The 54,251-nt window shown below is 62.3% G+C and carries 61 protein-coding genes and 1 pseudogene (1 of these 62 running past the window's edge); 12 read left to right on the top strand and 50 right to left on the bottom strand.

Annotated elements, in window-relative coordinates; all coding sequences use genetic code 11:
- Both MUM_RS0101480 and MUM_RS0101475 read left to right on the top strand, forming a co-directional pair.
- Positions 1-91, top strand: partial view of an ion transporter gene (locus MUM_RS0101480; RefSeq protein WP_010166204.1) — the final stretch only. The gene continues 734 nt to the left of window position 1, outside the view; the window shows 91 of its 825 coding nt (coding positions 735-825); its start codon lies off the left edge, out of view; its stop codon occupies positions 89-91.
- Between the two features lie 105 nt (positions 92-196).
- Positions 197-1,201: a sulfate ABC transporter substrate-binding protein gene (locus MUM_RS0101475; RefSeq protein WP_010166202.1), complete on the top strand. Its 1,005-nt coding sequence runs from the start codon at positions 197-199 to the stop codon at positions 1,199-1,201.
- A gap of 169 nt (positions 1,202-1,370) precedes the next feature.
- Here MUM_RS0101475 and MUM_RS0101470 read toward each other — a convergent pair whose 3' ends face one another.
- Positions 1,371-1,985: a DUF5666 domain-containing protein gene (locus MUM_RS0101470; RefSeq protein ID WP_010166199.1), complete on the bottom strand. Its 615-nt coding sequence runs from the start codon at positions 1,983-1,985 to the stop codon at positions 1,371-1,373.
- Positions 1,986-2,163: 178 nt separating this feature from the next.
- Between MUM_RS0101470 and MUM_RS0101465 the strand changes: the two genes are divergently transcribed.
- The gene (locus MUM_RS0101465) at positions 2,164-3,360 is read left to right on the top strand and encodes an MFS transporter (RefSeq protein ID WP_029615730.1); all 1,197 of its coding nucleotides are present in this window, start codon (positions 2,164-2,166) and stop codon (positions 3,358-3,360) included.
- 6 nt (positions 3,361-3,366) lie between these two features.
- Here the strand turns inward: MUM_RS0101465 and MUM_RS0101460 are convergent, their stop codons facing one another.
- Positions 3,367-3,771, bottom strand: coding sequence for a type II toxin-antitoxin system HicB family antitoxin (locus MUM_RS0101460; RefSeq protein ID WP_010166194.1), 405 nt, complete (start codon positions 3,769-3,771; stop codon positions 3,367-3,369).
- Positions 3,772-3,981: 210 nt separating this feature from the next.
- On the opposite strand from MUM_RS0101460, the gene MUM_RS0101455 reads away from it, so the two are divergent.
- Positions 3,982-4,860 carry a LysR family transcriptional regulator gene (locus MUM_RS0101455; protein WP_010166192.1) on the top strand — a complete coding sequence of 293 codons (879 nt, stop codon included), beginning with the start codon at positions 3,982-3,984 and terminating at the stop codon, positions 4,858-4,860.
- A gap of 3 nt (positions 4,861-4,863) precedes the next feature.
- Here the strand turns inward: MUM_RS0101455 and MUM_RS0101450 are convergent, their stop codons facing one another.
- Entirely contained in the window at positions 4,864-5,973 is a 1,110-nt protein-coding gene (locus MUM_RS0101450) for a cytochrome P450 (protein ID WP_010166191.1), read from the bottom strand.
- Between the two features lie 74 nt (positions 5,974-6,047).
- On the opposite strand from MUM_RS0101450, the gene MUM_RS01000000132370 reads away from it, so the two are divergent.
- Positions 6,048-6,734, top strand: a complete 687-nt coding sequence (locus MUM_RS01000000132370; RefSeq protein WP_010166189.1) for an ArsR/SmtB family transcription factor — start codon at positions 6,048-6,050, stop codon at positions 6,732-6,734.
- 39 nt (positions 6,735-6,773) lie between these two features.
- On the opposite strand, the gene phnP is transcribed toward MUM_RS01000000132370, so the two are convergent.
- From phnP to phnC, 13 genes are all read right to left on the bottom strand, one after another.
- A complete protein-coding gene (phnP, locus tag MUM_RS0101440) occupies positions 6,774-7,523 on the bottom strand; it encodes a phosphonate metabolism protein PhnP (protein ID WP_010166187.1) in 750 nt (249 codons plus the stop codon).
- On the bottom strand, positions 7,514-8,077 hold the full coding sequence (gene phnN / locus MUM_RS0101435) for a phosphonate metabolism protein/1,5-bisphosphokinase (PRPP-forming) PhnN (RefSeq protein ID WP_010166185.1): 564 nt from the start codon (positions 8,075-8,077) through the stop codon (positions 7,514-7,516). The genes phnP and phnN overlap by 10 nt, the downstream gene beginning before the upstream one ends.
- A complete protein-coding gene (locus MUM_RS0101430; RefSeq protein WP_010166183.1) occupies positions 8,077-9,225 on the bottom strand; it encodes an alpha-D-ribose 1-methylphosphonate 5-triphosphate diphosphatase in 1,149 nt (382 codons plus the stop codon). The genes phnN and MUM_RS0101430 overlap by 1 nt, the downstream gene beginning before the upstream one ends.
- A complete protein-coding gene (gene phnL / locus MUM_RS0101425; RefSeq protein ID WP_010166181.1) occupies positions 9,215-9,937 on the bottom strand; it encodes a phosphonate C-P lyase system protein PhnL in 723 nt (240 codons plus the stop codon). The genes MUM_RS0101430 and phnL overlap by 11 nt, the downstream gene beginning before the upstream one ends.
- Positions 9,934-10,743, bottom strand: a complete 810-nt coding sequence (phnK, locus tag MUM_RS0101420) for a phosphonate C-P lyase system protein PhnK (RefSeq protein WP_085989900.1) — start codon at positions 10,741-10,743, stop codon at positions 9,934-9,936. Before phnK ends, phnL begins: the two co-directional genes overlap by 4 nt.
- The gene (locus MUM_RS0101415; protein ID WP_010166177.1) at positions 10,704-11,570 is read right to left on the bottom strand and encodes an alpha-D-ribose 1-methylphosphonate 5-phosphate C-P-lyase PhnJ; all 867 of its coding nucleotides are present in this window, start codon (positions 11,568-11,570) and stop codon (positions 10,704-10,706) included. The genes phnK and MUM_RS0101415 overlap by 40 nt, the downstream gene beginning before the upstream one ends.
- Positions 11,563-12,639 (bottom strand): carbon-phosphorus lyase complex subunit PhnI, encoded by a 1,077-nt coding sequence (locus MUM_RS0101410; RefSeq protein WP_010166175.1) that lies wholly within the window; start codon positions 12,637-12,639, stop codon positions 11,563-11,565. Before MUM_RS0101410 ends, MUM_RS0101415 begins: the two co-directional genes overlap by 8 nt.
- A complete protein-coding gene (gene phnH / locus MUM_RS0101405; protein WP_010166173.1) occupies positions 12,639-13,229 on the bottom strand; it encodes a phosphonate C-P lyase system protein PhnH in 591 nt (196 codons plus the stop codon). The genes MUM_RS0101410 and phnH overlap by 1 nt, the downstream gene beginning before the upstream one ends.
- Positions 13,229-13,666, bottom strand: a complete 438-nt coding sequence (gene phnG / locus MUM_RS0101400; RefSeq protein ID WP_032881727.1) for a phosphonate C-P lyase system protein PhnG — start codon at positions 13,664-13,666, stop codon at positions 13,229-13,231. The genes phnH and phnG overlap by 1 nt, the downstream gene beginning before the upstream one ends.
- A gap of 11 nt (positions 13,667-13,677) precedes the next feature.
- Positions 13,678-14,382, bottom strand: a complete 705-nt coding sequence (gene phnF / locus MUM_RS0101395) for a phosphonate metabolism transcriptional regulator PhnF (protein ID WP_169385942.1) — start codon at positions 14,380-14,382, stop codon at positions 13,678-13,680.
- A gap of 36 nt (positions 14,383-14,418) precedes the next feature.
- Entirely contained in the window at positions 14,419-15,201 is a 783-nt protein-coding gene (phnE, locus tag MUM_RS0101390) for a phosphonate ABC transporter, permease protein PhnE (RefSeq protein WP_010166166.1), read from the bottom strand.
- A 144-nt stretch (positions 15,202-15,345) separates the two neighbouring features.
- Positions 15,346-16,347 carry a phosphonate ABC transporter substrate-binding protein gene (gene phnD, locus MUM_RS0101385; protein ID WP_010166165.1) on the bottom strand — a complete coding sequence of 334 codons (1,002 nt, stop codon included), beginning with the start codon at positions 16,345-16,347 and terminating at the stop codon, positions 15,346-15,348.
- Positions 16,348-16,379: 32 nt separating this feature from the next.
- On the bottom strand, positions 16,380-17,213 hold the full coding sequence (gene phnC / locus MUM_RS0101380; RefSeq protein WP_010166163.1) for a phosphonate ABC transporter ATP-binding protein: 834 nt from the start codon (positions 17,211-17,213) through the stop codon (positions 16,380-16,382).
- Positions 17,214-17,589: 376 nt separating this feature from the next.
- On the opposite strand from phnC, the pseudogene MUM_RS1000000134675 reads away from it, so the two are divergent.
- Positions 17,590-17,817, top strand: a pseudogene (locus MUM_RS1000000134675) (DNA mismatch repair protein MutT); the annotation flags it as partial.
- Between the two features lie 192 nt (positions 17,818-18,009).
- Here the strand turns inward: MUM_RS1000000134675 and MUM_RS0101365 are convergent.
- Positions 18,010-18,906 carry a LysR family transcriptional regulator gene (locus tag MUM_RS0101365; RefSeq protein WP_010166157.1) on the bottom strand — a complete coding sequence of 299 codons (897 nt, stop codon included), beginning with the start codon at positions 18,904-18,906 and terminating at the stop codon, positions 18,010-18,012.
- 137 nt (positions 18,907-19,043) lie between these two features.
- Here MUM_RS0101365 and MUM_RS0101360 point away from each other — a divergent pair, with 137 nt between their 5' ends.
- Positions 19,044-20,246: an MFS transporter gene (locus MUM_RS0101360; RefSeq protein WP_010166155.1), complete on the top strand. Its 1,203-nt coding sequence runs from the start codon at positions 19,044-19,046 to the stop codon at positions 20,244-20,246.
- A gap of 147 nt (positions 20,247-20,393) precedes the next feature.
- On the opposite strand, the gene MUM_RS0101355 is transcribed toward MUM_RS0101360, so the two are convergent.
- The 10 genes from MUM_RS0101355 to ccmA all read right to left on the bottom strand — a co-directional run bounded on the left by MUM_RS0101355 (position 20,394) and on the right by ccmA (position 27,758).
- Positions 20,394-20,798 (bottom strand): hypothetical protein, encoded by a 405-nt coding sequence (locus MUM_RS0101355; protein WP_003210627.1) that lies wholly within the window; start codon positions 20,796-20,798, stop codon positions 20,394-20,396.
- A gap of 15 nt (positions 20,799-20,813) precedes the next feature.
- On the bottom strand, positions 20,814-22,007 hold the full coding sequence (gene ccmI / locus MUM_RS0101350) for a c-type cytochrome biogenesis protein CcmI (RefSeq protein ID WP_010166152.1): 1,194 nt from the start codon (positions 22,005-22,007) through the stop codon (positions 20,814-20,816).
- Positions 22,000-22,473, bottom strand: a complete 474-nt coding sequence (locus MUM_RS0101345) for a cytochrome c-type biogenesis protein (RefSeq protein ID WP_010166149.1) — start codon at positions 22,471-22,473, stop codon at positions 22,000-22,002. Before MUM_RS0101345 ends, ccmI begins: the two co-directional genes overlap by 8 nt.
- Positions 22,470-23,006 carry a DsbE family thiol:disulfide interchange protein gene (locus MUM_RS0101340; protein ID WP_010166147.1) on the bottom strand — a complete coding sequence of 179 codons (537 nt, stop codon included), beginning with the start codon at positions 23,004-23,006 and terminating at the stop codon, positions 22,470-22,472. The genes MUM_RS0101345 and MUM_RS0101340 overlap by 4 nt, the downstream gene beginning before the upstream one ends.
- Positions 23,003-24,991 (bottom strand): heme lyase CcmF/NrfE family subunit, encoded by a 1,989-nt coding sequence (locus MUM_RS0101335; RefSeq protein ID WP_010166145.1) that lies wholly within the window; start codon positions 24,989-24,991, stop codon positions 23,003-23,005. Before MUM_RS0101335 ends, MUM_RS0101340 begins: the two co-directional genes overlap by 4 nt.
- Positions 24,992-24,994: 3 nt before the next feature.
- Positions 24,995-25,450, bottom strand: coding sequence for a cytochrome c maturation protein CcmE (gene ccmE / locus MUM_RS0101330; RefSeq protein WP_008434786.1), 456 nt, complete (start codon positions 25,448-25,450; stop codon positions 24,995-24,997).
- A complete protein-coding gene (ccmD, locus tag MUM_RS0101325; protein ID WP_008434788.1) occupies positions 25,447-25,623 on the bottom strand; it encodes a heme exporter protein CcmD in 177 nt (58 codons plus the stop codon). Before ccmD ends, ccmE begins: the two co-directional genes overlap by 4 nt.
- Positions 25,620-26,375, bottom strand: a complete 756-nt coding sequence (locus tag MUM_RS0101320) for a heme ABC transporter permease (RefSeq protein ID WP_003210634.1) — start codon at positions 26,373-26,375, stop codon at positions 25,620-25,622. Before MUM_RS0101320 ends, ccmD begins: the two co-directional genes overlap by 4 nt.
- An 82-nt stretch (positions 26,376-26,457) precedes the next feature.
- Complete coding sequence (gene ccmB / locus MUM_RS0101315; RefSeq protein ID WP_003210635.1) at positions 26,458-27,126, bottom strand: heme exporter protein CcmB; 669 nt, start codon at positions 27,124-27,126, stop codon at positions 26,458-26,460.
- On the bottom strand, positions 27,123-27,758 hold the full coding sequence (ccmA, locus tag MUM_RS0101310; RefSeq protein ID WP_010166140.1) for a cytochrome c biogenesis heme-transporting ATPase CcmA: 636 nt from the start codon (positions 27,756-27,758) through the stop codon (positions 27,123-27,125). Before ccmA ends, ccmB begins: the two co-directional genes overlap by 4 nt.
- A gap of 198 nt (positions 27,759-27,956) precedes the next feature.
- Here ccmA and fliK point away from each other — a divergent pair, with 198 nt between their 5' ends.
- From fliK to MUM_RS0101295, 4 genes are all read left to right on the top strand, one after another.
- Positions 27,957-29,540, top strand: coding sequence for a flagellar hook-length control protein FliK (gene fliK, locus MUM_RS0101305; RefSeq protein ID WP_010166138.1), 1,584 nt, complete (start codon positions 27,957-27,959; stop codon positions 29,538-29,540).
- Positions 29,537-29,866 carry an EscU/YscU/HrcU family type III secretion system export apparatus switch protein gene (locus MUM_RS0101300; protein WP_010166136.1) on the top strand — a complete coding sequence of 110 codons (330 nt, stop codon included), beginning with the start codon at positions 29,537-29,539 and terminating at the stop codon, positions 29,864-29,866. The genes fliK and MUM_RS0101300 overlap by 4 nt, the downstream gene beginning before the upstream one ends.
- A gap of 125 nt (positions 29,867-29,991) precedes the next feature.
- A complete protein-coding gene (locus MUM_RS1000000134920; RefSeq protein WP_169385951.1) occupies positions 29,992-30,336 on the top strand; it encodes a Rap1a/Tai family immunity protein in 345 nt (114 codons plus the stop codon).
- Positions 30,337-30,419: 83 nt separating this feature from the next.
- Positions 30,420-31,583: a hypothetical protein gene (locus MUM_RS0101295; protein ID WP_010166135.1), complete on the top strand. Its 1,164-nt coding sequence runs from the start codon at positions 30,420-30,422 to the stop codon at positions 31,581-31,583.
- A gap of 33 nt (positions 31,584-31,616) precedes the next feature.
- Here MUM_RS0101295 and MUM_RS0101290 read toward each other — a convergent pair whose 3' ends face one another.
- The 14 genes from MUM_RS0101290 to flhA form a co-directional block, all read right to left on the bottom strand.
- Positions 31,617-32,012, bottom strand: a complete 396-nt coding sequence (locus MUM_RS0101290; RefSeq protein WP_010166133.1) for a DUF2802 domain-containing protein — start codon at positions 32,010-32,012, stop codon at positions 31,617-31,619.
- Complete coding sequence (locus tag MUM_RS0101285; protein WP_003210641.1) at positions 32,013-32,498, bottom strand: chemotaxis protein CheW; 486 nt, start codon at positions 32,496-32,498, stop codon at positions 32,013-32,015.
- Positions 32,499-32,570: 72 nt separating this feature from the next.
- Positions 32,571-33,380: a CheW domain-containing protein gene (locus MUM_RS0101280; protein ID WP_010166130.1), complete on the bottom strand. Its 810-nt coding sequence runs from the start codon at positions 33,378-33,380 to the stop codon at positions 32,571-32,573.
- A 151-nt stretch (positions 33,381-33,531) separates the two neighbouring features.
- Positions 33,532-34,320: a ParA family protein gene (locus MUM_RS0101275; protein ID WP_003210643.1), complete on the bottom strand. Its 789-nt coding sequence runs from the start codon at positions 34,318-34,320 to the stop codon at positions 33,532-33,534.
- A gap of 51 nt (positions 34,321-34,371) precedes the next feature.
- Positions 34,372-35,259: a flagellar motor protein MotD gene (gene motD, locus MUM_RS0101270; RefSeq protein WP_010166126.1), complete on the bottom strand. Its 888-nt coding sequence runs from the start codon at positions 35,257-35,259 to the stop codon at positions 34,372-34,374.
- Between the two features lie 15 nt (positions 35,260-35,274).
- On the bottom strand, positions 35,275-36,015 hold the full coding sequence (locus tag MUM_RS0101265) for a flagellar motor protein (RefSeq protein WP_010166125.1): 741 nt from the start codon (positions 36,013-36,015) through the stop codon (positions 35,275-35,277).
- Complete coding sequence (locus tag MUM_RS0101260; protein ID WP_010166124.1) at positions 36,015-37,136, bottom strand: protein-glutamate methylesterase/protein-glutamine glutaminase; 1,122 nt, start codon at positions 37,134-37,136, stop codon at positions 36,015-36,017. The genes MUM_RS0101265 and MUM_RS0101260 overlap by 1 nt, the downstream gene beginning before the upstream one ends.
- Before the next feature lie 49 nt (positions 37,137-37,185).
- The gene (locus tag MUM_RS0101255; protein ID WP_010166123.1) at positions 37,186-39,408 is read right to left on the bottom strand and encodes a chemotaxis protein CheA; all 2,223 of its coding nucleotides are present in this window, start codon (positions 39,406-39,408) and stop codon (positions 37,186-37,188) included.
- 11 nt (positions 39,409-39,419) lie between these two features.
- A complete protein-coding gene (locus MUM_RS0101250) occupies positions 39,420-40,208 on the bottom strand; it encodes a protein phosphatase CheZ (protein WP_010166122.1) in 789 nt (262 codons plus the stop codon).
- Positions 40,209-40,226: 18 nt separating this feature from the next.
- A complete protein-coding gene (locus tag MUM_RS0101245; protein ID WP_005790040.1) occupies positions 40,227-40,601 on the bottom strand; it encodes a chemotaxis response regulator CheY in 375 nt (124 codons plus the stop codon).
- A gap of 170 nt (positions 40,602-40,771) precedes the next feature.
- Positions 40,772-41,512, bottom strand: a complete 741-nt coding sequence (fliA, locus tag MUM_RS0101240) for an RNA polymerase sigma factor FliA (protein WP_010166121.1) — start codon at positions 41,510-41,512, stop codon at positions 40,772-40,774.
- Complete coding sequence (gene fleN, locus MUM_RS0101235; RefSeq protein ID WP_003192912.1) at positions 41,509-42,342, bottom strand: flagellar synthesis regulator FleN; 834 nt, start codon at positions 42,340-42,342, stop codon at positions 41,509-41,511. Before fleN ends, fliA begins: the two co-directional genes overlap by 4 nt.
- Positions 42,343-42,463: 121 nt before the next feature.
- Entirely contained in the window at positions 42,464-43,780 is a 1,317-nt protein-coding gene (gene flhF, locus MUM_RS0101230; RefSeq protein WP_010166111.1) for a flagellar biosynthesis protein FlhF, read from the bottom strand.
- A gap of 11 nt (positions 43,781-43,791) precedes the next feature.
- A complete protein-coding gene (gene flhA / locus MUM_RS0101225; protein WP_442962327.1) occupies positions 43,792-45,906 on the bottom strand; it encodes a flagellar biosynthesis protein FlhA in 2,115 nt (704 codons plus the stop codon).
- 541 nt (positions 45,907-46,447) lie between these two features.
- On the opposite strand from flhA, the gene MUM_RS0101220 reads away from it, so the two are divergent.
- Entirely contained in the window at positions 46,448-46,663 is a 216-nt protein-coding gene (locus MUM_RS0101220; protein ID WP_010166107.1) for a DUF6124 family protein, read from the top strand.
- A gap of 168 nt (positions 46,664-46,831) precedes the next feature.
- On the opposite strand, the gene flhB is transcribed toward MUM_RS0101220, so the two are convergent.
- The 9 genes from flhB to MUM_RS0101175 all read right to left on the bottom strand — a co-directional run bounded on the left by flhB (position 46,832) and on the right by MUM_RS0101175 (position 53,820).
- Positions 46,832-47,968, bottom strand: a complete 1,137-nt coding sequence (gene flhB, locus MUM_RS0101215) for a flagellar biosynthesis protein FlhB (RefSeq protein ID WP_010166105.1) — start codon at positions 47,966-47,968, stop codon at positions 46,832-46,834.
- Between the two features lie 3 nt (positions 47,969-47,971).
- The gene (fliR, locus tag MUM_RS0101210; protein ID WP_010166103.1) at positions 47,972-48,748 is read right to left on the bottom strand and encodes a flagellar biosynthetic protein FliR; all 777 of its coding nucleotides are present in this window, start codon (positions 48,746-48,748) and stop codon (positions 47,972-47,974) included.
- 13 nt (positions 48,749-48,761) lie between these two features.
- Positions 48,762-49,031, bottom strand: coding sequence for a flagellar biosynthesis protein FliQ (gene fliQ / locus MUM_RS0101205; protein WP_003214552.1), 270 nt, complete (start codon positions 49,029-49,031; stop codon positions 48,762-48,764).
- A gap of 3 nt (positions 49,032-49,034) precedes the next feature.
- Complete coding sequence (gene fliP / locus MUM_RS0101200; RefSeq protein ID WP_003214554.1) at positions 49,035-49,778, bottom strand: flagellar type III secretion system pore protein FliP; 744 nt, start codon at positions 49,776-49,778, stop codon at positions 49,035-49,037.
- Entirely contained in the window at positions 49,778-50,212 is a 435-nt protein-coding gene (gene fliO / locus MUM_RS0101195; protein ID WP_029615726.1) for a flagellar biosynthetic protein FliO, read from the bottom strand. Before fliO ends, fliP begins: the two co-directional genes overlap by 1 nt.
- Position 50,213: 1 nt before the next feature.
- Positions 50,214-50,681: a flagellar motor switch protein FliN gene (gene fliN, locus MUM_RS0101190; RefSeq protein WP_010166093.1), complete on the bottom strand. Its 468-nt coding sequence runs from the start codon at positions 50,679-50,681 to the stop codon at positions 50,214-50,216.
- 34 nt (positions 50,682-50,715) lie between these two features.
- Positions 50,716-51,684, bottom strand: a complete 969-nt coding sequence (fliM, locus tag MUM_RS0101185; protein WP_010166091.1) for a flagellar motor switch protein FliM — start codon at positions 51,682-51,684, stop codon at positions 50,716-50,718.
- 9 nt (positions 51,685-51,693) lie between these two features.
- Positions 51,694-52,200 (bottom strand): flagellar basal body-associated protein FliL, encoded by a 507-nt coding sequence (fliL, locus tag MUM_RS0101180; protein ID WP_010166089.1) that lies wholly within the window; start codon positions 52,198-52,200, stop codon positions 51,694-51,696.
- A gap of 249 nt (positions 52,201-52,449) precedes the next feature.
- Positions 52,450-53,820, bottom strand: coding sequence for a flagellar hook-length control protein FliK (locus tag MUM_RS0101175; protein WP_010166087.1), 1,371 nt, complete (start codon positions 53,818-53,820; stop codon positions 52,450-52,452).
- Positions 53,821-54,251 lie beyond the last annotated feature (431 nt).

Raw genomic sequence — 54,251 nt, 5'->3', positions numbered from 1 at the left:
GGATTGCCCGGTGTGCAAGAAAAACAGCCATGAGCCCAATGCGGCGTTTTGCTCACGGTGTGGCAGCGCGCTTTTCAAGAAACTGGAATAAGCAAAGTTCTTTTTAATCTTTAAGCGACTATGCGCCCCCCGTTATAGTCGCTGGCATATTGCCCCCATGCGTTTCAAAACCTTCTCGAACAACAAGGAATGAGCAGTGAAAAAACTCGTTAGTGCCTCTCTCCTGGCCGCCGGCCTCGCACTGGCTGGCGTCGTCCAGGCCGCCCCGGTCACCCTGCTCAACGTCTCCTATGACGTGATGCGCGACTTCTACAAGGACTACAACGCCGCCTTCCAGAAACACTGGGCGGCCGAGCATCCAGACGACAAGCTGACCCTGCAGATGTCCTTCGGTGGTTCGAGCAAACAAGCGCGCTCGGTGATCGACGGCCTGCCGGCTGACGTGATCACCATGAACATGGCCACCGACATCAATGCCCTGGCAGACAACGGCAAACTGGTGCCGGACAACTGGGTCACCCGCCTGCCGAACAACAGCGCGCCGTTCACCTCGGCCACGGTGTTCATCGTGCGCAAAGGCAACCCGAAAGCCCTGAAAGACTGGCCTGATTTGCTCAAGGATGGCGTGCAAGTCATCGTGCCGAACCCGAAAACCTCCGGTAATGGCCGCTACACCTACCTGTCGGCCTGGGGTTATGTACTGAAGAACGGCGGTGACGAGAACAAGGCCAAGAAGTTTGTCGGCGACCTGTTCAAACACGCGCCTGTGCTGGACACCGGTGGCCGTGCCGCTACCACCACGTTCATGACCAACCAGATCGGCGACGTGCTGGTGACGTTTGAGAACGAAGCCGAAATGATCGCCCGTGAATTCGGCCGTGATCAGTTCGAAGTGATCTACCCGAGCGTTTCCGCTGAAGCTGAGCCGCCGGTGTCGATCGTCGACAAAGTGGTCGAGAAAAAAGGCACCAAAGTGGCTGCCGAGGAATACCTGAAGTACCTGTGGTCGCCGGAAGGCCAGGAAATCGCTGCCAACAACTACCTGCGTCCACGTGACCCGAAAGTGCTGGCCAAGTACACCGACCGCTTCCCGAAAGTCGACTTCCTGTCGGTCGAGAAGACCTTTGGTGACTGGCGTACGGTGCAAAAGACCCACTTCAATGATGGCGGGATTTTTGACCAGATCTACAGCGGGCAGTAATCCGCGCTAACTGAAGAAATGCAGTCCGTGTGGGAGCTGGCTTTTGTGGGAGCTGGGCTTGCCCGCGATAGCCTCACCTCGGTTTGTCTGATAGACCGAGGTGCCTGCATCGCGGGCAAGCCCGGCTCCCACACAAGCCGGCTCCCACATTTGTTTCCGTGTTCAGCCGTTACATCGGCGGCGTCACACCATCTTTACCCGCAGAAATCGCCTGGGCCGTCACGCCCCCATCCGCGCCCTTCGCCGCAAACATCACCACCTTCACCCCAGGCTTCAGCAAGCTGCGATCACCCGGCTCAAGGTTGACGATCGGCACGTCATCCGGCACCACGATCTTCTGCTCGCCGCCCTTGTACTTCACGGTCAATGTCCGGCCCTTGCTCACCACCAGGTCACCCACGGTGCCGTTGGTCATGCTGCTGCCTTCCTTCAGGTCGAACGCACGGTGCCCGTCACCTGTGCCTGCCATGGCCGGCGGGAATACGTGGACTTCCAGCGCCGTCAGGGTGCCATCCGCGTTGGGCATGGCCGCCGACCCGATGTAACTGCCAGGCTTGATGTCTTCGATTTTGGCCAGGGTGACGGCGCGTACCAGGGTGTCCTTGGTCAGGTTCACGGTGACGTCCTCGCCGCTGTTGACCTTGACGTGCATCGCATCGCCGTCGATGGCGGTAATCGCACCCCGCACGCCCACACGCGGGGCATCCTGGGCCTGGGCGACGCCCACGGTCATCAGCGCGGCCAGGCTTGAGGCCAAGAGCATCTTGTTGAAAGTCATCTTCATGGCAGTCGATTTCCTGTTTATGCAGTTGTGACTGAATGTATCATCGACCTTCAGCCCGAAAGTTAACGTTTCAGTCATTAATGCCCGGCATGAGTGTTATCACCACAAACGGGCTACTCCCGCCCGGGGCCAGTCTTTATGCTCGCTCGCCTCTTTCCTTCGCTTTTATGAGAACACCATGAACGCTACGCCCCACGCTACAAGCACCATGACCCGAGGCATGGTGATGCTGTTTGCGTTCTGTTGCGGCGCCATCGTCGCCAACATCTACTACGCCCAACCGATCATCGAGCTGATTGCCCCGGACATCGGCCTCACGCCGGCCATGGCCAGCCTGATCGTGTCCCTGACCCAGATCGGCTATGCCTTGGGCCTGTTCTTCCTGGTGCCGCTGGGCGACCTGGTGGAAAATCGCCGGCTGATGATCATCACCACCGTGGTGGCCATCGCCAGCTTGCTGGGCGCAGCCTTCACCGAACAGCCGAACCTGTTCCTGCTGGTGTCGCTGCTGATCGGCTTCAGTTCGGTCTCGGTACAAATCCTGATTCCCCTGGCGGCGCACCTGGCACCGGCGGAATCCCGTGGCCGGGTGGTCGGCAGCATCATGGGCGGTTTGCTGCTGGGTATCCTGCTGGCCCGGCCTGTGTCCAGCGTGGTGGCTGACCACTTCGGCTGGCGCGCCATGTTCATGGCTGCCGCAGCCCTGATGGCGTTTATCAGCGTGGTGCTGATGCTGACCATCCCCAAGCGCCAACCCGATCACGCCGCCAGCTACGGCCAATTGCTGGGTTCCCTGGGCACCTTGCTGCGCCGCCAGCCGGTGCTGCGCCAGCGGGCGTTTTACCAGGGCTGCATGTTCGCTACTTTCAGCCTGTTCTGGACCGCTGCCCCACTGGAACTGTCCCGCAACCATGGCCTGAGCCAAAGCCAGATCGCCCTGTTTGCCCTAGTGGGTGCCCTCGGCGCCATCGCCGCCCCCATTGCCGGGCGCCTGGCGGATGCCGGCCACACCCACCGCGCCTCACTGCTGGCGATGCTGTTTGCGGCACTGAGCTTCCTGCCCGCCTTCGTGCACCCGCTGTACAGCGTGATTGGCCTGGCGGTCACCGGCGTGGTCCTGGACTTCTGCGTGCAAATGAACATGGTCCTCGGCCAACGCGCCATCTACGCCCTCGACGCCAACAGCCGCAGCCGGCTGAACGCGCTGTACATGACCAGCATCTTCATCGGCGGCGCCTTCGGCTCGGCGATTGCCAGCAGCGTGTACGAACACGGCGGCTGGCTGGGGGTGATGCTGGTGGGCAGCGCGTTCCCGCTGGTGGCATTGTTGCGGTTCCTGAGTGCATCGCGGCAAGGGGCGGTGGCCACCGCCTAGTCAACCTTACAACCGCACCAACTTCTCCAAAGCCGCATCCGCCAGAAATGACGAGCGGCTTTTTACTTTGTGCTCGCGCACATAGCGGTCGATACGCTGGATCACATAGCCGGGCAAGGTCACGTTGACCTTCTCGGTCTTGCCCAGATAGGGCGAAATGTCGAGTTCCAACATCCCCCAGCCCATCCCCGCGTATTCCTCATTGTCATGGTGGGCGGCCACCGACGTTGGCATCGGAATCACCCGACCTTCTGCCGCGATCTCCTGCAGCATGATGTGCGCCACCTCGACGGCGGCGTTGTACGCCTCTTCAAAGCTGTCCCCGGCGGTCACAGCGCCCGGAATATCGGGGATCTGAATACCGGTGGCGACAAAGTCATCGCCCCATTCGATACAGATTGGGTATTGCATGGCATCGCTCCCGCAGAATAAATAAATAACCCTAGAGTTATTTACTTCAGCACAGTGGCGTTCATTTCGGATTTTGAGTGTTTTACCAAATATTAGTAGAGCAGAGTCACTATTCCCGCAGGGCATAAATTCTATGTCAACCGACTGTCTTCTACTCTTATCCCAAAGACCCCATGATTCCCGAAACGCCACCGCCAAAAGGACATCCCGATGGACCGCCTCACCGCCATGGAAACCTTCGTCCACGTCGTCGAGACCGGCTCGTTTTCCTCTGCTGCCAAACGCATGGGCATTGGCCAGCCCGCCGTGTCCAAAGGCATTGCCCAACTGGAGGCCCGGCTGGCGGTCAGGCTGCTGATGCGTTCCACCCGGGGACTGACGCCCACCGAGGCGGGCCTGGCGTTTTTTGAGAAGGCCAAGCGCGCGGTCGACGAGGCCAACGATGCCGACGACGCCGCCCGGGGCGCCAGCAATGGGCTGTCGGGCACCCTGCGCATCAGCGCGGGCGTGACTTTTTGCCGTTTACAGATCATTCCCAACCTGGGGCCGTTCCTTGAGCAACACCCCGGCCTGAACGTCGACGTCGTACTCGACGACCGCCTGCTCAATCTGGTGGAAGAAGGTATCGACGTCGCACTGCGCATCGGCAACCTGAGTGACTCCGGCCTGACGGCCCGCAAGATTGGCCAAAGCCCCTGCCGGATTTTCGGCACGCCCGCCTACTTTGAACGCCATGGCGAACCCCGCTCCCCGGCAGACCTCCTGCACCACCAGGCGGTGATCTATAGCTTGAGCGAAAGCACCTGCTGGACCTTCACTCAAGGGGCCCATCAATACCCGGTGGTCGCTCACGGGCGCCTGCGCGTCACGTCCTCCGAAGGTATTCGCGCTGGTGTGCTGTCCCACCATGGCGTGGCGATGACCGCCGAATGGATGTTCATGCCGGAGATCGCCAGTGGCGAGGTCAAGGCAGTCCTCACCGACTGGGAACTGCCGCCACGGGACTTGTGGGCCGTGTTGCCCACAGGCCGGATGGTCAGTGCCAAGGCCCGGGCGTTTATCGAGTTTGTGGAGGGTGTGTTGCGCTGATCCTTACCCGTGAAAGCGCGGAATGCGCCCATTCAGAGACGGCCAGTAACTGAACGCACACGGGTTGCTCAGCAGACCTTGCTGACGACGCTGTAAATCCTGGATCGCCTGCGCGGCAATGCTGAGCGCGATTTTTTGACCCGGACACTGATGCCTTCCCAGGCCGAAACTGAAGGTTCGTCGTTGCTGGCGCTCGAGTAAAAATCGGTCGGGTTCCGGGTTCGCCGCAGGATCCCGATTGGCCGACGCCAGCAACACCAGCACAGTGTCTCCAGCCTCCAGAGTCCGGCCGCCAATGGTGCAGCGGCTGGCCACGAATCGTCGGGTGTTCTGCACCGGAGAATCGTAGCGAGCGACCTCCTCGACCAACGCCATGGTGAGGGTCGGCGTACGCTGGACGAGTTCCAGCAGATCGGGGCGCCGATGCAGTGTGACCAAGGTGTTGCCGATAAGGCCTGCACTGGCTTCGCAGGTCTGTGACAGCAGCCCGATCAGATTGGCGATCAATGCGTCAGGGGCTTCCCAGGTACTGGCTTCGTAGTTGCGAAGGATGTGCTCCCGCAACCCTGTTTGCGCCAGTAACCCGCTGAACATTTCCCTTAGCCGGCTCGCCCCAGTGTGCGCATCGCGGATCTGAGTCTCACTGCTCAGCGGTGAAAGGCAGGCGACAAAATCACGTGTCATCCGGGCGACTTCCCCCAGTTGGTCGCCTGGAAAACCCAGCCAATGCGCGACTGCCGACACCGGTAACGTGAACATGAATTCGTTCAAATCAGCCGCCGGGGGACCGATGCGGGTTATGACATCCGCAGTCACCACCGAAGCCAACGCAGGCTCGATGACCGCCCTGGGGCACCGATGGCCAGCGCCTTCATTCATGCGCATCAATGACGCAAACACCTGCCCCGCCGCGCCTTGCGCAATAGCTGCAGGCACCAGCTCATGCAGCGGCCGCACCCGGCAATAGGGATGCGTCAGAACGGCCTCGACCGTCCTGGCAGTGCTGGCGATCCATAGCCCGAGACCTTCATCGAACAGCAGCTCGCCGTTGAGCCTCAAGCCTGCGTAATACTCATAAGGGTTGTTGTGTGTCGCAGCTTCCAGCGGGGTCATTCAGTACATCCTGTGCCTAAAGAACCGCTACTATCTGCCACCGCACACGGCAACGATTCGTTCAGGAACGAAATATGAATGCCCACCACGAAGACTCTGCCCTCTCCCGGGTCGCCGGCGCGATTGCGGAACCTGCACGGACCAAAATGCTTTGCGCACTGATGGACGGCCATGCGCGCACCAGCACCGAAATGGCAGTCATCGCCGAGGTCAGCGCCTCCACCGCCAGCGCCCACTTGGCCAGGCTCAAGGATGACGGGCTGGTGAAGCTGCATACTCAGGGCCGGCATCGGTATTACAGCCTCGCAGGCCCTCACGTTGCCCAGGTGATTGAAGCGCTGATGGTGATCAGCCAAAACACTGCAACGGCGTTCGTTGCAACCACGCCCAATCGCTTGCAGTTCGCACGGACCTGCTACGACCACATGGCCGGGACGTTGGCCGTGCGCCTGCATGACCATTTCATCGAGGCCGGCTGGCTGATGGGTGATGGCACGTACCAGCTCACTGTGGACGGTGAAAAAGCGATGACCGAATTGGGTATTGATGTGCAAGCGCTTCGCGTCCAGCGGCGTCGTTTCGCCTGCTCGTGCCTGGACTGGAGCATGCGCCGCCCACATTTGGCCGGGGCGCTGGGGGCGGCTTTTCTGCAAAGCGTGATCAGCCGCCAGTGGGTCACCCAGGACCTGGATAGTCGTGCGCTTGGGCTTACGCCAAAGGGGCGAAAAGCACTGACAGTCCAGTTTGGAATAAAGCTTTGAGAACGATGGAGGCTCAATGTGGCGAGTTCAACAGTTGGGTTAAATCACCCTGCCATCCCAGCCCACGGTCACGTTGCGCGGCAACTCGCGCCGATGCTGCATCAACCACGCATCCAGCGTATGCCCCACATGGGTCAGCACACCCAACTCGGCGCCGACGTCCTCGATGCACTGCAACGCCAGCGTCAGGTCATTGTGATTACGCGGCGCCTGCGGCTGGGGCGGCATGGAGCAGTCGAGTACCAGCACATCCAGCGGTTCGCGTTGCAGCCAGGCACTGGTGGCGGGTGGCAGGCCGACGGTGTCGGTGAGGTAGGCAATGCGCCGCCCTTCGCCTTCCAGCAGATAACCCAATGTGGGTTTGGAATGCAGCAGCGGCAACGCGGTGACGCTCAGTTCACCAAACCGGCGGGTTTCAAACTCGCCAAACGGCTGGCTGAAATCCAGGATGCCGGGGTGCTTGTACAGGTCGGACAAACCTTGCGCATCCACCGGCCCATGCACCGGAATCACCAGGCCCTGACCCCAGCGCAAATGCAGCAGGCCTTGGGCGTGATCGGCATGGTAATGGGTCTGGAAAATCCCATTGAAGCTGCGCGGCGGGAAGCGTTCGGTGAGGTCGGGCAAGCCGCTGTCGATCAACCAGCGCTGGTCGCCGCACTCGATCAACGCGCTGCACGGGCGGCGCCGCAGGCTCTCGTCACTGCGGGCCAGACCACAGGCGGCGCACTCACAGCCATACACCGGGACTTGCCGCGCATCGCCGGTGCCCAGCAGCGTCAGGCGCATGCGGATTGCCCGTCGAGGCAGCGAAGCAGGCGCTCGACCGTGTGTTCCAACTGGCCGGAGTTGTCGAGCAGGAATACGTCCGGTGCACTGCTCAAGCCCTCGGCGAATCGCGCATTGCGCGCCAGCCGCTGATCGATATCGTCCAGGGATTCGCGGCCCCGCGCCAACAAGCGCTGGCGCAACACCGCCTGGTCCACCGTCAGCAACACCACCAGCAGGTTCGGGTAACGCAGCCGGGTCTGCGCCAGATGGCCGCGAGAGCCGTTGACCAGCACGTCGTGCCCCGCCGCCAGCCACTCATCAATCTCCCGGGGGATGCCATAGGACAACCCGTTGGCGTGCCAGCAGAGGGCAAACGCGCCCTCGGCCTCCAGCGCGGCAAACTGCGCCGGGCTCACACCCTGCGCGGCTTCGCCCACCGCTTCTGCCGAGCGGGTGATGACCCGCCGCACAATGCGGCAGCCACGCTCGGCCAAACGCGGTCGTGCGGCATCCAGCAGGCTGTCCTTGCCCGAACCCGATGGTCCGATGAGATAGATCAACCTGCCCGCCATCAAAACACCCTCTTCGCTTGTCGCCAGACTTGTTGGACCACTGGCAGTCCGTCGCGGCTTTTTTTCGCTTGCACCAGGTCGGCCCGCAGGCCCAGGGCGATTTCGCCGCGATCGTCCAGGCCCGCGGCGTGTGCCGGCGCCAGGCTGATCATCTTCACCGCCCGGGAAAGATCGCCGCCGTCCTGCTGATCGGCCAGCACGAAGGCCGCCTGCAGCAAGCTGGCCGGGTAGTAGTCACTGGAAAGTATATCCAGCAATCCCTCGGCAGCCAGGCCGGCGGCGGCCACATTACCCGAGTGGGACCCGCCACGCACCACGTTCGGCGCGCCCATCAGCACTTTCATGTTCAGCGCCTGGCAGCCACGGGCGGCTTCCAGGGTCGTGGGGAACTCCGCGATGGTCATGCCGTAGCGCGCCGACTCCTCGACATGCGCCAACGTCGCGTCGTCATGACTGGCCACCGACAGCCCGCGCGCCAGGCAATGCTCGACGATCGCCGCACGGTAACGGTCGCTGTACTGCCTGGAGTTGGCCATTTGCAGCACGATGAATGCGTCCATGGTCTCGTCGTTCAGGTGGTACTTGCCCATGTAGTACTCACGGTACTTGGATTCGAGCACGAACTGGCGCTGGCCCGGCGAATGGTCCATCACCGACACCAGGCGCACCAGCGGGTTTTCCACCAGGTCGCGGAACACGCTCAACGTGTCCGGGTGGCACAGCTCGCAACGCAGGTGCAGGTGGTGTTCGGCGCGGGTCAGTCCAGCGCCTTCTGCCGAGGCGATGGCATCGAGCATCGCCGGCAGTTTTTTCATGCGGTTGCCCTTGGGATTCACATCGCCGATGGACACCGCGTCGAACACCGTGGTGATGCCGGCCGCGATGATCTGCGCATCATGGCTGAGCACCGCCGAGGTCGACGGCCAGTCCACGCCGGGGCGCGGGGTCATGTGTTTTTCCAGGTTGTCGGTGTGCAATTCCACAAGGCCCGGCAGCAGGAAATCACCGCCCAGGTCCTGGGCCTGGGGCAGTTGGCTGCGGCCTTCGGCGATGTCGACGATCAGCCCGTCACGCAGCACCACGCTGCCAAGGAACATGCGCTCAGCCGTCACCAGCTGGGCATTACTGAGGATCTTTTCAGCGGGCATGGGCGTATTCCTCTTGGGCAACAGGCGCGGGGGTCATGTCGAAATGGCGGTCGGCGACCGCTTCACGGGCGGCGCGGTCGTGGAAGATGCCGATCAATGCAGCACCGGCGGCCTTGGCTTCGTTCATCAGTTCCAGCACCACCTGGCGGTTGCTGTCATCGAGGGATGCGGTGGGTTCGTCCAGCAGCATCACCGGCCAGGCCACCATGAAGCCGCGGGCGATGTTGACCCGTTGCTGCTCGCCACCGGAGAAGGTGCCGGGCGCGAGCTGCCACAACCGCTGGGGGATGTTCAGGCGCGTCAGCAGGTGTTCGGCGCGTGACTGGGCATTGGCCTTCGACCAGCCACGGGCCAGGGCTGGCGCCATCACCACGTCCAGGCAAGCCACACGCGGGATCACCCGTAGAAACTGGCTGACGTAGCCCAGGGTCTGCTGGCGTACCTGCAGAATGTCCCGGGGCTCTGCACCGACCAGCTCCAGCCACTCACCGGCATGCTGCACACGGATGCTGCCGCCCGCCGGCAGATAGTTGCCGTACAGGGTACGCAGCAACGTGCTTTTACCGGCGCCTGACTGGCCGTGCAGCACCAGGCACTCACCGCCCTTCACACTGAATTCCACCCCGCGCAGCACGTTCAGCACCACGCCGTTCTGCTGGTGCAAGGTGAAGGTTTTCGAGAGGTCACGGACCTCGATCAAGGCATTCGTCATGGCTGCAATACCGAAGACACCAGCAGTTGAGAGTAAGGGTGCTGCGGATCGTCGAGGATCTGGTCCGTCAGCCCGGATTCCACCACCCGCGAACGGCGCATCACCATCAGGCGATCGGCCAGCAGACGCGCCACGGCGAGGTCGTGGGTCACGATCACCACGGCCAAATCCAGCTCGCGCACGAGGCCGCGCAACAGGTCGAGCAAGCGCGCTTGCACCGACACATCCAGGCCGCCGGTGGGTTCGTCCATAAAGACCAGGCGCGGGCTGGAGACGAGGTTGCGGGCGATTTGCAGGCGCTGCTGCATGCCGCCGGAGAAGGTCCGGGGCAAGTCGTCGATGCGCTGCGGGTCGATTTCCACCTGGCCCAGCCAGTCGAGACCGGCACCGCGCAGTTGCTGGTAATTGCGTACGCCCTGGGCCATCAGGCGCTCGCCGATGTTGGCGCCGGCCGAGACGCCCATGCGCAAGCCATCCCGTGGGTTTTGCTCGACAAAGCCCCATTCGGTGCGCAGCAAGGTGCGGCGTTCAGCTTCGCTGGCGCTGTACAGATCCAGCCATTCGCCGTCCTTGCCGCGATAGCCGATGTTGCCGGCCTGCGGCGGCAAACGCCCGCTGAGCAACGAGAGCAAGGTGGATTTACCCGAGCCGGATTCGCCGACAATCCCCAGCACTTCGCCGGGGTACAAATCGAAGCTGACGTCCTGGCAACCCTTCTCCGGGCCGTAGAGCAAAGACAGGTCACGTACGTGTAGCAAAGGCTGGCTCACTGGTTGTTCTCCTTGACCCGCTGGGCGCAATACCAGGTGTCGGAACACACGAAACTCTGGGTACCCGCGTCGTCCAGAATCAGCTCATCGAGGAACGATTCATGGCTGCCGCAGATGGCGCAGTTGTGCTCCCACTTCTGCACTTCGAACGGGTGGTCTTCAAAGTCCAGGCTGGTGACCTGGGTGTACGGCGGCACCGCGTACAGGCGCTTTTCGCGACCGGCACCGAACAGCATCAGCGCCGGGCTCATGTCGAGTTTCGGGTTGTCGAATTTCGGGATCGGCGATGGGTCCATCACGTAGCGCTCGTCCACCATCACCGGGTAGGCGTAGCTGGTGGCGATATGGCCGAAGGTGGCGATGTCTTCGTAGAGCTTTACGTGCATCACCCCGTAGTCATTGAGGGCGTGCATGGTGCGGGTCTCGGTTTCCGACGGTTCGATAAAGCGCAGCGGCTCCGGGATCGGCACCTGGTAGACCATGATCTGGTCAGCCTGCAACGGGGTTTCCGGAATGCGGTGGCGGGTCTGGATCACCGTGGCGTCCGGGGTGCTTTCGGTGGTGGCAACCCCCGCCGTGCGCGCAAAAAAGCGCCGGATCGACACGGCGTTGGTGGTGTCGTCGGCGCCCTGGTCGATGACCTTGAGCACGTCATCGGCCCCCAGAATCGCGGCGGTCAGTTGCATGCCACCGGTGCCCCAACCGTAAGGCAGCGGCATCTCGCGGCCACCAAACGGCACCTGGTAACCGGGGATCGCCACGGCCTTGAGCAAGGCACGCCGGATCATGCGTTTGGTCTGCTCATCGAGGTAGGCGAAGTTGTACGCCGGGTCGCGCGCAGGCGTTTGAGTCAGGTCATTCATGGCGGGTGCCCTCGGCCGGTTGGCGCAGTTTGCGGATCAGTTCCAGCTCGGACTGGAAGTCCACGTAGTGAGGCAATTTGAGGTGGGAAACGAAGCCCGCCGCTTCGACGTTGTCGCAGTGGGACAACACGAATTCTTCCTGCTGGGCCGGCGAGACGATCTCTTCGTTGAACTCGCTGGCCCGCAGCGAGCGGTCCACCAGGGCCATGCCCATGGCCTTGCGCTCGGCATGCCCGAACGCCAAACCGTAGCCCCGGGTGAACTGCGCCAGCTCGGTGGCCGAACCGACGAACTGGTTGACCATCTCGCACTCGGTGACTTCGATGCTGCCCAGGCAGATCGGGAAACCCAGCTCTTGCGGGTCGATCCACACCTCGACATCACCGATGCGAATCTCGCCGGCGAACGGGTGGTTGCGGCCGTAACCGCGCTGGGTGGAGTAACCCAGCGCCAGCAGGAAACCTTCATCACCACGGGCCAGGGCTTGCAGGCGCTGGGCACGGTTGGCCGGGTATTCCAGCGGGTCGCGGGTGATGTCGGCGACGCTGCCGCTGTCGTCGGATTCGTTCTTGATCAGACCTTCTTTAGCCAGCAAACCCAGGACTCTCGGGCACGCCTCCAGGGTCGCATCCGGCGTGGTGTGCGGGCCCGGGTATTCACCTTCGGCCAGCAGCGCGAAGTCCAGCAGGCGATGGGTGTAGTCGAAGGTCGGGCCCAGCAGTTGCCCGCCCGGAACGTCCTTGAACGTCGCCGACAAACGCCGGCTCAGGGACATCTGCGCGGTATCGATCGGCAGGCTCGGGCTGAAGCGCGGCAACGTGGTGCGGTAGGCCCGCAGCAGGAAGATCGCTTCCACCAGGTCCCCCGCCGCTTGCTTGATCGCCAGCGCGGCCAGTTCGGTGTCGTACAGCGAGCCCTCGCTCATCACCCTGGCGACCGCCAGTGGCAGTTGCTCGCGGATCTGCTCCACGCTCAGCTCAGGAACAGACGTATCGCCCCGGCGTTTTTTCGCCAGCAGACGGTGTGCATTGTCGATGGCCTGTTCGCCACCCTTGACGGCTACGTACATCAGGCACGCTCCTGTGCAATTCGGGTACTGCGGGGCAGGCCGATCAGGTGATGGCCGGCGGCGAACAACACGTCCAGGCCACGGGGAAACGTCTCGCGGCGCTGGCGTTCCAGCCAGAAGGCCTGGGGCACCGGCAGGTTGACCTGACGCTGGGTCTTGATCCCCGGGCCGTGCCAGTTCAAGGCACGACCGGCTTCCAGGTCGGTCAACTGAACCAGCAACGTGCAGGACTGATCGGGGTAGCGATCGTTGCCGTGGTCGAAGCCGCTGAGGTCGAGCAGGTCCTGTTCACCGAGCAAGGCGAACGCGGCCTCTTCCCGGCGCGGGGTCAGCGGGCAGCCGCAATGGAACGCCAGGTTGGCGCGAATCAGCGACGTGTCGAAACTCGGCGCCAGCCACAGCGGCGTGTCCGTATCCAGCAACGCCAGGCACAGTGCATAGGTGGCCGGTGCCAGGCCTTCAAGGCTGGGGGCAGCGGGCAAGGACTGGATCAAACCGGGCTCGGCGAGGGCCTTGAGGGCCCCGCGAAAACCGCGCTGGGCGTCCAGCACCGGGTCTACAAACGCCGGTTGCAAGCGTTGGGCATTCATCAGTTTTCTCCTCGAACCAGGGTGAAAAACTCGACCTTGGTGGCGGCGGTATCGGCCTCTTTTTGCGCCCGGCGTTCGGCTTGCGCGTTGGCCAACGAGCGGATCAGATCGCTGAGCCAGAGACTCGGGTGCGCGCCCTGCAAATGCGCATCTGCCAGTGCCGCCAGTTCGGCATGGACCTTGTCACGCCCGGCCAAATAGCTGTAGCCGGTGCGGCCGTCAGCCAGGCGCACCACGCAACGGGTCACGCTCATTTCGCCGACGTTGAACGGCGCGCCATTGCCGCCCATGCGGCCGCGCACCAGGGTCATGCCGATTTCCGGGGCGCGGATCAGTTGGTAATCCACGTCGCGCAGAGCGTCTTCATGGGGCAGCAATTCACTGCGAAAGGCGCGGGCGAGCACGCCGATCCAGTGTTGACGCGGGGACAGGTTCATCAGGGTCTCCATCAGGTCACCACTTGGTACTGGAAGCGATCCGAACGGCTGGTGGACTGCGCCAGCTCCACCGGGCGGCCGTCGCGATCGCGGGAAAGGGTAAATACGGTGAGCGCCGGCAAATGCCGGGGCATCAGCAGCAGCGCGGCTTCGTCGCGGTTGGGCAACCGCGCGCCGATCAGGCTTTGGGTGCGGGTCAACGGCATGTCGCGTTCACGCAGGTAGTGGCGCAGCGAGCCACCGTTGTAGTCCGCCAGCAGCGGCGCATGGCTGGCGCAGTAGCGGTGGCGGATCAGGCTGACCGGCTGGTGGTCGAGCTTGCGCAGGGTTTGCAGCTCGATCATCGGCGCCATCTCGGCGATACCCAGTTGTTGCGCCTCGTCGCGACTGGCGAAGCAGTAACGGCGCTTGAGCAACAGCGCTTCCACGCCTACGCCCTGGGCCGACAACGACTGGCTGTAGGAGGTCTCGGCGCCCATCGGGTAAATCAGCGGGCGGTCGAGCACTTGCGTGCCCTTGCCCTGGCGGCGCAACAGGCTGCCTTCGAACACCAACTCGTCGATGGCGCGGCGCAGGGTGTGGCGGTTCACGCCAAAGCGTTCGGCCAATTGCACCTCGCCCGGCAGGAAGTCGCCGGCGTGATAGCTGCTCAGTTCACGGCGCAGGATATCGGCGAGTTCGCGGTACACCGGCTCATCTTGTCTAGACAACTGCATGCTTAAAAAAAAGCGCCCTGGGGCACCCCTCCGTCGTCAGATGAACTGCTTGCGCAGGCGTTGGGACAGCACGTCGATACAGCTCACCACCACGATGATCACCAGCAGCACCGCGCAGGTCTGAACGAACTGAAAGGCGCGGATGTTCTCCCACAGGATCACGCCGATACCGCCGGCACCGACCATCCCCACCACCGTCGCCGAACGCACGTTGGCCTCGAATCGGTAGAGCGCGTAGGACACCCACAGCGGCATCACTTGCGGGATCACGCCGTAGATCACCTCTTGCAGGGCACTGGCGCCGGTGGCTCGGACGCCTTCAACGGGGCCGGGGTCGATGGCTTCGACGGCTTCGGCAAACAGCTTGGCGAGCACGCCGGTGGTGCTGATCCACAAGGCCAGGACACCGGCAAAAGGACCGAGGCCGACCGCGACCACGAACAACATCGCGAAGACCATTTCGTTGATTGAACGGAACGCATCCATCACCCGACGCAACGGCTGGTGAATCCACCAGGGCGTGATGTTCTCGGCGCACAGAATGCCCAGCGGCACCGAGCAGACAATCGCCAGCACCGTGCCCCAGAGGGCGATCTGCACGGTGACGATCATCTCCTTGAGGTAGGAGCGCCATTCGTGGAAGTCCGGCGGGAAGAAGTCGGCGGCGAAGGTCGCCATGTTTCCGGAGTCGCGGTACAGCGCCAGCGGGTTCATTTCGGCGCCGTGCCAGGCCCAGGCCAGCAGGACGAGGAACAGGCCCCAGCCCAGGTATTGCGGCCAAGTCCTTTTGCCTACTGCTTCAGCATGCAAGGTAGTCATGGGTCACTCTCAATAAGTGTGTGGGCAAGGCTTATATGGGAGCCGGGCTTGCCCGCGATAGGATCGACTCGGTTTTACTGTCAGACCGAGTTGCCTGCATCGCGGGCAAGCCCGGCTCCCACACAAGCCCGGGCCTACAGGGGGTTAGCCGTTGGCTGCGGTCTTCTTGTCCAGTTCGGTGATGCGCTCTTGCAGCTTGGCGAGGTCGGCGTCGATGTCGGCGAGTTTCTTGGCCTTGTCGGCGGCTTCCAGGTGGTCGTCGGCGCTGATGGTGGTGCGCTGCTTGAACAGCTCCAGCTGGCGGATCGGCAACAGCTGGTCGTCGCTGGACTTGAGGAACTTGCCCAGTTGCATGTTCTTCAGCACGGCCTTCTCTTCGTCGGTGTCACCGTAGTTGGCGAAGAAATCGCGGATCTTGGTCTTCTCGCTGTCGCTCAGGGCCTTGCTCCACACCATCGGGTCGGCCGGGATCAGCGGCGATTTCCAGATCACTTTGAGCATGGCGGCCTTGTCCGGCTGGGTGACTTCCAGGCGGTCCCAGCTTTCAGTGTTGAAGGTGGCGACGTCCAACTGCCCTTTGGCCACGCTCAGTGCGTTGACTTCATGGCTGGAGTTGAGGGTGCGTTTGAAGGCGGTGGCAGCGTCGATGTGGTTCTTGGCGAACACGTAGTAACCGGGTACCAGGTAGCCCGAGGTGGAGTTCGGGTCACCGTTGCCGAAGGTCAGGTTCTTGGCGTTCTTGAGCATGTCATCGACGTTGTTGATCGGGCTGTCCTTGCGCACGATCAGCACGCTCCAGTAACCGGCGGCACCGTTGGCGGCGGCGGTCTGGGCGAAGATTTCGCCGTTGGAGCGGTCCACCGCTTCCATTGCCGCCTTGTTGCCCAGCCAGGCCACGTCGACCTTGTTAAAGCGCATGCCCTGGATCAGGCCGGCGTAGTCGGAGGCGAAGGTGGCGTTGATGGTGAGGCCGGTCTTCTTGTGCATGTCATCCAAAAATGGCTGCCAGATGCTCTTGAGGTTCTGCGAAGACTCGGTGGACATGATGCCGAAATTGATCGCCTTGTCGGCGGCCTGGGCATTGCCCATGGCCACGCTGGCTAGCAGGACTGCGGACAGAAACACATGACCGATACGGTTCAACATGGAGAGGATTCCTGTGGGTCGTTGTTGGGGTTTCAAGCGCGGGCCAGGGCCAACTGAACGGGGACGACAGTTGTGCGGGTCTGGTCGGAAAACATCAGGCTGGTGTCGACGTCGGCACCGTACAAATCATTGAGGAACTGGCTGCTCAGCTCACTTGCGTGGCCGTCGAAATGAATCCGCCCGCCCTTGAGCGCCACGGCTCGGGGGCAATAACGCATGGCGTAATCCACCTGGTGCAGGGTGACCACCACGGTCTTGCCGTCGCGGCCATTGATGTCGGCGAGGATCTCCATGACCTTGCGCGCCGATTCCGGGTCGAGCGAGGCGATGGGTTCATCGGCCAGAATTACTTCGGCGCGCTGGGTCAGGGCCCGGGCGATCGCCACGCGTTGTTGCTGACCACCGGACAAAGTAGAGGCACGTTGTCCGGCGAGATCCGCCAGGCCGACGCGGGCCAGGGATTCCATGGCGAACTGTTTTTCCTCGGCATTGAACAAACCGAGGTTGCCGCGCCAGCGCGGCATGCGGCCCAGGCAACCGAGCAGCACGTTGTCGAGCACACTCAGGCGATTGACCAGGTTGAACTGCTGGAAGATATAGCCGATGTCGGAGCGCAGGCGCCGCACCTTGCCATTCAACCGGCCGCTGGCCTGCACTTCCCGGCCCAGCACCTTGACGCTGCCGCCGTTGCTCTTGTCGCAACAGGCCAGGCCCGCGAGGTGGCGCAGCAAGGTGGACTTGCCGGAGCCGGAAGCGCCAATCAGCGCGACCATCTCACCGGTGGCCACGGTGAGTTCGAGGTCGACCAGTGCGGACTTCTTCGCAAAGGTCTTGTTCAGATGATCGACATGGATAGCTGGAGTCATGGGCTTCTCTGTCTGGTTGAACAGCCGTCCGTGGCTGCGTTTGAGTTCAAACGACAGTAGGCGCGGGCTGTGTCAGCCCTATGACTTGCACATGTCCGGAGTAAAACCGTTTGATGAAGGTTTGATGAAAGGTTGGAGCGGGATGCAGGACTTGATCGAGGCCGAAAACCAGCAGGCGAGCAATCCCGCTCCCACATTTTGATTTTCGTCAGGCTCACATTTCCCGGTGCTATGCGATCGTTCCCATGCTCTGCGTGGGAATGCCGCCTCGGACGCTCTGCGTCCAGCTGGCGAGGCAAGGTTCAAGTCTTGTGCAGTGGTGACGCGGAGCGTCACGGGATGCATTCCCACGCAGAGCGTGGGAACGATCGAAATACGTGAACTGGGCACTTGGCACTCAGCGTCCACGGGGCATACATGGGCCTTTCACCAATGCCAGGTCGCGGAAGAGCTACCAGATACCTGGACGCATTTTGCAGAGGATGATGGCGGCCACGAGTTCCAGTTCTTCTGGCACTCACTAGCGAGCGAACCGTCGGAGGAGTGGCATCAGGTGTTTAAAGATGCCTTGAAGTTTCTAAAACCGCGCCTTGCCGAAATCTGACTGGCAACATAAATCCAATGTGGGAGCGGGCTTGCTGTGGTGAGGGGGCTTGTCCCCCGTCGGGTTCACTACAGATTGATGGGGCTGCTTCGCAGCCCAGCGCGGGACAAGCCCGCTCACCACAGCAAGCCCGCTCACCACAGCACGCCCGCTCCCACATTTTGATCTTCATCAGGTTCAAATTCGTCGGTGTTATTGGGCGGTGCGCGCTCGCAACCGCGGCATCACAAAATCCAGAAACGCGCGCAACTTCAGCGGCAACGGTGACTGCCCTTTGTGCACCAAACTAATGGGCAATGGCGCCGACTCGAATGCTTCAAGCACCACCGCCAGTGTCTCTTCCCGCAGCGCATCCGCCACCTGATACGACAATACCCGAATCACCCCGACCCCCAATGTCGCCGCCGCAATCGCCGCTTCCGCGGTGTTGACCGACAACCGCGAGTGCACCGGCACCGAGACCCCGGTTTTACCCGCGCCAAATCCCCACGCCCCTTGCGACGCCAGCACTTCAAAGGTGATGCAGTCATGCCCTGCCAAGTCCTGAGGCTCAGCCGGAACGCCGCGAGCCGCCAGGTAAGCCGGGCTGGCACACACCACGCGCCGCACCGCCCCCACTTGCATGGCCTTGAGCGAGCTGTCGGGCAGCTCGCCAATCCGCAGGGCCACGTCGCAGTGCTCTTCCATCAGGTGCACAACCCGGTCGGTGAGGATCAGGTTGATGTCGATCTCCGGGTACTGCGCCAGAAATTCCGCCACCACCGGCACGAGGTGCAGCCGCCCGAAGACCACCGGTGCAGTGACCACCAGCTCGCCCCGGGGCTGGGAATATTCGCCAGTGGCCGCGCGCTCGGCCTCGCCGATGTCTTCAAGAATGCGCCGGCACGCGTCGAGGTAGGAGGCGCCCGCATCGGTCAACGACAGCTGGCGCGTGGTGCGGTGCAGCAGGCGGGTTTTCAGGTGCGTTTCCAGTTCGGCCACCTTGCGACTGACGCTGGCCAGCGGCATGTCGAGGCGCCGCGCCGCAGCGGTCAGGCTGCCCGCATCAACCACGGCAACGAAGATGGACATGGATTCAAGGCGGTTCATGGCAACCTATCAAATTCTGGAAGGATGATTCCAAATCCTAGGGGATTATCCTGCCAAGCGCGAGTGCGTAACGTTGGCCACTCATCTCCGTCCCCCGGAGACCTGCATTGAAGGAGAGCGCCGTGAGTGGCCAACCGATGACATCCCAACCTTCCACAGCGCCTGCGGTTGCGCCGCGCGGCAAGATCATCATGATGGCGGTGATCGCCGGCGCGGTGATCACCAATATTTACTGTACCCAGCCGATTTTGCCGTTGATTGCCTCGGACTTGGGCGTGGACGTGCCCACCGTCGACCTGGTGGCCGGTTCCGCCCTGCTGGGGTTTGCCACCGGTCTCGCGTTGCTGTTGCCGATGGGCGACCGCTTTGACCGGCGCAAACTGGTGCTGGGGCAAATCGCGCTGGCGTTCTGTTTCGCCCTGGCGGCGGCGTTTTCACCGGGTATCTGGGCGCTGGTCGCGGCGTCATTTGGCTTGGGGATTGTGAGCTGTGTGCCGCAGCAACTGGTGCCGTTCGCGGCGGTGATGTCGCAGCCTCATGAACGTGGGCGCAACGTGGGCACGGTGGTTAGCGGGATCATGGTCGGCATTCTGCTGGGGCGCACGATCGCCGGCGTGGTCGGTGAGGCTTATGGCTGGCGGGCGGTGTACGCGATGGAAGCGGCCTTCATGATCCCTGTGTGGATCGGCGCTGCCAGGTTGCTGCCACGGGGCGTGCCGAGCACCAACCTGTCCTACCCTCGTCTGCTGGCCTCACTGTGGCCGCTGATGCGCGACAACAGCCCGATCCGCCAATCAATGATGGTGCAGGCGTTGTTGTGGGCTTGCTTCAATGCGTTCTGGGTGAACCTGGCGGCGTTGCTGGCCCACGGGCCGTGGCAGCTGGGCAGCGCGTGGGCCGGCGGTTTCGGGATCATCGGTGCGGCGGGTGCGCTGGCGGCATCACTCGGTGGACGGGCGTCGGACCGGTTGGGTTCGCGCAAGGTGATTGGGGCGAGTATCGGGATTGTGACCTTGGCGTTCCTGCTGCTGGCGGGCGCGCAAACTTCGATTATCTGGCTGGTGCTGGGAGTGATCGTGCTGGATATCGGTGTGCAGTCGGGGTTGGTGTCGAACCAGACGCGGGCGTTTGCGGTAGACCCGAAAGCCCAGGGCCGCATCAATAGTTTGTACATGACCGCGACGTTTTTTGGCGGTGCGGTGGGGGCCACGGTCAGCGGCTGGTTGATGGCCCGTTTGGGCTGGATGGGGATTGTGGAGTTTGGGGTGATGCTGGGGGTGATTGCGGGGGTGATCCATTGGATCAGTGGCGCAGGCCAGGCCGAATATCAACAACAGTAGAGGTCCTGTGGGAGCCGGGCTTGCCCGCGATGGCGGTGTGTCAGCAACCACTTCATAACCTGATACACCGCTATCGCAGGCAAGCCAGCTCCCACAGTTGATTGCATTTCATGCCCATGAAAAAGGCGACCCGAAGGTCGCCTTTTCTTATTGCGCGTACTGCTTGCTCAACCCCGGCGGTACGCCATGGACATCGGTCTCTTCCCAAGGCCCGTTCGGGCTGATGGACCGGCTCCAGCCGTTGCTCCAGCGGTAGTACGTGCGCTGGCGATAGAACGTATCCGGCTGCTCGTCCAGCACGTACACCTGCATCTTCCCGTCCCAGTGGCTGGCAGCACCTGGCGGCGGTGCGAAGGTCGGCGAAGAGCTCGGCACCGGCTTCGACGGTTTGATCACCGGGCCCGAGGGCTGTGTGCCTGGCTGTGTGCTCGGCTGGGTCGACGGCCCGGTGGGCGGGATGGTCGGCCCCGTAGGCGACGGTGGCCGATGGACCGCACAAGCACTCAGCCCCAATACCAGGCTGAGCAGGGTGATACGTGCAATGGCGGTCATGGGCATTTCCTCGAATTATTTATCCGGACTGTCGATGGTCAGCTGCTGCAACGCAGTAGTGCTGCTGGCCAAGGGTTGGCTGCGGCCGATCCACTCGCCAGCGGTGGGAACACCTGCCCGGGATATGCGCGCAACCAGTTGGACTTCGGGAAAGTTGGACAGTTTCAACTGCGGCATCATCGCGTCGGCATCGCCCAGTTCGACGGTGATTGGCAGGTCGGCCACGGTCACGCGCTTGGCTGCCAAAGGCGCCGGCGGGCCTTTGACGGCGCGGGCGAAGATGAACACGCTGTCGGTCGGCAAGGCCTTGGCCTTCACGTCCGCCGCCAGGTCCACGCGCACTTGCATCTGCTTTTGTGCCTTCACGGGTGCCACGGTACCGCCGCTCTCTTTGAGCTTCTCGGCGGCCCGGTCGATCCCGCCTTGCAGCGCGGCGCGGGAGTTGTCTTCCGGCGGCAGTTGCGCCAGCAGGCGGTTCCAGTAGTCGATCGCTTCCTGGTACCGCTGGCCTTCAAAGGCGGCGATACCCAGCAGGCCAAGGCTGGTGACTTCTTTCGGGTCGAGTTTCAGGGCTTCGTCGGTCAAGGCCTGGACTTTGGGCGACCACTGTTTGTTGTCGGCAAAGTACTGGGCCTGGGCCCACTGCCCGAGCAACTCCGGCTGGCGACCGGCCAGGGCCACGGTGCGTTCGAAGACTTTCGCTGCGTCGGCCGAGCGGTCCTGGGCCATGTAGGCACGGCCGAGGAAGTACAGGCCTTCCGGCGAGTCCGGTTGGGCCGCTGCGGCGCGCTCCAGACGGCGGGTCATGTCTTCCATGGACACCGGCGGTTGGGAGAATTCGCGGGTCAGTTCGACCTTGTCGCTGGCGCCATAATGCAGGTACAGCGCCACGCCCAATACCGGCACCAGAAACGCAGCCAGAAACGGCAGCGGTTTGCCGAGGCGCGACTCCCGAGGCTTTTCCACCCCTTCGGTGTCCGCCAACAGCTCACGGGCCGCTTCAGCACGACCGCTGTCCAGTTGGGCGGCATCCAGCACGCCTTCGGACTGCTGGGTTTGCAGTTCCGCCACACGTTCTTGATACAGCGCCACGTTCAGCGCGGTGCGATCCTCTTCACGCTGGGCACGACGGCCGCGTAACACTGGGATCAACAGGAAACTCAAGGCAATCAGAAGCAGCAGACCGGCTGCGAGCCAGAAATCAATCATCAGTTTTTTTGTCCAGCAGTTGGTCGAGGCGTTGACGCTCATCGACGGAAAGCGAGTCCGAGCCATCGGCCGGGGCGACACGACGGCGGCGTACAATCACCGCCATCACCACCACGCCAGCGAGCAACAGCCCGGCGGGGCCGAACCACAGCAGCGCGGTCTTGCCGGTGAGCGCCGGCTTGTAGCGCACGAAGTCACCGTAGCGGTCGACCATGAAGTCGATGATCTGCTGATTGTCCTTGCCCTCGCCGAGCATGCGGAAAATCTCTTTGCGCAGGTCGGCAGCAATCGGCGCGTTGGAGTCGGCGATGTCCTGGTTCTGGCACTTGGGGCAGCGCAGTTCCTTGGTCAGTTCGCGAAAACGCTCGCGGTCCCCGTCCTTGGCAAATTCGTAGGTGTCGATGGCGGCGTGAGCCACGCCGACCATGCTCAAGCCCAATACAGCGGCGGCTAACCAACGCTTCATGGCTTGGCCTCATCCACCAGCGCCTGGTACTTGGCGGCCAGTTGCTCGCGCCACACCACTTCGTCGATCACGCCCACGTACTTGTCGCGGATCACGCCCTTGGCGTCGATGAAGAAGGTTTCCGGGGCGCCGTACACGCCGAGGTTCAGGCCGAGGTTGCCGTCTTCGTCGCGGATATCCAGCTGGTACGGGTTGTGGAATTCTGCCAGCCACTTCAAGGCGGCAGCGTTGTCGTCCTTGTAGTTGATGCCGTAGATCACCACGCCGTTCTCGGCCAGCTTGTTCAGCACCGGGTGCTCGACACGGCAGGAAATGCACCAGGTGCCCCACACGTTGACCAGCGCCGGCTTGCCCTGCAAATCCGCCTGGGTCAGGGTTTTGTCGCCCTGTACGGTCGGCAGCGAGAACGCCGGGAACGGCTTGCCGATCATCGCCGAGGGCAGCTCGGCCGGGTCCAGGTACAGCCCGCGATACAGAAACACCGCCACCACCAGGAACGCCGCCAGCGGTAACACCATCAACCAACGCTTCATACCGCTGCTCCTTGCAGACCGAGGGCTTCACGCACCCGGCTCTTGACCTTGACCCGATAACGCCGGTCTGTCGCGGCCAGCAAACCACCGAAGCCTGTGAGCAGGCCGCCGAACCAGATCCAGCGCACAAACGGTTTGACGTGGACCCGCACGGCCCAGGCGCCATCGCCCAGCGGTTCACCCAGGGCGACGTAGAGGTCACGGGTGAAACCGGCGTCGATCCCGGCTTCGGTCATCATCGAGCTTTGTACGGTGTACAGACGTTTTTCCGGGTGCAGCACCGCGATTTCCTTACCGTTGCGCACGACGCGTACGGTGCCCTTGTCAGACGTGAAGTTGGGGCCTTCGAAGTGCTTGGCGCCTTCGAAAATGAAGTGGTAACCGGCCAGGTCCATGGACTCGCCCGGCGCCAGACGCAGGTCGCGCTCGGCGCTGTTCTGGCTGGACAACACCACGCCCAGGGCGCACACGGCGATGCCGATATGCGCGACCTGCATGCCCCAGTAGCTGCGGGTCATGGTCGGCAGGCCCTTGATCAGGCCTTTGTGACGGGTCTTGTCGATCAGGTCGCGCACGCCGGCCAGCAATACCCAGGCGGCGAGCATGAAGGTAGCGAGCACGGCCCAGTTGAAGTCGCCGTAGGCAATCCCGGCGATCACCGCCAGCGCGGCGCTGCCCAGCAGCACCGGAGTCAGCATGCCCACCAGCCATTTCACCGGGGTGTCTTTCCAGCGCACCAACACGCCGACCGCCATCACCACCATCAACAATGCCATCAACGGGATGAACAGTGCGTTGAAGTACGGCGGGCCGACGGACAGCTTGGCGCCGCTCAGGGCATCCAGCACCAACGGGTACAGGGTGCCGAGCAGGATCATCGAGGCCGCCACCACCAGCACCAGGTTATTGCCCAGCAGCAGGGTTTCCCGGGACCAGAGGTTGAAGCCGACGTGGCTCTTGACCACGGGGGCGCGCAACGCAAACAGCGTCAGCGAGCCGCCGACCACAAACAGCAGGAAGATCAGGATGAACACGCCGCGCTCCGGGTCGGAGGCAAACGCGTGAACCGAGGTCAGCACGCCGGAACGCACCAGGAACGTACCCAGCAGGCTCAGGGAGAACGCAGCGATGGCCAGCAACACGGTCCAGCTCTTGAACACGCCACGTTTTTCCGTGACCGCCAGCGAGTGAATCAGCGCCGTGCCCACCAGCCAGGGCATGAAGGAGGCGTTCTCCACCGGGTCCCAGAACCACCAGCCGCCCCAGCCAAGTTCGTAGTAGGCCCACCACGAGCCCAGGGTGATGCCGATGCCGAGGAACGCCCAGGCGACGATGGTCCAGGGTCGCGACCAGCGCGCCCAGGCCGCATCAAGGCGACCGCCGAGCAACGCGGCGATGGCAAACGCGAAGGCTACCGAGAACCCTACATAACCCATGTAGAGCATCGGCGGGTGCACGATCAGGCCGATGTCTTGCAGCAGCGGGTTGAGGTCGTGGCCGTCTACCGGGATCTGCGGCAGGATGCGGGTGAACGGGTTGGAGGTCATGATCAGGAACAGCAGGAAGCCGATGCTGATCATGCCCATCACCGCCAGCACCCGGGCCAGCATCACTTGCGGCAACTGGCGGGAGAAGATCGATACGGCAAAGGTCCAGCCGCCAAGGATCAATGCCCACAGCAGCAACGACCCTTCGTGGGCGCCCCAGACGGCGCTGAACTTGTAGTACCAGGGCAAGGCGCTGTTGGAGTTATTGGCGACGTAGGCGACGGAAAAGTCGTCGGTCATGAAGGCGTAGGTCAGGCAACCGAAGGCGAACACCAGAAAGGCGAACTGGCCCCAGGCGGCCGGCTGGGCCAGGCTCATCCACAGGCGATCACCGCGCCAGGCGCCCAGCAGCGGGACCACGGCCTGGACGATGGCAAAGCACAGGGCGAGGATCATCGCCAACTGGCCCAACTCCGGAATAAACAATGCGGACGTCATGACTTAGCCCTCCTTGGCGGGGGTCGGGGCGGATTGGCCGCTGTCTTTGAGGGCCTTGGTGACTTCCGGCGGCATGTATTTTTCATCGTGTTTGGCCAGCACTTCGTCGGCCACGACCACGCCGTCGGCGTTGAGCTTGCCGAGGGCGACGATGCCCTGCCCTTCGCGGAACAGGTCCGGGAGGATGCCGCGGTAGGTGATGGTCACGGACTTGTTGAAGTCGGTGACGATGAATTTGACGTCCAGGGAGTCGCCGGAACGTTGCAGCGAGCCCTTCTCGACCATGCCACCGGCACGAATTCGTGTGTCCAGCGGCGCTTCGCCGTTGGCGATCTGGGTCGGGGTGTAGAACAGGTTGATGTTCTCCCGCAGGGCGCTCAGGGCCAGGGTCACGGCAATGCCGACACCGGCCATGATGGCCAGGATGATCAACAGACGCTTTCTACGCAGCGGATTCACTTTTCGGTCTCCCGGCGCAAACGACGCGCCTCTTGTTGCAGGTAACGCTTGCGGGCCAGGATCGGCGCGGCGACGTTGAGGGCCAGCACCGCCAGGCAAATGCCATAGGCCGTCCAGACGTACAGGGCGTGATGGCCCATGGCGAGAAAATCACTGAAAGAGTTGAAGCTCATCCACGGGCTCCCAGGCTGTTTTGCACTTCGGCCTTGACCCAACTGGTGCGGGCTTCACGCTTGAGCACTTCAAGGCGCATGCGCAGCAGCAGCACGGCGCCGAAGAAGCAGTAGAACCCCAGCACCATCAGCAGCAGCGGCGCCCACATTTCCACGGGCATGGCCGGCTTTTCGGTGAGGGTGAAGGTGGCGCCCTGGTGCAGGGTGTTCCACCACTCCACCGAGTATTTGATGATCGGGATGTTGATCACGCCGACAATCGCGAGTACCGCACAGGCCTTGGCGGCGCTGTCACGGTTGCTGATGGCGTTGCCCAGGGCGATCAGGCCGAAATACAGGAACAGCAGGATCAGCATCGAGGTGAGGCGCGCGTCCCAGACCCACCACGAACCCCAGGTCGGCTTGCCCCAGATCGCACCGGTGACCAGCGCCACCGCAGTCATCCAGGCACCGATGGGCGCCGCGCATTGCAGGGCCACGTCCGCCAGTTTCATCTTCCACACCAGGCCGACGATGCCGCACACCGCCAGCATCACATAGCAGGACTGAGCCAGCATCGCGGCGGGAACGTGGATATAAATGATGCGAAAGCTGTTGCCTTGCTGGTAGTCCGGCGGCGCGAAGGCCAGGCCCCAGACCAGGCCGATGCCGATCAGCAATACAGCGGCGATGCTCAACCACGGCAGCAGTTTGCCACTGATGCCGTAAAACCATTTGGGCGAGCCGAGCTTGTGAAACCAGGTCCAGTTCATGCTGTTTCCATCACGGTTGCTTCTCGTCAATGCGAGGAGCTTAGGGTCTTTACTGACTAAGACAACGCTTGGTCAGACCTCATTATTCGCCGACGCTGATCTTCAGGCCAGCCGCTATAGCAAAGGGTGTCAGGGTTACCGCCAGGGCGGCCAGGCTGCCAAGCCACAGGAGGTAACCGGTCGCCGGCATGCCCTGGAGCGCGGCTTGCAACGCGCCGCTGCCCAGGATCAACACCGGGATATACAAAGGCAAAATCAGCAGGGCCAGCAACAGGCCGCCGCGCTTCAAACCCACCGTCAGCGCCGCACCCACGGCGCCCAGTAGACTGAGAACCGGCGTGCCAAGCAACAAGGAAAGGAGCAACACCGGCAGGCACTCGGTGGGCAACCCCAGCATCATCGCCAGCAGCGGCGCGAGCAATACCAGCGCCAGGCCGGAAAACGCCCAGTGTGCCAGTACCTTGGCCAATACCAGAAGTGGCAGGGGGTGCGACGAAAGGACCCACTGTTCAAGGGAACCGTCTTCAAAGTCACTGCGAAACAGCCCGTCCAGCGAGAGCAGGACCGACAAAAGCGCCGCCACCCAGACCAGTCCCGGAGACAAGGTTTGCAACAGTTTAGTCTCGGGGCCGACCGCCAACGGGAACAGCGCGATCACAATCGCGAAGAACACCAGCGGGTTGGCCAGTTCGGCCGGGCGGCGACAGAGTAACCGCGCTTCGCGGGCCACCAACAGGGCAAATACACTCATACCGACCACCGGCCCAGATCGAGGTCACGGTAACCGGCGGGCATTTGCGCCAGCGTGTGGTGGGTGGTGAGGACGACCATGCCGCCCTGCTCGCAGTGGGCCGCCAGGTGTGCTTCCAGCTGGGCGACGCCTTGTTTGTCGAGGGCGGTGAAGGGTTCGTCGAGAATCCACAGCGGCGGACCGTCGAGGTACAAACGGGCCAGCGCCACGCGGCGCTGCTGGCCGGCGGACAGGGTGTGGCAGGGAACGTCTTCGAAGCCCTTCAGGCCGACAGCGGCGAGGGCCTGCCAGATGGCCTCACGGCTTGCTGGATGATGCAGGGCACTGAGCCAGCTGAGGTTTTCTTCGGCGGTGAGCACGTCCTTGATCCCGGCGGCGTGGCCGATCCAGATCAGGTTGCGGGCCAGTTCCGTACGCTGCTCGTGCAGCGGTTTGCCGTTGAGCCGCACTTCGCCCGCCGTCGGCTGCATCAGCCCGGCCAGCAGGCGCAACAGGCTGGTCTTGCCGCTGCCGTTGGGCCCGCTGACCTGCACCATGTCGCCGCCCGCCAGACGCAGTTCGAGGTGTTCGAACAGCATCCGCAGGTCACGTTCACAGGCGAGCGCTACGGCTTCTAGAAGAGGGCTGGTCAAGAGATCGCGGGCCTTTACGGTTCAAGTCGGCGGTGGAACGGCCGTTAAAGAGATGCACATTAACTGCTTTGGCGACCGTTTTTAGAGAGCTGGATCAATCAGTTGTGTTGTTTTTAACGCTCTCTTTGAAGACGGGCGGCATTATACATGTGATGCCCTACTCTAAAGAGGGCAATTTCCCTTGAGACGGCGCGCACGATGACCGGTGAGATCACTCTTCCAACACTTCCCCCGACGCTTCCGGCCGGGCCTGCCACCGCGCCGGCGACGGGTGAGCTGCTGAAACTGCTGGAGCCGCAGACCGGCCTGATCGACCCTGGAAAAACCGTGAACGCCGAGGTCCTGGCGCTTAAACAGGGCGGTGATGCGTTTCAGTTGCTGCTCAAGCTGACCCTGGAAGGTGGCCGGCAAACCCTGGTGCAGGCCAGCAGCAGCCAGCCGCTGCCGCTGGGTACCCAGGTGGAAGTCAGCCAGACGCCGTCGGGCAATTTGTCCATCAGCCTGCAGCAGGCGCTGAGTTCCAGCGTTGCCGCGCTGACGCGCATCGATACCAGCCAATTGCCAGTGGGCACCCTGCTGCAAGGCAAGGTGCTGACCACCCAGGCACTGCCCCAGGGCACCAACCAGCCAGTGGTGTATCGCTCGCTGGTGTCAGTCCTCAATAACGTCCTCAGCGGCGCGACCCTGACCGTCGAAAGCCCGCAACCGTTGCGCATCGGCAGCCTGCTCAGCGCCGTGGTGCAAAGTGCGCAAACCCTGAGTTTTGTGCCGCTGAGCGGTCTCAAGGACCAACTGGCCGTGGCCCAGCAACTTTCCACCCAGCAAAGCCGCCAGGGCTCGCTGGACGTGGTGTTCACCGCGCTGCAAAGCCTGCCCGCCACCAGCAGCGACAGCACCTCCGTCGACCTGCGCGCCGCCGCTGCGCGTTTGCTGGCAGCCCTGCCCGACCTGGCCCAAGTGAGCAATCCCAAGGTACTGGCCCAAATCATCCAGAACAGCGGGACGTTTCTCGAAGCCAAGTTGCTGGCAGGACAAAACCCACAGATACCGCCACTGGACATGAAAGGCGCCCTGCTGCGCCTCGTCGCCGACCTGATGCCTGCCCTGCCCGCCAGCACCAACCTCAATGCGATCCTGGCGGCCAACACCCTGGCGCAGATGCTCCCCAGCTTCGTGCGCAGCCCGCTGGGTACCCTCGGCCAGGTCGGCGCCCGACAAGCCCCCGCAGGTTTTCCGCTGCCGGATCGGCTGATGCAACGCCTGGAAGGTGAAAGCGACCTGGAAAACCTGCTGCGCCTGGCCGCCGGGGCCATTTCGCGCCTGCAAAGCCATCAGCTGTCGAGCCTGGAACAGACCGGCACCACTGCCGACGGCAAGCTCTTGACCACCTGGCAGTTGGAGATCCCGATGCGCACCTTGCAGGACATCGTGCCGTTGCAGGTCAAGTTCCAGCGTGAAGAACCGGCCCCCGACAAGGAACAGCCGGAACGCAAGGACAGCAAAGACCCCAAAAACATGCTCTGGCGCGTGGAAATGGCCCTCGACATGGAGCCGCTGGGCCCGCTGCAGGTCCAGGCCCAATTGAGCCAGGGCAAACTCTCCAGCCAACTGTGGGCGACCCGGCCCTACACGGCCAGCCTGATCGAAAGCCACCTGGGCAGCCTGCGCGAACGCCTGGTGTCGTCGGGGCTCAACGTCGGCGACCTGGACTGCCACCTCGGCACACCGCCACGGGGCCCGAAAACCGGGCTGGAACAACGCTGGGTGGATGAAACCGCATGAAAAACCCCAACCCGCCGCGCCAGGCCATTGCCCTCAAATACGACGGCCAGCAAGCGCCGACCCTGACCGCCAAGGGCGACGACGCCCTGGCGGAAGCCATCCTGAAGCTGGCCCGGGAAAATGAAGTACCGATTTACGAAAATGCCGAGCTGGTCAAATTACTGGCGCGCATGGAATTGGGCGACAGCATCCCGGAAGAGTTGTACCGCACCATCGCCGAGATCATTGCGTTTGCCTGGACGCTGAACGGCAAGTTCCCGGTGGGATACGACCCGGATGCGGGGCCGGTGGAGCGGGATGTGACGGAAAGAGGCGACGATTATTAATGTGGGAGTGGGCTTGATTTGCCCACATTAAGCCGTAACAACTGGGAATTAATCTGTCACGACCCCTTAATCCCGGAGCACGGCAGTTGAAACGGACTTCAATCCTGGTAGCACTGAGTCTCTGTGTGTTTTCCCTGACGGCAACGGCCAGCAACGAGGCTCATGAATACCTTGCGGCCTGTCGCGAAGCCAGGGAAATGTCGCCGGATGCACCACCTTCCTACCCGTCAGCCTATTGCCTTGGCATCACCACGGGCGTGCTGAGAACACTGGAATACCTGGACGAATTCACCCCCAGGAATCGCCGCCTTTGCCTGCCGGAAAGCTTGGAGCCAGGGCGTTTGGTCGATAGGGTTCTGGCGTACAGCAAGAAATACCCTGCGGCAGAGCGAGGCGGCACGGCCCGGCTGGTCAGGGGTGCAATTACCGAACATTATCCCTGCCCAAAGAAAGGCACCAACTCGCTATAGCGGGAAGCCGCAGCCGCTGATGTATAGCAATTATATCTTTCAAGGTATAGATTATCTCGAACCCGATAGTTCAGGATAACGTCATGAGCCCGACCCGCCCGATCCTCAGTCGAAAGCTACTCGCCGAAGCCCTCGCCCGTGATTTGGCGGGCGAGTCATTTGCCGATTACAGCTCCGGCATGTTCCTCGCGGCCCCTCGCCGCACGGGCAAGAGCACGTTCCTGCGCAACGACCTCATCCCTGAATGCAAGGCGCGCGGCTGGCTGCCGGTTTACGTGGACCTTTGGATGAACCGCGAAATCGACCCCGCCGCGCTGATTTCCGGCGCCATCGGCAAAGCCTTGGGCGAATTCGAAAGCGCCGTGAGCAAAGCAGCCAAGAAAGCCGGTATCGACAAGATCAGCCTGCTGCGCACCCTGAGTTGGGATTTCACCAAGCCTCAACTGCCCGCCGGCACGACGCTTAGCCACGCCCTCGACGTGCTGCACCAGGTCTCGGGACAAATGATCGTGCTGATCGTGGACGAAGCCCAGCACGCCCTCAACAGCGAAAATGGCGTGAACGCCATGTTTGCCCTCAAGGCTGCACGGGATCATCTCAACGGCGGCAGCACGGCAGACGGCCTGCGCCTGGTGTTCACCGGGTCCAGCCGGGACAAACTGGCCAACCTGGTACTCAAGAGCAAACAACCCTTCTTTGGCGCCCACATCACGCCGTTCCCGCTGCTGAGCCGGGATTATGTCGAGTTCGTGACGGACCTGTGGAACCAGCGCCTGGCCGCGACCAACCAGTTCAACCTTGAGGATATGGACTACGCGTTCCAGCTCGTTGGCCGACGCCCGGAAATGCTCAACACACTATTGACCGAAGTGAGCGTGGGCCTGGGTGAGGCCAGCAACCTTGGCGAGTTGCTGAGGACTGGAGCACTCAATCACCAGGCGGGAATCTGGAGCGACTACGAGAGCGCCTACAACGACCTCTCCCCCCTGCAACAGGCGGTGCTTGAGGTGATGGGCGAAAGAACCCTGGGCAAGCAAGCGTTCTCGCCTTTTGCGGAAAAAACCTTCCAGGACGTCAACAGCAAGCTGGAGTTGGCCCAGGCTGAGCCGAACGCCAGCACGCCAAACGTTCAGAAAGCCCTGGAGGTGTTGCGGGAGAAGGAGTTGGTCTGGAAAGCCAATCGTGGCGAGTACGCCCTGGAAGACTCAACCATGGCTGAATGGCTGAGCAAACGGCATCAGTTATAAGCTGCAAGCGAGCCCGCTTGCAGCCCGTCACCGTCAACTGCTCTTGTGCAACTTGCTCATCAACTGCGCCTCAGCCTGGGTCAAGCCGCAGGACTGGGTCAGCTCATCCACCGTGGCGCCCATGCCCACCAGCTTCGCCGCCTGGGCGAAGGACAGGCTCGACGGGTCGCGCTGCTCCAGTGCCGACAGTTTGTCCGGCAACGGTGCAAGCACCGAACGCAGCTCGTGCACTTCGTCACCCACACGCACGGCGCTCTGCTGGAAGTGGTCGACCCGCTTGACCAGTTCCAGCATGCGCCGGTCGCGCGCGGCTTCGCGTGCGACCTGTTGAGTGGCCACCTCCCGTTGCTGGCGCACATAGCGCAGCAGGAAGCCCAGGGTCCCGGCCCACAGGATGGCCAGGACGATCACCGCTACCTCAAGGAACAATCAGATATTCTCCAGGTCCTGCCACTCTTCTTCGCTCATCATCTTGTCCAGCTCAACCAGAATCAGCAGTTCGCCGTTCTTGTTGCAGACACCCTGGATGAACTTGGCCGATTCTTCGTTGCCGACGTTCGGCGCGGTCTCGACTTCAGATTGGCGCAGGTAAACCACTTCCGCCACGCTGTCGACCATGATTCCGACCACTTGCTTGTCGGCTTCAATAATCACAATGCGGGTGTTGTCGTTGACTTCGGTCGGCACCAGGCCAAAACGCTGGCGGGTGTCGATCACGGTCACCACGTTGCCGCGCAGGTTGATGATGCCCAGCACGTAGCTCGGGGCACCCGGAACCGGAGCGATCTCGGTGTAGCGCAGCACTTCCTGCACACGCATCACGTTGATGCCGTAGGACTCGTTGTCCAGCTTGAAGGTGACCCATTGCAGGATTGGATCATCCACCAGACCTTGTGCGGACACTGACTTGTTCATACTCCAGACCCCTTCAAATACCGTTGGTTACGGTGTGTGTTCTTGGGCAGCGCCAGCGCGCTGCGCTTGTTATCAAGTGCGTTTGTTGAGCGGCATATCTTTTACTGCGCCGCTGGCGATCAACTCCGCCAATTCGGCGACATCCAGCAACGCGCACATGTGTTCGATCACGGTGCCCGCCAGCCATGGCCGCTGGCCCCGGTGGCTGCGCCATTTGATTTCGTTGGGGTCCAGGCGCAGCGAGCGGCTGACTTGATGCACCGCCAGCCCCCACTCATAGCCCTGGACCGAAATAACGTACTGCAGGCCCTGGCGGAAATCGTCGCGATAACGGTCGGGCATCACCCAGCGCGCGGTGTCCAGTACCTTCAAGTTGCCCTGCTGGCTCGGCAGGATCCCGAGGAACCACTCCGGCTGGCCGAACAGCGGCGTCAACTCCTGGCCCTCCAGGGAGTAGATCGAACCCAGGCACACCAGCGGCACCGCCAGGGTCAGCCCGGCAACGTCGAACAGCAAACATTCGAACGGCTCGGCGGCCCACGCCGGCCGGCCATCTCCCTGTACCGGCGGCGGCGTGATGCTCGGCGGGAGGTGAACCTCAACCACCGGTTCCACCACTGCGGGTGCGACCACGACCGGCGCGACGGGCACGGGCACAGCAACCGGTGCAGGTTCTAGTACGGGCACCACCAACGCATCGCGGGCCTGTTCTTCCAGGACCGCCAACTGAAACTCGTCCAGAGCCACCGGCTCAGGCTCGACGACTTCATCGAGGATCAGAATCGGTTCCGGCATGTCCTCGGTGGCGTCCTGGAGCAAGGCGTCCAGATAGGACTCCAGCGCCAGTTGCGGCCGGGTCTTGAAATCAACGGGACGGTTCATCTGTATGCCCACGCGCAAGCCCCATCAACCCTGTATTCAGAGGTTATCGGCCTGTGGGTGTCCGGACTTGAATCGGGAGCCGGTTTTGTCAGGAAAACCGCGGCGTCTGCATCGCTGGCAAGCCAGGCTCCTACAGGGCTGTTTATGGTCATCACGCCACCTGCGCCACAAGTTGCTGGGACAGCAGATGCTTGAGCAATGCCCGGTAGGCCAGTACGCCACGGCTCTTGCCGTCGAATTGCGAAGGCGTCAGCCCGGCCCGGCTCGCATCCCGCAGGCGCGTGTCCACCGGGATGTAGCCTTGCCAGATGGTGTCCGGATAGGCGTCACGCAAGACGCGCAAGGTGCCGAGGGATGCCTGGGTACGCCGGTCAAACAGGGTCGGCACGATGCTGAACGGCAGCGCCTGTTTGCGCGAGCGGTTGATCATCGCCAGGGTGCTGACCATGCGCTCCAGGCCTTTGACGGCCAGGTGCTCGGTCTGCACCGGGATCACCAACTGCTGGCTCGCAGCGAGGGCGTTGACCATCAGCACGCCCAGCAACGGCGGGCTGTCGATAATGGCGTAGTCGAAGTCCTGCCACAGCTGCGCCAGGGTCTTGGCGATCACCAGCCCCAGGCCGCTTTGCCCCGGCGACTGACGCTCAAGGGTGGCCAGGGCGGTGCTGGACGGCAACAGCGAGATCTTTTCATTGCTGGTGGGCAACAACAGTTGGCCCGGCAAATCGGCCGGCACGCTGCCCTTGTGCAGGAACAGGTCGTAGCAACTGTGCTCCAGGGCATCCGGGTCGTAGCCGAAATAACTGGTCATGGAGCCGTGGGGGTCCAGGTCGACCACGACCACACGCTTGCCGGCCTCGGCCAGCAAGCCGGCCAAGGCGATGGAGGTGGTGGTTTTACCGACACCACCCTTTTGATTGGCAACTGCCCAGACTCTCATTCGGATTGTTCCTCCCGGCAGGCACAGGCTCGACCGAGAAATTGCATGGGGTTATAGAGCCGGTGACGGAGAATTGACGGCATTCCCGCGAACCGGCGCCTTTACGGGCGCTGGTGCAGTTTGTGTGCCAGCCCGCTTCAAGGCGGCATCCGGTGTTGCATTGGCAGTGCCGGTACCGGTCAGGCTGCGGCGCACATCCAGGTTACGCGACACCACCAGCACCACCCGACGGTTGCGCGCGCGGCCTTCCGCCGTGGCGTTATTGGCCACCGGCTGGAACTCGCCGTACCCCACCGACGCCAGGCGCCCGGGGTTCACGCCCTGCATCGCCAGCATTCGCACAATACTCGCGGCGCGGGCCGAAGACAGCTCCCAGTTGGTCGGGTACTGCGCGGTACTGATCGGCAGGTTGTCGGTAAAGCCTTCAACGTGGACCGGGTTTTCAAACGGCTTCAGGATCGCCGCCACCTTGTCGATGATGGTGAACGCCTGGTCGCTGGGCATCGCATCGGCGCTGGCGAACAACAGGCTGGAATTAAGCTCGATTTCCACCCACAGCTCATTGCCGCGTACGGTCATCTGATTGGAGCTGATCAAATCACCAAAGGCTGCGCTGATGTCATCGGCGATGCTTTTCAGTGGGTCGCTGGTGCCACCGATGCCGGCGGCGGTTTCATCGCTGTCGTTGACCAGCGGCTTGGCCGGGGTCACGGTCTTGGGGCGTTCTTCGCCGATCGGAATCGGCTTGAGGGCGCGGTCGGCGTCGTTGAACACACCGATCAGCGCCTGGGAGATGACTTTGTACTTGCCTTCGTTGATCGAGGAAATGGAGTACATCACCACAAAAAACGCGAACAGCAGCGTAATGAAGTCGGCGTAGGACACCAGCCAGCGTTCATGGTTGACGTGTTCTTCAGGCTCGCGGCGGCGACGGCTCACAACAGATACCTCCCATCAATCCATGAAGCCCTGGAGCTTCAATTCGATGGAGCGCGGGTTTTCACCCTCGGCAATCGAGAGGATGCCTTCCAGCAACATCTCGCGATAACGCGACTGGCGCATGGCAATGGACTTGAGCTTGCTGGCCACCGGCAACAACACCAGGTTGGCACTGGCCACGCCGTAGATGGTGGCGACGAACGCCACGGCAATCCCGCTGCCCAGTTGCGACGGATCGGCCAGGTTGCCCATCACGTGGATCAGGCCCATCACCGCACCGATGATGCCGATGGTCGGCGCGTAGCCGCCCATGCTTTCAAAGACTTTGGCGGCGTTGATGTCGCGGCTTTCCTGGGTGTAGAAATCCACCTCCAGGATGCTGCGGATCGCTTCCGGCTCGGCGCCGTCCACCAGCAACTGCAGGCCTTTGCGCGCGTAGCTGTCAGGCTCGGCATCGGCCACGCCTTCCAGGCCCAGCAAGCCTTCCTTGCGCGCCGTGAGGCTCCAGTTGACCACGCGGTCGATGCCGCCCGGCAGGTCGACCCGCGGCGGGAAGATGATCCAGATGAGGATCTGCATGGCACGCTTGAACGAACTCATGGGCGACTGCAACAACGCTGCGCCCACGGTGCCGCCGATCACGATCAACGCTGCCGGGCCGTTGGCCAGCGCGCCCAGGTGGCCGCCTTCGAGGTAGTTGCCGCCGATAATCGCGACAAACGCCATGATGATGCCAATCAGGCTCAAGACATCCATTAGAGGCAGGCCTCCACCAGGTGCTTGCCGATGTCGTCCAGGCTGTAGACGGCGTCCGCCAGGTCGGCTTTGACGATCGCCATGGGCATGCCATAGATCACGCAGCTGGCTTCATCCTGGGCCCAGATCGCGCTGCCGCCCTGCTTGAGCAGGCGCGCGCCTTCACGGCCGTCGGCGCCCATGCCGGTCAACACCACCGCCAGAACTTTGTCGCCGTAGGACTTGGCCGCCGAACCGAAGGTGATATCCACACACGGCTTGTAGTTCAGGCGTTCGTCACCCGGCAGGATTTTGATCGCGCCACGGCCGTCGACCATCATCTGCTTGCCGCCAGGGGCCAGCAGCGCCAGGCCAGGACGCAGGATGTCGCCATCCTCGGCTTCCTTGACGCTGATGCGGCACAGCTTGTCCAGGCGTTCGGCGAAGGCCTTGGTGAACGCGGCAGGCATGTGCTGGATCAACACGATCGGCGCCGGGAAGTTGGCCGGCAGTTGGGTCAACACCCGCTGCAAAGCCACCGGGCCACCCGTGGACGTACCGATGGCCACCAGCTTGTAGGCTTTGCGCTTGGGCGCAGGCGAATGCGCAGTGGGTGCAGCCGTACGCACAGGGGCGACGGCCGGACGCGCAACCGGCGCAGGTGCCGGGCGACCAAAAGTGCTCGGGGCGGCCGGTGGCGGCGTAACCGGTGCCGGTGCCGGCGCACTGAACAGGCTGCGGCGGTTACTGCGGGAGATGCTGTGCACCTTCTCGCAGAGCATCTGCTTGACCTTCTCGGGGTTGCGCGAGATGTCTTCGAAATTCTTCGGCAGGAAGTCCACCGCGCCGGCATCCAGCGCATCCAGGGTCACCCGGGCGCCTTCGTGGGTCAGCGAGGAGAACATCAACACCGGCGTTGGGCAGCGCTGCATGATGTGCCGCACCGCCGTAATGCCGTCCATCATCGGCATCTCGTAGTCCATGGTGATCACGTCCGGCTTGAGGGCCAGGGCCTGATCGATCGCCTCTTTGCCGTTGGTGGCCGTGCCGACCACCTGGATATTGGAATCCGATGAAAGAATTTCCGAGACGCGGCGGCGGAAGAAACCCGAATCGTCCACCACCAGGACCTTGACTACCATAAACACTCCGTTAGGCCGGGCGAGGGACAACCGCCCTGCCCGGGCCGAATCAAATACGCCGTGCGGCGTAACGCTTGAGCATGCTCGGAACATCGAGAATCAGCGCAATCCGACCGTCACCGGTAATGGTCGCGCCCGACATGCCCGGGGTTCCCTGCAGCATTTTGCCCAAAGGCTTGATGACCACTTCTTCCTGGCCCACCAGTTGATCGACGACAAAGCCGATACGCTGGGTGCCCACGGAGAGAATCACCACATGGCCTTCGCGCTGCTCTTCATGCTTGGCCGAGGCCACCAGCCAGCGCTTGAGGTAGAACAGTGGCAACGCCTTGTCGCGCACGATCACCACTTCCTGGCCGTCCACCACGTTGGTGCGCGACAGGTCGAGGTGGAAGATTTCGTTGACGTTGACCAGCGGGAAGGCGAAGGCCTGGTTGCCCAGCATCACCATCAGGGTCGGCATGATCGCCAGGGTCAACGGCACCTTGATGACGATCTTCGAGCCCTGGCCCTTGGTCGAGTAGATGTTGATCGAGCCGTTGAGCTGGCTGATCTTGGTCTTCACCACGTCCATGCCCACGCCACGGCCCGACACGTCGGAGATCTCGGTCTTGGTGGAGAAGCCCGGGGCGAAGATCAGGTTGTAGCACTCGGTATCGGTCAGGCGGTCGGCGGCGTCCTTGTCCATCACGCCACGCTTGACGGCGATGTTGCGCAGTACCGTCGGGTCCATGCCCTTGCCGTCATCAGTGATCGACAGCAGGATGTGGTCGCCTTCCTGTTCGGCCGCCAGAATCACTTTGCCCTGGCGACTTTTGCCCGAGGCTTCGCGTTCTTCCGGCGTCTCGACGCCGTGGTCGACGGCGTTGCGCACCAAGTGGACCAGCGGGTCGGCCAGAGCCTCGACAAGGTTTTTGTCGAGGTCGGTTTCTTCACCCACCAGTTCCAGGTTGATCTCTTTCTTGAGCTGGCGTGCCAGGTCGCGAACCAGGCGCGGGAAGCGCCCGAAGACTTTCTTGATCGGCTGCATCCGGGTCTTCATCACCGCGGTTTGCAGGTCGGCGGTGACCACATCGAGGTTGGACACGGCCTTTTGCATGGCCTCGTCGCCGCTGTTCAGGCCCAGGCGCACCAGGCGGTTACGCACCAGCACCAGTTCGCCCACCATGTTCATGATGTCGTCCAGGCGCGCGGTATCAACCCGCACGGTGGTTTCGGCTTCACTGGCCGGTTGCTTGTCCGGGGCCGGGGCGGCAGCGGCACGTGCGGGTGCAGGTGCCGCCGTCGGTGCAGGCTTGGCAGCCACGGGCGCAGCGGCCTTGGCGGCCACCGGAGCCGGCGTTGCCACCGCAGCGGCGGCCGCAGCAGCCGGTGCAGCAGTGCCGACGGCTTCGGTGAACTTGCCCTTGCCGTGCAGTTCATCCAGCAGCGCTTCGAACTCGTGATCGGAGATCAGGCCATCGGCAGCCGGTGCAGCGGCAGCGGCGGGTGCTGCAGGTGCAGCGGCCGTGGCGGCGACTTCCGGCAGTGCATCGGCGGCAAACGAGCCTTTGCCGTGCAACTGGTCCAGCAGCGCTTCAAATTCGTCGTCGGTGATTTCATTGCTGGCAGGCGCCGCGGCTTCCGTTGGCGCTGGCGCTGCGGCCACCGCGTCCGGGGCAAACTGGCCCTTGCCGTGCAACTGGTCGAGCAACGACTCGAACTCGGCGTCGGTAATGTCTTCAGTGGTCGGCACCATGGCCGGCGCACTGGCCGCTGGAGCCTCGGCTTCGGCCTTGACGGCGTTCAGCGAGTCCAGCAGTTGTTCAAATTCGCTGTCGGTGACGTCGCCCGCAGGCTCGGCGACAGGCTCAGCCACCGCTTCAACCACCGGCGCATTGGCCGCAGGTTCTGCCAGGCGCGCCAGGGCGGCCAGCAGTTCCGGCGTGGCCGCAGTGATCGGTGCACGTTCGCGTACTTCACTGAACATGCCGTTGACCGCGTCCAGTGCTTCCAGAATCACGTCCATCAGTTCCGAGTCGACGTGCCGCTCACCCTTGCGCAGGATGTCGAACACGTTCTCGGCGATGTGACAGCACTCCACCAGCTCGTGGAGCTGGAGGAAGCCGGCGCCCCCTTTTACAGTGTGAAAACCGCGAAAAATTGCATTGAGCAGGTTCGCATCATCCGGTCGGCTTTCCAGCTCGACCAGTTGTTCGGACAGTTGCTCTAAAATTTCGCCGGCCTCTACAAGGAAATCCTGAAGGATTTCTTCATCGGCGCCGAAGCTCATGGGTGTGCTCCTTAGAAGCCTAAACTGGACAGCAAATCGTCTACGTCGTCTTGCCCGGATACAACGTCTTCACGTTTATCGGCATGAATCTGCGGACCTTCACCCTTGGCGAGGTGTTTTTGTGGATCTTTTTCAGAAAGGATCGCTTCGCGGTCATGTTCGATGCCGGCAAACCGGTCAACCTGACCCGCCATCAACACCAGTTTGAGCAGGTTGCTTTCCACTTCGGTGACCAGTTGGGTCACGCGCTTGATCACCTGGCCGGTCAGGTCCTGGTAGTCCTGGGCCAGCAGAATGTCATTGAGGTTGCTGGAAACCGTGCGGTTCTCCTGCTCGCTGCGGGACAAAAAGCCGTCGACCCGACGCGCCAGTTCACGAAACTCTTCAGCGCCCACTTCCCGACGCATGAACCGGCCCCAATCGTTGCTCAGGGCCTTGGCTTCACTGGCCATACCGTTGACCAGAGGCGTGGCGTTTTCCACCAGGTCCATGGTGCGGTTGGCCGCCGCCTCAGTCAGCCTGACCACATACGACAGGCGTTCGGTGGCATCCGTGATCTGCGAGATTTCTTCGGCCTGGGGCATGTGCGGGTCAATCTGAAAATTGACAATCGCACTGTGCAACTCACGGGTGAGCTTGCCCACTTCCTGGTACAGGCCGCGGTCACGGGTCTGGTTGAGCTCATGGATTAACTGCACCGCGTCGCCGAACTGGCCTTTTTCAAGGCTTTCGACGAGTTGATGAGCATGTTTTTTCAGGGTCGACTCAAAGTCGGCCTGCGATGATTCTTTATGCTCCATAGCTCCCCCGTGGCAGCATCAATGACCGATGCGTTCGAAGATTTTTTCGATCTTCTCTTTCAAGGCCAGTGCAGTGAATGGCTTGACCACGTAGCCGTTAACCCCGGCCTGGGCGGCTTCGATGATCTGTTCACGCTTGGCTTCAGCGGTCACCATCAGCACAGGCAGGCTGCGCAGTTTTTCATCAGCGCGCACGTGGCGCAGCAGATCGATACCGGTCATGCCCGGCATGTTCCAGTCCGTTACCAGAAAGTCGATGCTCCCGCTGTTGAGGATCGGAATCGCCGTAATGCCGTCATCCGCCTCGACCGTGTTAGTGAACCCAAGGTCACGCAACAGGTTTTTTATGATCCGCCGCATCGTTGAGAAGTCATCAACGATGAGGATTTTCATGTTCTTGTCCAATTCGACCTCCAAGCAGTCTTAAACGCGCCCAGCACCTGGGCGCGCCATATCAATCAACAGGCGTTACACAAAAAGGACTACCGGGGGCGCACCACGGGCCAAGCCCGTCCGGGCGCAAGGCCTGGACGGTATCGTTCGCAGTGTCCCCACACTGCCTGTCAGCGCGCTCGCCACTCTCCCAAACGCCCCCGCAAGCGGGCTGCGCACTGGCTGTGTAACTGGCTGACCCGCGATTCGCTGACGCCCAGGACCTCACCGATTTCCTTGAGGTTCAGCTCTTCGTCGTAGTACAGCGCCAACACCAGTCGCTCACGCTCCGGCAAATTGGCAATCGCGTCCGCCAGCGCAGTCTGGAAGCGTTCATCCTCCAGATCGCGTGACGGTTCGAGATGGGCACTCGCGCCGTCCTCGTGCAGCCCTTCATGTTCGCCGTCCTGCAAAAGGTCGTCGAAACTGAACAGGCGGCTGCCCAAGGTATCGTTCAAAATCCCGTAGTAATCATCGAGACTCAATTGGAGTTCGGCCGCAACTTCGTGATCTTTAGCGTCGCGACCGGTTTTTGCTTCAATTGAGCGAATTGCGTCACTCACCATCCGTGTATTGCGGTGCACCGAACGCGGCGCCCAATCACCTTTACGCACTTCATCGAGCATGGCCCCACGGATACGGATACCCGCGTAGGTCTCGAAACTCGCGCCCTTGCTCGCGTCGTACTTGGTCGACACTTCGAGCAAGCCGATCATCCCGGCCTGGATCAAGTCTTCGACCTGGACGCTGGCAGGCAGGCGCGCCAGCAAGTGATAGGCAATGCGCTTGACCAGCGGCGCATAGCGCTCGATCAATTCGACCTGACTGTCACGTGCCGACTTCTTGTAAAGGTTGTAGCCGCTGGCTGTCATAGCACCGGTCCTGCGCTCGTCTGATGCACCAATCGCTCGACGAAAAACTCCAGATGCCCACGCGGGTTGGCGGGCAACGGCCAGGTATCGACCTTCTGGGCAATAGCCTTGAACGCCAATGCGCACTTCGAACGAGGGAACGCTTCATAGACCGCACGCTGCTTTTGCACGGCCTTGCGTACGCACTCGTCGTAAGGAACTGCGCCAACGTATTGTAAGGCGACATCGAGGAAGCGATCTGTGACCTTGGTCAACTTGGCGAACAGATTGCGCCCCTCTTGCGGGCTTTGGGCCATGTTGGCCAGCACGCGGAAGCGGTTCATGCCGTAGTCACGGTTAAGCAGTTTGATCAGGGCGTAGGCGTCGGTGATCGAGGTGGGTTCGTCGCAGACCACCAGCAACACTTCCTGGGCGGCGCGCACGAAGCTGACCACGGACTCGCCGATGCCGGCGGCGGTGTCGATCACCAGCACGTCGAGGTTGTCGCCAATGTCGCTGAACGCCTGGATCAGGCCGGCATGTTGCGCCGGGCTCAGGTGCACCATGCTCTGGGTGCCGGAAGCGGCCGGCACGATACGAATCCCGCCGGGCCCCTGCAACAGCACGTCGCGCAGCTCACAGCGGCCTTCGATCACGTCGGCCAGAGTATGTTTGGGCGTCAGCCCCAGCAGAACGTCGACGTTCGCCAGCCCCAGGTCAGCATCCAGCAGCATGACGCGACGGCCAAGCTCTGCCAGGGCCAGGGACAAATTCACTGACACGTTAGTTTTCCCGACGCCACCTTTGCCGCCGGTCACCGCGATCACCTGTACGGGATGCATGCTGCCCATTTTATTTCTTTACCTTGTCTTGCTTAGACGCAGGCTACATGACTTGGCCGCGCGAACTGCTGGCAGACCATCGATGTAGATACATTGCACTGTCGTTTTGTGTTGCCTGTTCATGTTGACCTCAGCCGACCCGTTTGTTCGGACTGTGGTAGAGGTCGGCGAACATGTCAGCCATCGCCTCCTCACTCGGTTCTTCCTGCATTTGCACGCTGACAGCCCGGCTGACCAACTGATGACGGCGCGGCAGATGCAAATCATCCGGGATCCGCGGCCCGTCGGTCAGGTAGGCGACCGGTAATTCATGGCTGATAGCCAGGCTCAACACTTCGCCCAGGCTCGCTGTTTCATCCAGTTTAGTCAGGATGCAGCCCGCCAGCCCGCAGCGTTTATAGCTGTGGTAGGCAGCTGTCAGTACCTGCTTCTGGCTGGTCGTGGCAAGTACCAAATAGTTTCTGGATTTGATCCCGCGCCCGGCCAGGCTTTCCAGTTGCATGCGCAAGGCCGGGTCGCTGGCTTGCAGGCCAGCGGTATCGATCAACACCACGCGCTTGCGCAGCAGCGGGTCGAGGGCGTTGGCCAGGGACTGGCCCGCGTCGACGTGGGTCACCGGCACATTGAGGATGCGGCCCAGGGTCTTGAGCTGTTCCTGGGCGCCAATGCGGTAGCTGTCCATGCTCACCAGCGCGATGTTCTGCGCGCCGTACTTGAGCACGTAACGTGCGGCCAGCTTGGCCAGGGTAGTGGTCTTGCCCATGCCGGCAGGGCCGACCATGGCAATCACGCCGCCTTCTTCCAGGGGCTCGATTTCCGGGGTAACAATCATCCGCGCCAAGTGGGCCAGGAGCATGCGCCAGGCCTGCTTGGGTTCTTCAATTTGGGTGGTCAGTTGCAGCAGGTCACGGGACAACGGGCCAGACAGGCCAATGCGTTGCAGACGGCGCCACAGGTTGGCCTGCTGCGGCTGGCTGCCCTGCAACTGGTTCCAGGCCAGCGAGCCCAACTGCACTTCCAGCAGCTCACGCAGGCCGTTGAGCTCGAAACGCATCGAGTCGAACACCCGCTGGTCTACCGCTGCCGCCGGGGCGGGCGCAGCAGGACGTGGCGGTTCGACAAAGGTCGGCTCTACCAAAGGCTCGGACGCCGTCAGCGGCAGGCCGGCAAACAGCTGGCGGTTGGTGGTGGTGTCGCTGTCGCCACGCATGCTCAGTTCGGCCTGGGCCGAGACAATGCGCGAAGCGGTCTTGCGCAGCTCGTCTTCCAGCTCCATGTTAGGCACACGCGGCGCCAGGGCCGAGGGCTTGTAATCCAGGGCAGCCGTCAGCTCGACACCGCCGGCAATACGGCGGTTACCGATAATCGCAGCGTCGGCGCCCAACTCATCACGCACCAGTTTCATGGCCTGACGCATATCGGCGGCGAAAAAACGCTTCACTTGCATATCCCACTACCTCAGCCGTTGGGCCCTACTGTCGCGACGATAGTCACTTGCTTATTGTCAGGAATTTCCTGGTAAGCCAATACGTGCAAATTCGGTATAGCCAGGCGTCCAAACCGCGACAACATCGCCCGGACGGGGCCAGCCACCAGCAGGATCACCGGATGGCCTTCCATTTCCTGGCGCTGCGCGGCCTCGATCAACGAACGCTGCAGCTTCTCAGCCATGCTTGGCTCCAGCAACACGCCTTCGTCAGCGCCCTGCCCAGCCTTCTGAATACTATTGAGCAATATTTGTTCCAACCTTGGTTCCAAGGTGATAACAGGCAGCTCGGAGTCAAGCCCTACAATGCTTTGGACGATTGCACGCGACAATCCGACGCGCACTGCGGCCACCAGGGCGGCAGTATCTTGACTCTTGGCGGCATTGTTGGCGATGGCCTCGGCAATGCTGCGAATGTCCCGTACCGGTACCTGCTCGGCCAACAGCGCTTGCAATACCTTGAGCAGTTGCGAGGTAGACAGCACCCCCGGCACCAGCTCCTCGGCGAGTTTTGGCGAGGCCTTGGCCAGCAATTGCAAGAGTTGCTGGACTTCTTCGTGGCCAATCAGCTCGTGGGAGTGCTTGTACAGAATCTGGTTAAGGTGAGTGGCGACCACGGTGCTGGCGTCTACCACGGTGTAGCCCAGCGACTGCGCCTGGCTGCGCTGGCTGATTTCGATCCATACCGCTTCCAGGCCAAAAGCCGGATCTTTGGCGGTAATCCCGTTGAGGCTGCCGAACACCTGGCCCGGGTTGATCGCCAGTTCACGGTCCGGGTAGATCTCGGCTTCGGCCAGGATCACGCCCATCAGGGTCAGGCGGTAGGCGCTGGGGGCCAGGTCGAGGTTGTCGCGGATGTGCACGGTGGGCATCAGGAAGCCCAGGTCCTGGGACAGCTTCTTGCGCACGCCCTTGATCCGCGCGAGCAATTGGCCGCCCTGGTTACGGTCCACCAGGGGAATCAGGCGGTAGCCGACTTCCAGGCCGATCATGTCGATCGGGGTGACGTCATCCCAGCCCAACTCCTTGGTTTCCTGGGCGCGGGCCGGCGATGGCAGCAGCTCCTGTTGGCGTGCCACCTCCTGCTGGGCAATCACTTTGATCTGGTTTTGCTTTCTCCAGAACAGGTAGGCGCCGCCGGCAGCCATGGCCGCCATGCTCAGGAACGACACATGGGGCATGCCCGGCACGATCCCCATGATCGCCATGATGCCCGCCGCCACCGCCAGCGCCTTGGGCGAGGCAAACATCTGCCGGCTGATCTGCTTGCCCATGTCTTCGGAGCCCGAAGCACGGGTCACCATGATCGCTGCCGCTGTAGATAACAACAGTGATGGCAATTGCGCCACTAAACCGTCACCGATGGTCAGCAAGGCGTAAACCTTGCCGGCGTCGCCGAAGGTCATGCCGTGCTGGAAGATGCCGACCGCCATGCCGCCGATCAGGTTGATAAACAGAATCAGCAGGCCGGCGATGGCGTCACCGCGCACGAATTTACTGGCACCGTCCATGGAACCGTAGAACTCGGCTTCCTGGGCGACTTCAAGACGGCGGGACTTGGCCTGGTTCTGGTCGATCAGGCCGGCGTTGAGGTCGGCGTCGATGGCCATCTGTTTGCCGGGCATCGCGTCGAGGGTGAAACGTGCGCTCACCTCGGAAATCCGCCCGGCGCCCTTGGTCACCACCACGAAGTTGATGATCATCAAGATCGCGAACACCACGATACCGACCACGTAGTTACCGCCGATCACCACCTCACCGAAGGCCTGGATCACCTTGCCCGCGGCGGCGTGGCCGTCCTGGCCGTGGAGCATCACCACCCGGGTTGAAGCCACGTTGAGCGCCAGCCGCAGCAGGGTGGCGATCAGCAGAATCGTTGGGAATACCGCAAAATCCAGCGGCCGCAGGGCGTACACGCACACCAGCAACACGACCACGGACAGCGCGATGTTGAAGGTGAAGAACACGTCCAGCAGGAACGGCGGCATCGGCAACATCATCATTGCCAGCATCACCAGCAACAACAACGGCACACCCAGATTGCCTCGAGAGAGGTCAGTCAGGGTGCCACGGGCCGTGCTGAGCATTTGAGAGCGATCCACCGGTATTCCTCGTTTCCTTGAAGCAAACTTTTGACGCCGGGAGGGCGTCCTGGAGGCGGTGTTGCAAGAAGCCTTCCAACTTTTGCTTGAGGAAGCAGATCGGTCTCACGGACAGCGAAGGGCTACCGCCGCACACCCATCACCTGTGGCGAGGGAGCTTGCTCCCGTTGGGCTGCGCAGCAGCCCCAGAACGGCTTACGCGTTTTGCCTGAATAACCGCGATAGCTTGATTGGGGGCGCTTCGCACCCCAGCGGGAGCAAGCTCCCTCGCCACACAAGCCCGTTCACGGGAGATGGCGAAACGTCCGACAGGTATTTAGGGTTGCTGGTGGGAAACCCGATCTCTAGTCTCCGGGCACCGCTGCAAACGCAGCGGGCAGGCGTCGCGGCCCGAGTGAATTCAGGGCACCTCCAGCATATTCTCCAGGAGCGTCACCAGGACCAAAACAAATTCCCATAACCTGCGCAACGCCGAAAAAGGCGCTATCGAAGATAGCCATTCCTCCTCCCACAACGCCCCCCCGTCGTGCTATTCAGCGTCATCGACGGCCTCAGCACCGAAGACCTGCTGGTCAACCTCACCGAAACACTGGCTTCGGCCCATGCACTGACCTGCGACTTTGCCTTTGAACTGGAAGGATCACGACGGGAAGGCGCGCAGGGGATTGCGCAGCTGATTGAGGTAGCGCGGTTGTTGGCAGATCGGGTGCTGGATGACATAGCGCCCTCGTATGCGACTTAAACGTTGCCGGATGCAATTGCGGGAACGCTCAGGAGATTTTTTGTTGCCTGGGCGGACGCCATCGCGGGCAAGCCCGGCTCCCACAGTTGGCCGAGTTGGCCGGGAGAATGCGATCAAAATGTGGGAGCCGGGCTTGCCCGCGATGAGGCCGGGAGCGGCGCTGCAAAATCAGGAATCCCGACGCAAATCCGGCGGAATCGGCAGGTCTTTGAGCGGATCCGGACGCTTGCCCTTGCCCGCGCGGTACTGGCGGATCTGGTACACGTACGCCAAGACCTGCGCCACCGCCAGATACAACCCGGCCGGGATTTCCTGATCGAGGTCAGTGGAATAGAAGATCGACCGCGCCAACTCCGGCGACTCCAGCAGCAAGATGTCATTGGCCACGGCAATTTCACGGATTTTCAACGCCGTAAAGTCGCTGCCCTTGGCCAGCAACATCGGCGCCCCGCCCTTCTCCGGGTCGTATTTGAGCGCCACGGCGTAGTGGGTCGGGTTGGTGATGACCACGTCGGCGTCGGGCACCGCCGCCATCATCTTGCGCTGGGACATCTCGCGCTGCAGTTGGCGAATCCGCTGTTTGACCTCGGGCCGACCTTCCTGGTCCTTGTGCTCGTCGCGCACTTCCTGCTTGGTCATCAGCAGCTTCTTGTGGCTTTCCCACAGCTGGATCGGCGCGTCCACGGCGGCAATGATGATCAGACCGCAGGCCATCCACAGCGTGCTCCAGCCCACCACTTGCACGCTGTGGATGATCGCCAGCTCGATCGGCTCATGGGCGATGCGCAGCAAGTCGTCGATGTCGGACGACAACACGGTCAACGCCACAAACAGGATCAGGATGAACTTGGCCAAGGCCTTGAGCAGTTCCACCAGGGCCTTGGTGGAAAACATCCGCTTCAGCCCCGGGCCTGGGTTCATCCGGCTGAATTTGGGCGCCATGCTGCCAGCGGCAAACAGCCAGCCGCCGAGGGAGATCGGGCCGATCAGTGCTGCCAGCAGCAAGGTAATCAGGATCGGCTGCACCGCGAGAATCGCGATCTTGCCCGAGTGCAGCAGGTACAAGCCCATGGCGCCGGGACTCAACAGCACGTCACGGGGCAGGGAGAAATTCAGGCGCATCAACTCCATCAGGTCCAGGGCCAGGCCACCGCCGTAGATCAGCAGGCCACCGGAGCCGGCGAGCATGATCGCCAGGGTGTTGAGCTCTTTGGAGCGGGCAATCTCGCCCTTTTCCCGGGAGTCCTTTTTACGTTTCTCCGTGGGGTCTTCTGTTTTGTCCTGGCCACTCTCGCTCTCGGCCATGGCTTACCGCGCCCGCGCCAAGTCACGTAAAAACTGCAAGGCGTCGGTCGCCAGCGGTTGATACTGATTGAGAATGTCAGCCATGCCGACCCAGAAAATCCCCATGCCCAGCACCAGGGTCAACGGGAAACCGATGGAGAAGATGTTCAATTGCGGCGCCGCCCGGGTCATCACGCCAAAGGCGATGTTGACCACCAGCAGCGCGGTGATCGCCGGCAACACCAGCAGCAACGAGGCGCCGAGCACCCAACTGAGGCGCCCTACCAACTCCCAGAAATGATTGACCACCAGCCCGCTGCCCACCGGCAAGGTGGTGAAGCTTTCAGTCATCACCTCGAACACCACCAGGTGGCCGTTCATGGCCAGGAACAGCAAGGTCACCAGCATCGTCAGGAACTGCCCGATCACCGCCACCGACACGCCATTGGTGGGGTCGACCATGGACGCAAAGCCCATGCCCATCTGGATCGAGATGATTTGCCCGGCGATCACAAAGGCCTGGAAAAACAGCGTCAGGGAGAAGCCCAGCAAAGCGCCAATGATGATTTGCTCGGCGATCAGCATCAGTGCACTGAGATCGAGGGCATTCACCGGCGGCATCGGCGGCAAGCCTGGGACAATGACCACAGTGATCGCCACCGCGAAATACAGGCGAATGCGCCGTGGTACCAGGGTGGTACCGAACACCGGCATGGTCATCAGCACGGCCGTGACCCGGAACAGCGGCAGGATGAACGACGCCACCCAGGTGCTGATCTGGGTATCGGTCAACGCCAGCATCGAATTCACGGGGTCAGCCGATCAACTGCGGAATACTGCCGTACAGCTGCAGGATGTATTCCATGAAGGTTTGCACCAGCCACGGGCCGGCGACGATCAGGGTGATCAGCATCACCAGCAGGCGCGGCAGGAAGCTCAAGGTCTGTTCGTTGATCTGGGTCGCGGCCTGGAACATCGCCACCAGCAGGCCCACCAACAGGCTGGGCACCACGAGCACCGCGACCATCATGGTGGTCAGCCACAGGGCTTCGCGAAACAGGTCGACTGCTACTTCTGGCGTCATGCGCTAAACCCCACCGAAACTGCCGGCCAGGGTGCCGATAATCAGCGCCCACCCGTCCACCAACACAAACAGCATGATCTTGAACGGCAACGAAATGATCAACGGCGACAGCATCATCATCCCCATGGCCATCAGCACACTCGCCACGACAAGGTCGATGATCAGGAACGGGATGAAGATCATGAAGCCGATCTGGAACGCAGTCTTCAGCTCCGAGGTCACGAACGCCGGCACCAGGATGGTCAGCGGCGCCATGTCGGGGCTGGCGATGTCGGTACGCTTGGACAACCGCACGAACAACTCAAGGTCGCTGGAACGGGTCTGGGACAGCATGAAATCCTTGATCGGGCCTTGCGCCTTGTCGATCGCATCCTGGGCGGTCATTTTCTCTGCCAGGTACGGTTGCAGGGCTTGCTGGTTCACCTTGTCGAACACCGGCGCCATGATGAACAGCGTCAAGAACAGCGCCATGCCGGTCAGGATCTGGTTCGACGGCGTCTGTTGCAGGCCGAGGGCCTGACGCAGGATCGAGAACACGATGATGATGCGGGTGAAGCTGGTCATCAGCATCACGAACGCGGGGATGAAGCTCAGCGCGGTCATGATCAGCAGGATCTGCAGGCTGACCGAATACTCCTGCGCGCCCGCCGCGTTGGTGCCCAGGGTGATCGCCGGGATCGACAACGGGTCCGCCGCGTACGCCAGCGGCGCTGCCAGCAACAGCATGAGCGTCAATAAAACGCGCATTACTTCTTATCCTTCTGATCCTTGCCCAGCAACTCCATGAGGCGCTGGGCGAATTCCGGCGTGGCCGCTTGAGTCTGGGCCACTTCCACAGGCGTCTTGAGCACGTGCAACGGGGTGATGCGGCCGGGGGTGATGCCCAGCAGAATCTGTTCGTCACCGACTTGCACCAGCACCAGCCGGTCCCGCGGGCCCAGGGCTCGTGAACCCACCAGCTCGATGACCTGCGCATTGCCCGGGCCGATGCGTTGTACGCGGCGCAGCACCCAGGCGAGCACGAAGATCAGCCCCACCACCAGCAACAAACCCAGCACCAACTGCGTCAATTGCCCGCCGACGCCACTGCCCAGCGCCGGCGCGGCCGCCTGGGCGACCGGCTCTGCTGCCATTGCGCTCAAGGGCAGCGTCGATAACAGTCCTACCAATGAGCGCTTCATATCAACGCAACTTCTTGATGCGTTCGCTCGGGCTGATCACGTCGGTCAGGCGGATGCCGAACTTCTCGTTGACCACCACCACTTCGCCATGGGCGATCAGTGTGCCGTTGACCAGCACGTCCAGCGGCTCGCCGGCCAGGCGGTCCAGCTCGATCACCGAACCCTGGTTGAGTTGCAGCAGGTTGCGGATGTTGATTTCGGTGCTGCCGACTTCCATGGAGATCGACACCGGGATATCGAGGATCACATCCAGGTTCGGACCATCCAGGGTTACCGGCTCGTTGTTCTTCGGCACGCTGCCGAACTCTTCCATGGGGATGCGATTACCCACCGGTGCGGTGGCCGCATCGGCCGCCAACAGAGCGTCGATATCGTCCTGGCCGACGTCGCCGGTTTCTTCCAGGGCAGCCGCCCACTCGTCAGCCAGGGCCTGGTCTTCGGCGGAAGTGTTTTCGTGTTCAGTAGCCATTACATGTCCTCGGCGGAGCAGAAATTAGTGTGGATCAGCGACGGTTGATCGGCTCAATCACTTGCAACGCGAGGTTGCCTTTGTGAGAGCCGAGCTTGACCTTGAACGACGGCACGCCGTTGGCGCGCATGATCAGTTCTTCCGGCAGTTCGACGGGAATCACGTCCCCCGGCTGCATGTGCAAAATATCCCGCAAACGCAGCTGGCGACGGGCCACGGTGGCGCTCAGGGGCACGTCGACGTCCAGCAGGTCTTCGCGCAGGGCCTTGACCCAGCGTTCGTCCTGGTCGTCGAGGTCGGACTGGAAGCCCGCATCGAGCATCTCGCGCACCGGCTCGATCATCGAGTACGGCATGGTCACGTGCAGGTCGCCGCCACCGCCATCGAGCTCGATGTGGAAGGTGGAGACCACAATGGCTTCGCTGGGGCCGACGATATTGGCCATGGCCGGGTTCACTTCCGAGTTGATGTACTCGAAGTTGACTTCCATGATCGCCTGCCAGGCTTCCTTCAAGTCGATGAAGGCCTGTTCCAGCACCATGCGCACCACGCGCAGTTCAGTCGGGGTGAATTCACGGCCTTCGATCTTGGCGTGACGGCCGTCACCGCCGAAGAAGTTGTCCACCAGCTTGAACACCAGCTTGGCGTCGAGGATGAACAACGCGGTACCGCGCAGCGGCTTGATCTTGACCAGGTTGAGGCTGGTGGGCACGTACAGCGAGTGCACATATTCACCGAACTTCATCACCTGCACGCCGCCCACCGCCACGTCCGCCGAGCGGCGCAGCATGTTGAACATGCTGATGCGGGTGTAACGGGCAAACCGTTCGTTGATCATTTCCAGGGTCGGCATGCGTCCACGGACGATGCGATCCTGGCTGGTCAAGTCGTAGCTTTTGACGCTGCCGGGCTCGGCAGCCATTTCGGTCTGTACCAGACCATCGTCGACGCCATGGAGCAGCGCATCGATTTCATCCTGGGACAGCAGGTCCTGCACGGCCATGTCGTGATCCTACTGCAATACAAAATTAGTGAAGAGCACCTGCTCGATCACAGGTTTGCCGACTTCCTTCTGGGCCACTTCCTGCACACTGGCAGTGACCTTCTGGCGCAGCATTTCCTGGCCCACCGGGGTGGCGAGGGTGTCGAAGGGCTGGGCAGAGAACAGCATCACCAGGTTGTTGCGGATCACTGGCATGTGCACCTTGAGGGCATCCAGGTCTGCCTGGTTACGCGCCAGCAGGGTAATGCTCACCTGCAGGTAGCGTTGGCGGCCGTTCTGATTGAAGTTGGCGACAAACGCCGGAAGCATCGGCTCGAAGATTGCCGGTTGCTTGACGTTGGGGTTGATCTCGGCCGTCGCGGCCGGTTTGCTTGCGGCACTGTGCATGAAGTACCAGGTAGCCCCCACGGACACGCCGATCGCCAGGAACAAGCCCAGAACAATCAGCAGGATAAGCTTGAGCTTGCCCTTGCCCTTGCCTGCGGGTGCTTTTGCTACGTCGTCGCTCTTCGCCATGCCAATAATCCGTCACTATTCGGGGATTCATAGTTCTGGGGAAAGGCAAGAGCAAGTGTTATGCCAGAGTTGTCTGTTCAAACGGGAAGAGTGAGGTGCTCTCACTCACAACGCCGATTAACTGTGGGAGCTGGCTTGCCTGCGATGAGGCCCTGCCCGGCGATATCTTGGTTGCTGACCCACCGCTATCGCAGGCAAGCCAGCTCCCACATGACCCGATTCCAACTGGAAATAAGGCCACTCTTCAGATCAGGCGTAATAGTCCACCGCGCTGGAGCCGATCACGGACTGCACAACCGGCGCTGCGACTTCAGCCACTTCACCGACACCGCCGCCATCAGCCCCATCACCCCGCCCGCCATTGCCACTGACGCCGCGGGCCTGGTTCTGCTGTTGCTGGTCCTGGCCCTGTTGACCCTGCCAGCCACGGGACTGGTCGGAAACATTGACGTCGACCTGGCCCATACCCTGCTGGGCGAACATCTCCCGCAGGCGGCCCGACTGGCTTTCCAGGGCTTCACGCACCACCGCGTGGCCGCTCATGAAGGTGACCTGCGCCTGCTGGTCGGCGGACATTTTCACGCTGATGTCCAGGCGGCCCAGTTCAGCAGGCTGCAACTGGATTTCGGCCGACTTGAGGTTGGCGCTGGACAGGTACATGACCCGGTTCACCACCTCATCCGTCCAGCCGCTCTGGTGCATGGCCAATGGCGCGTTGGCGACCGGCGGCAAGGCATTCGCGGTTTTCGGCGTGGCAGCCTGGGTCAGCGCGGCGAGGCGGTTGGCAAAGTCATCGACACGGGTGTCGCTGCTGGCGTCCTTCAGGTCCTTGAGGCCGCCGTCGATCAGGCCGGTGAAGGCTTTGTCGCCACCCTGGTCGGTGCTGTCCTTGGCCGCTTGCTGATCGACCATATTGGCCAGGCCCGTGGCGAAGTTTTGCGCGGCGGTCGGCTGATCCTGGGTCGGGGCCGGGGCGGTTTTTGCCGGGGTTTGGCTGCTGGCGGAAACGTGTCCGCCCTGCTCCATGGCCAGGCGCACGGCGGGCATGGCGTCCAGCGGATCGGCTTCGGGGTCGAAGGCGGGCTTGGCGTCGTCGGTCGCGGCCACCGCAGGTGCCACGACAGGTTGGGCCTTGTCATCTTTCGCTGCCGCCGGTGCCGGCGTCTCGACGGGCGCCGGCGCTGCGGGAACGGGAACGGGGACGACCGCCGCCACAAGCGCCGGGTCGACGGCGGGGTCAACCGGGGGTTGCTGGGCCAGGGTCGGGTCGTCTGCAGGCGCCGTGTCGTCAGCCTTGGCGGTGGTGTCCGGGGTGTCGGACTTGGCCGGCGGGGTGGCAGGCAAAGTCTTGCCGTTATCGGCAACCGATGGGGTGCCGGCGGCAGGCTTGTCGTTGTTGGCGGCGGGCTTTGCGCTGCTGTCCGCAGGCTTGTCGCGGGTGGATCTGGTCGTGGTGTCGGTGGGTTTTGCCGCAGGCGTGGAGGCCTGGTTGGCGAACACCTGAGCGAAGCCCGGGGCCTTGTCCCGCGGGTCCGCAGCCACTGCCGGTGGATTGGCAGCGGGCGCTTGAGGCTTGGCCGCAGGGGCCGCCTGAAGGAGCGAATTCGGGGTGATTGCCATATATAAGAGTCTCCGCCGCACAGGGGTCGAGGGTGCGGTTACAGGAGGTAGAGCAAGAGTTGGGCCAGCTTTTGGGTTTGGTGTGTATATCCGTTGTTTGGGTTAGGGCCGCTATTGGTTCCGCTCTTACAGCGGCTCACTTTTGAACAGCGCAAAAGTAAGCAAAACGCTCTTGCCCCACCACTCGGCACCTCGCTCAGGCTCGGTGTGCCCTCACTCCGGCATTACTCCGCGGGCCGCCGCGACGGGGCGTCCCTGCCCCGTCGCGGCTAAACCGGCGTCCTGCCGGTTTACCCGCTCCGTACTACCTGCGTTCGGCCAGCGTGGTTTAACGGGGCGCCTAAGATCAAGATCAAAAGCAGATCAACAGCACAGCGGCCTACAGGCCGGCTTGAGTGGTGTGAAGCAAAGGCAACATCAAAATCTACAGC

This window comes from Pseudomonas sp. PAMC 25886 (assembly GCF_000242655.1).
In the GTDB taxonomy this organism is placed as follows: Bacteria; Pseudomonadota; Gammaproteobacteria; order Pseudomonadales; family Pseudomonadaceae; genus Aquipseudomonas.
The sequence above is the reverse complement of the archived record's forward strand: the minus strand, read 5'-3'. Positions and strand labels throughout refer to the sequence as shown.

Excerpts from the sequence above, each read along its gene's own strand:
- MUM_RS0101470 (WP_010166199.1), bottom strand. The coding sequence starts at position 1,985 with ATGAAGATGACTTTCAACAAGATGCTCTTGGCCTCAAGCCTGGCCGCG.
- MUM_RS0101465 (WP_029615730.1), top strand. The coding sequence starts at position 2,164 with ATGAACGCTACGCCCCACGCTACAAGCACCATGACCCGAGGCATGGTG.
- MUM_RS0101460 (WP_010166194.1), bottom strand. The coding sequence starts at position 3,771 with ATGCAATACCCAATCTGTATCGAATGGGGCGATGACTTTGTCGCCACC.
- MUM_RS0101455 (WP_010166192.1), top strand. The coding sequence starts at position 3,982 with ATGGACCGCCTCACCGCCATGGAAACCTTCGTCCACGTCGTCGAGACC.
- MUM_RS0101450 (WP_010166191.1), bottom strand. The coding sequence starts at position 5,973 with ATGACCCCGCTGGAAGCTGCGACACACAACAACCCTTATGAGTATTAC.
- MUM_RS01000000132370 (WP_010166189.1), top strand. The coding sequence starts at position 6,048 with ATGAATGCCCACCACGAAGACTCTGCCCTCTCCCGGGTCGCCGGCGCG.
- phnP (WP_010166187.1), bottom strand. The coding sequence starts at position 7,523 with ATGCGCCTGACGCTGCTGGGCACCGGCGATGCGCGGCAAGTCCCGGTG.
- phnN (WP_010166185.1), bottom strand. The coding sequence starts at position 8,077 with ATGGCGGGCAGGTTGATCTATCTCATCGGACCATCGGGTTCGGGCAAG.
- MUM_RS0101430 (WP_010166183.1), bottom strand. The coding sequence starts at position 9,225 with ATGCCCGCTGAAAAGATCCTCAGTAATGCCCAGCTGGTGACGGCTGAG.
- phnL (WP_010166181.1), bottom strand. The coding sequence starts at position 9,937 with ATGACGAATGCCTTGATCGAGGTCCGTGACCTCTCGAAAACCTTCACC.
- MUM_RS0101415 (WP_010166177.1), bottom strand. The coding sequence starts at position 11,570 with ATGAATGACCTGACTCAAACGCCTGCGCGCGACCCGGCGTACAACTTC.
- MUM_RS0101410 (WP_010166175.1), bottom strand. The coding sequence starts at position 12,639 with ATGTACGTAGCCGTCAAGGGTGGCGAACAGGCCATCGACAATGCACAC.
- phnH (WP_010166173.1), bottom strand. The coding sequence starts at position 13,229 with ATGAATGCCCAACGCTTGCAACCGGCGTTTGTAGACCCGGTGCTGGAC.
- phnG (WP_032881727.1), bottom strand. The coding sequence starts at position 13,666 with ATGAACCTGTCCCCGCGTCAACACTGGATCGGCGTGCTCGCCCGCGCC.
- phnF (WP_169385942.1), bottom strand. The coding sequence starts at position 14,382 with ATGCAGTTGTCTAGACAAGATGAGCCGGTGTACCGCGAACTCGCCGAT.
- phnE (WP_010166166.1), bottom strand. The coding sequence starts at position 15,201 with ATGACTACCTTGCATGCTGAAGCAGTAGGCAAAAGGACTTGGCCGCAA.
- phnD (WP_010166165.1), bottom strand. The coding sequence starts at position 16,347 with ATGTTGAACCGTATCGGTCATGTGTTTCTGTCCGCAGTCCTGCTAGCC.
- phnC (WP_010166163.1), bottom strand. The coding sequence starts at position 17,213 with ATGACTCCAGCTATCCATGTCGATCATCTGAACAAGACCTTTGCGAAG.
- MUM_RS0101365 (WP_010166157.1), bottom strand. The coding sequence starts at position 18,906 with ATGAACCGCCTTGAATCCATGTCCATCTTCGTTGCCGTGGTTGATGCG.
- MUM_RS0101360 (WP_010166155.1), top strand. The coding sequence starts at position 19,044 with ATGACATCCCAACCTTCCACAGCGCCTGCGGTTGCGCCGCGCGGCAAG.
- MUM_RS0101355 (WP_003210627.1), bottom strand. The coding sequence starts at position 20,798 with ATGACCGCCATTGCACGTATCACCCTGCTCAGCCTGGTATTGGGGCTG.
- ccmI (WP_010166152.1), bottom strand. The coding sequence starts at position 22,007 with ATGATTGATTTCTGGCTCGCAGCCGGTCTGCTGCTTCTGATTGCCTTG.
- MUM_RS0101345 (WP_010166149.1), bottom strand. The coding sequence starts at position 22,473 with ATGAAGCGTTGGTTAGCCGCCGCTGTATTGGGCTTGAGCATGGTCGGC.
- MUM_RS0101340 (WP_010166147.1), bottom strand. The coding sequence starts at position 23,006 with ATGAAGCGTTGGTTGATGGTGTTACCGCTGGCGGCGTTCCTGGTGGTG.
- MUM_RS0101335 (WP_010166145.1), bottom strand. The coding sequence starts at position 24,991 with ATGACGTCCGCATTGTTTATTCCGGAGTTGGGCCAGTTGGCGATGATC.
- ccmD (WP_008434788.1), bottom strand. The coding sequence starts at position 25,623 with ATGAGCTTCAACTCTTTCAGTGATTTTCTCGCCATGGGCCATCACGCC.
- MUM_RS0101320 (WP_003210634.1), bottom strand. The coding sequence starts at position 26,375 with ATGAACTGGACCTGGTTTCACAAGCTCGGCTCGCCCAAATGGTTTTAC.
- ccmB (WP_003210635.1), bottom strand. The coding sequence starts at position 27,126 with ATGAGTGTATTTGCCCTGTTGGTGGCCCGCGAAGCGCGGTTACTCTGT.
- fliK (WP_010166138.1), top strand. The coding sequence starts at position 27,957 with ATGACCGGTGAGATCACTCTTCCAACACTTCCCCCGACGCTTCCGGCC.
- MUM_RS0101300 (WP_010166136.1), top strand. The coding sequence starts at position 29,537 with ATGAAAAACCCCAACCCGCCGCGCCAGGCCATTGCCCTCAAATACGAC.
- MUM_RS0101295 (WP_010166135.1), top strand. The coding sequence starts at position 30,420 with ATGAGCCCGACCCGCCCGATCCTCAGTCGAAAGCTACTCGCCGAAGCC.
- MUM_RS0101285 (WP_003210641.1), bottom strand. The coding sequence starts at position 32,498 with ATGAACAAGTCAGTGTCCGCACAAGGTCTGGTGGATGATCCAATCCTG.
- MUM_RS0101280 (WP_010166130.1), bottom strand. The coding sequence starts at position 33,380 with ATGAACCGTCCCGTTGATTTCAAGACCCGGCCGCAACTGGCGCTGGAG.
- MUM_RS0101275 (WP_003210643.1), bottom strand. The coding sequence starts at position 34,320 with ATGAGAGTCTGGGCAGTTGCCAATCAAAAGGGTGGTGTCGGTAAAACC.
- MUM_RS0101265 (WP_010166125.1), bottom strand. The coding sequence starts at position 36,015 with ATGGATGTCTTGAGCCTGATTGGCATCATCATGGCGTTTGTCGCGATT.
- MUM_RS0101260 (WP_010166124.1), bottom strand. The coding sequence starts at position 37,136 with ATGGTAGTCAAGGTCCTGGTGGTGGACGATTCGGGTTTCTTCCGCCGC.
- MUM_RS0101255 (WP_010166123.1), bottom strand. The coding sequence starts at position 39,408 with ATGAGCTTCGGCGCCGATGAAGAAATCCTTCAGGATTTCCTTGTAGAG.
- MUM_RS0101250 (WP_010166122.1), bottom strand. The coding sequence starts at position 40,208 with ATGGAGCATAAAGAATCATCGCAGGCCGACTTTGAGTCGACCCTGAAA.
- MUM_RS0101245 (WP_005790040.1), bottom strand. The coding sequence starts at position 40,601 with ATGAAAATCCTCATCGTTGATGACTTCTCAACGATGCGGCGGATCATA.
- fliA (WP_010166121.1), bottom strand. The coding sequence starts at position 41,512 with ATGACAGCCAGCGGCTACAACCTTTACAAGAAGTCGGCACGTGACAGT.
- fleN (WP_003192912.1), bottom strand. The coding sequence starts at position 42,342 with ATGGGCAGCATGCATCCCGTACAGGTGATCGCGGTGACCGGCGGCAAA.
- flhF (WP_010166111.1), bottom strand. The coding sequence starts at position 43,780 with ATGCAAGTGAAGCGTTTTTTCGCCGCCGATATGCGTCAGGCCATGAAA.
- flhA (WP_442962327.1), bottom strand. The coding sequence starts at position 45,906 with ATGCTCAGCACGGCCCGTGGCACCCTGACTGACCTCTCTCGAGGCAAT.
- flhB (WP_010166105.1), bottom strand. The coding sequence starts at position 47,968 with ATGGCCGAGAGCGAGAGTGGCCAGGACAAAACAGAAGACCCCACGGAG.
- fliR (WP_010166103.1), bottom strand. The coding sequence starts at position 48,748 with ATGCTGGCGTTGACCGATACCCAGATCAGCACCTGGGTGGCGTCGTTC.
- fliQ (WP_003214552.1), bottom strand. The coding sequence starts at position 49,031 with ATGACGCCAGAAGTAGCAGTCGACCTGTTTCGCGAAGCCCTGTGGCTG.
- fliP (WP_003214554.1), bottom strand. The coding sequence starts at position 49,778 with ATGCGCGTTTTATTGACGCTCATGCTGTTGCTGGCAGCGCCGCTGGCG.
- fliO (WP_029615726.1), bottom strand. The coding sequence starts at position 50,212 with ATGAAGCGCTCATTGGTAGGACTGTTATCGACGCTGCCCTTGAGCGCA.
- fliN (WP_010166093.1), bottom strand. The coding sequence starts at position 50,681 with ATGGCTACTGAACACGAAAACACTTCCGCCGAAGACCAGGCCCTGGCT.
- fliM (WP_010166091.1), bottom strand. The coding sequence starts at position 51,684 with ATGGCCGTGCAGGACCTGCTGTCCCAGGATGAAATCGATGCGCTGCTC.
- fliL (WP_010166089.1), bottom strand. The coding sequence starts at position 52,200 with ATGGCGAAGAGCGACGACGTAGCAAAAGCACCCGCAGGCAAGGGCAAG.
- MUM_RS0101175 (WP_010166087.1), bottom strand. The coding sequence starts at position 53,820 with ATGGCAATCACCCCGAATTCGCTCCTTCAGGCGGCCCCTGCGGCCAAG.